52 protein-coding genes and 1 pseudogene (1 of these 53 running past the window's edge) are annotated in these 57,671 nt (G+C 38.1%); 31 read left to right on the top strand and 22 right to left on the bottom strand.

From position 1 onward, the window contains the following. The 4 genes from ABS768_RS02330 to ABS768_RS02315 form a co-directional block, all read right to left on the bottom strand. On the bottom strand, positions 1–128 hold the beginning of the coding sequence (locus ABS768_RS02330) for a quinone oxidoreductase family protein (RefSeq protein WP_408073353.1). Its footprint begins 832 nt before the window's first position; only the first 128 of its 960 coding nucleotides appear in the window; it begins with the start codon at positions 126–128; the stop codon falls past the left edge of the window. Positions 129–197: 69 nt separating this feature from the next. Then, positions 198–677: a Crp/Fnr family transcriptional regulator gene (locus ABS768_RS02325; RefSeq protein WP_408073685.1), complete on the bottom strand. Its 480-nt coding sequence runs from the start codon at positions 675–677 to the stop codon at positions 198–200. Between the two features lie 49 nt (positions 678–726). After that, on the bottom strand, positions 727–1,188 hold the full coding sequence (locus ABS768_RS02320) for a GyrI-like domain-containing protein (RefSeq protein ID WP_408073351.1): 462 nt from the start codon (positions 1,186–1,188) through the stop codon (positions 727–729). 93 nt (positions 1,189–1,281) lie between these two features. Further along, positions 1,282–1,821: a DUF2892 domain-containing protein gene (locus ABS768_RS02315; protein ID WP_330442106.1), complete on the bottom strand. Its 540-nt coding sequence runs from the start codon at positions 1,819–1,821 to the stop codon at positions 1,282–1,284. Positions 1,822–1,990: 169 nt separating this feature from the next. Here ABS768_RS02315 and rpmH point away from each other — a divergent pair, with 169 nt between their 5' ends. The 5 genes from rpmH (at position 1,991) to ABS768_RS02290 (ending at position 9,191) form a co-directional block, all read left to right on the top strand. Then, positions 1,991–2,152 (top strand): 50S ribosomal protein L34, encoded by a 162-nt coding sequence (gene rpmH, locus ABS768_RS02310; RefSeq protein WP_026979292.1) that lies wholly within the window; start codon positions 1,991–1,993, stop codon positions 2,150–2,152. 173 nt (positions 2,153–2,325) lie between these two features. After that, entirely contained in the window at positions 2,326–5,178 is a 2,853-nt protein-coding gene (gene carB, locus ABS768_RS02305) for a carbamoyl-phosphate synthase large subunit (RefSeq protein ID WP_408073349.1), read from the top strand. Between the two features lie 161 nt (positions 5,179–5,339). Next, complete coding sequence (locus ABS768_RS02300) at positions 5,340–7,382, top strand: CotH kinase family protein (protein ID WP_408073348.1); 2,043 nt, start codon at positions 5,340–5,342, stop codon at positions 7,380–7,382. A gap of 109 nt (positions 7,383–7,491) precedes the next feature. After that, positions 7,492–8,463, top strand: coding sequence for an ion channel (locus ABS768_RS02295; protein WP_408073347.1), 972 nt, complete (start codon positions 7,492–7,494; stop codon positions 8,461–8,463). Between the two features lie 146 nt (positions 8,464–8,609). Beyond that, positions 8,610–9,191, top strand: a complete 582-nt coding sequence (locus ABS768_RS02290; protein WP_408073346.1) for a T9SS type A sorting domain-containing protein — start codon at positions 8,610–8,612, stop codon at positions 9,189–9,191. Between the two features lie 96 nt (positions 9,192–9,287). Here the strand turns inward: ABS768_RS02290 and ABS768_RS02285 are convergent, their stop codons facing one another. The 5 genes from ABS768_RS02285 to ABS768_RS02265 form a co-directional block, all read right to left on the bottom strand. Further along, on the bottom strand, positions 9,288–11,306 hold the full coding sequence (locus tag ABS768_RS02285) for an FG-GAP-like repeat-containing protein (RefSeq protein ID WP_408073344.1): 2,019 nt from the start codon (positions 11,304–11,306) through the stop codon (positions 9,288–9,290). 34 nt (positions 11,307–11,340) lie between these two features. Further along, positions 11,341–12,432, bottom strand: a complete 1,092-nt coding sequence (locus tag ABS768_RS02280) for a hypothetical protein (RefSeq protein ID WP_408073342.1) — start codon at positions 12,430–12,432, stop codon at positions 11,341–11,343. 110 nt (positions 12,433–12,542) lie between these two features. Continuing rightward, the gene (locus ABS768_RS02275; protein WP_408073341.1) at positions 12,543–13,640 is read right to left on the bottom strand and encodes a hypothetical protein; all 1,098 of its coding nucleotides are present in this window, start codon (positions 13,638–13,640) and stop codon (positions 12,543–12,545) included. A gap of 62 nt (positions 13,641–13,702) precedes the next feature. Next, entirely contained in the window at positions 13,703–14,248 is a 546-nt protein-coding gene (locus ABS768_RS02270; RefSeq protein ID WP_408073340.1) for an acyl-CoA thioesterase, read from the bottom strand. A 16-nt stretch (positions 14,249–14,264) separates the two neighbouring features. After that, positions 14,265–15,668, bottom strand: coding sequence for a DNA recombination protein RmuC (locus tag ABS768_RS02265; protein WP_408073339.1), 1,404 nt, complete (start codon positions 15,666–15,668; stop codon positions 14,265–14,267). A gap of 97 nt (positions 15,669–15,765) precedes the next feature. Here ABS768_RS02265 and ABS768_RS02260 point away from each other — a divergent pair, with 97 nt between their 5' ends. Further along, positions 15,766–16,419, top strand: coding sequence for a putative signal transducing protein (locus ABS768_RS02260; RefSeq protein WP_408073338.1), 654 nt, complete (start codon positions 15,766–15,768; stop codon positions 16,417–16,419). Positions 16,420–16,659: 240 nt separating this feature from the next. Continuing rightward, positions 16,660–17,292, top strand: a complete 633-nt coding sequence (locus tag ABS768_RS02255) for a hypothetical protein (RefSeq protein ID WP_408073337.1) — start codon at positions 16,660–16,662, stop codon at positions 17,290–17,292. On the opposite strand, the gene ABS768_RS02250 is transcribed toward ABS768_RS02255, so the two are convergent. Next, on the bottom strand, positions 17,289–17,858 hold the full coding sequence (locus tag ABS768_RS02250; RefSeq protein WP_408073336.1) for an anthranilate synthase component II: 570 nt from the start codon (positions 17,856–17,858) through the stop codon (positions 17,289–17,291). The genes ABS768_RS02255 and ABS768_RS02250 overlap by 4 nt on opposite strands. A gap of 283 nt (positions 17,859–18,141) precedes the next feature. On the opposite strand from ABS768_RS02250, the gene epsC reads away from it, so the two are divergent. Together epsC and cysK are read left to right on the top strand one after the other, a co-directional pair. Next, entirely contained in the window at positions 18,142–18,957 is an 816-nt protein-coding gene (gene epsC / locus ABS768_RS02245) for a serine O-acetyltransferase EpsC (RefSeq protein WP_408073335.1), read from the top strand. A 12-nt stretch (positions 18,958–18,969) separates the two neighbouring features. Next, on the top strand, positions 18,970–19,878 hold the full coding sequence (cysK, locus tag ABS768_RS02240) for a cysteine synthase A (protein ID WP_408073333.1): 909 nt from the start codon (positions 18,970–18,972) through the stop codon (positions 19,876–19,878). 87 nt (positions 19,879–19,965) lie between these two features. Here the strand turns inward: cysK and ABS768_RS02235 are convergent, their stop codons facing one another. The 3 genes from ABS768_RS02235 to ABS768_RS02225 all read right to left on the bottom strand — a co-directional run bounded on the left by ABS768_RS02235 (position 19,966) and on the right by ABS768_RS02225 (position 21,670). Further along, positions 19,966–20,535 carry a YceI family protein gene (locus tag ABS768_RS02235; protein WP_408073332.1) on the bottom strand — a complete coding sequence of 190 codons (570 nt, stop codon included), beginning with the start codon at positions 20,533–20,535 and terminating at the stop codon, positions 19,966–19,968. Positions 20,536–20,562: 27 nt separating this feature from the next. Then, a complete protein-coding gene (locus tag ABS768_RS02230) occupies positions 20,563–21,147 on the bottom strand; it encodes an NAD(P)H-dependent oxidoreductase (RefSeq protein WP_408073684.1) in 585 nt (194 codons plus the stop codon). Positions 21,148–21,214: 67 nt separating this feature from the next. Then, positions 21,215–21,670, bottom strand: a complete 456-nt coding sequence (locus ABS768_RS02225) for a MarR family winged helix-turn-helix transcriptional regulator (protein ID WP_408073331.1) — start codon at positions 21,668–21,670, stop codon at positions 21,215–21,217. A gap of 142 nt (positions 21,671–21,812) precedes the next feature. On the opposite strand from ABS768_RS02225, the gene ABS768_RS02220 reads away from it, so the two are divergent. The 3 genes from ABS768_RS02220 to ABS768_RS02210 are packed head-to-tail and all read left to right on the top strand — an operon-like array spanning position 21,813 to position 23,365. Beyond that, positions 21,813–22,394: a TlpA disulfide reductase family protein gene (locus tag ABS768_RS02220; protein ID WP_408073330.1), complete on the top strand. Its 582-nt coding sequence runs from the start codon at positions 21,813–21,815 to the stop codon at positions 22,392–22,394. Between the two features lie 13 nt (positions 22,395–22,407). Beyond that, a complete protein-coding gene (locus ABS768_RS02215; RefSeq protein ID WP_408073329.1) occupies positions 22,408–23,028 on the top strand; it encodes a thioredoxin family protein in 621 nt (206 codons plus the stop codon). 22 nt (positions 23,029–23,050) lie between these two features. Beyond that, on the top strand, positions 23,051–23,365 hold the full coding sequence (locus ABS768_RS02210; RefSeq protein WP_035130569.1) for a rhodanese-like domain-containing protein: 315 nt from the start codon (positions 23,051–23,053) through the stop codon (positions 23,363–23,365). Positions 23,366–23,396: 31 nt separating this feature from the next. Here ABS768_RS02210 and ABS768_RS02205 read toward each other — a convergent pair whose 3' ends face one another. Further along, positions 23,397–23,828 carry a response regulator gene (locus ABS768_RS02205; protein ID WP_408073328.1) on the bottom strand — a complete coding sequence of 144 codons (432 nt, stop codon included), beginning with the start codon at positions 23,826–23,828 and terminating at the stop codon, positions 23,397–23,399. 176 nt (positions 23,829–24,004) lie between these two features. Here ABS768_RS02205 and ABS768_RS02200 point away from each other — a divergent pair, with 176 nt between their 5' ends. The 3 genes from ABS768_RS02200 to ABS768_RS02190 are packed head-to-tail and all read left to right on the top strand — an operon-like array spanning position 24,005 to position 25,821. Next, positions 24,005–24,523 (top strand): thioredoxin family protein, encoded by a 519-nt coding sequence (locus ABS768_RS02200; protein WP_408073327.1) that lies wholly within the window; start codon positions 24,005–24,007, stop codon positions 24,521–24,523. A gap of 41 nt (positions 24,524–24,564) precedes the next feature. After that, the gene (locus tag ABS768_RS02195) at positions 24,565–25,407 is read left to right on the top strand and encodes a GNAT family N-acetyltransferase (RefSeq protein WP_408073326.1); all 843 of its coding nucleotides are present in this window, start codon (positions 24,565–24,567) and stop codon (positions 25,405–25,407) included. Between the two features lie 27 nt (positions 25,408–25,434). Further along, the gene (locus ABS768_RS02190) at positions 25,435–25,821 is read left to right on the top strand and encodes a rhodanese-like domain-containing protein (protein WP_408073325.1); all 387 of its coding nucleotides are present in this window, start codon (positions 25,435–25,437) and stop codon (positions 25,819–25,821) included. On the opposite strand, the gene ABS768_RS02185 is transcribed toward ABS768_RS02190, so the two are convergent. The 8 genes from ABS768_RS02185 to ABS768_RS02150 all read right to left on the bottom strand — a co-directional run bounded on the left by ABS768_RS02185 (position 25,822) and on the right by ABS768_RS02150 (position 30,700). Then, positions 25,822–26,241 carry a DUF3995 domain-containing protein gene (locus ABS768_RS02185; protein ID WP_408073324.1) on the bottom strand — a complete coding sequence of 140 codons (420 nt, stop codon included), beginning with the start codon at positions 26,239–26,241 and terminating at the stop codon, positions 25,822–25,824. 73 nt (positions 26,242–26,314) lie between these two features. Then, complete coding sequence (locus ABS768_RS02180; RefSeq protein WP_408073323.1) at positions 26,315–26,590, bottom strand: GNAT family N-acetyltransferase; 276 nt, start codon at positions 26,588–26,590, stop codon at positions 26,315–26,317. 4 nt (positions 26,591–26,594) lie between these two features. Next, entirely contained in the window at positions 26,595–27,491 is an 897-nt protein-coding gene (locus ABS768_RS02175) for a pirin family protein (protein ID WP_408073322.1), read from the bottom strand. A 56-nt stretch (positions 27,492–27,547) separates the two neighbouring features. Continuing rightward, on the bottom strand, positions 27,548–27,907 hold the full coding sequence (locus tag ABS768_RS02170) for a cupin domain-containing protein (protein WP_408073321.1): 360 nt from the start codon (positions 27,905–27,907) through the stop codon (positions 27,548–27,550). Beyond that, positions 27,907–28,533, bottom strand: coding sequence for an alpha/beta hydrolase (locus ABS768_RS02165; protein ID WP_408073320.1), 627 nt, complete (start codon positions 28,531–28,533; stop codon positions 27,907–27,909). The genes ABS768_RS02170 and ABS768_RS02165 overlap by 1 nt, the downstream gene beginning before the upstream one ends. A gap of 12 nt (positions 28,534–28,545) precedes the next feature. Further along, positions 28,546–29,484, bottom strand: coding sequence for a ring-cleaving dioxygenase (locus ABS768_RS02160; RefSeq protein WP_408073319.1), 939 nt, complete (start codon positions 29,482–29,484; stop codon positions 28,546–28,548). Between the two features lie 46 nt (positions 29,485–29,530). Next, the gene (locus ABS768_RS02155) at positions 29,531–29,872 is read right to left on the bottom strand and encodes a response regulator (protein ID WP_408073317.1); all 342 of its coding nucleotides are present in this window, start codon (positions 29,870–29,872) and stop codon (positions 29,531–29,533) included. 132 nt (positions 29,873–30,004) lie between these two features. After that, on the bottom strand, positions 30,005–30,700 hold the full coding sequence (locus tag ABS768_RS02150) for a sterol desaturase family protein (protein WP_408073316.1): 696 nt from the start codon (positions 30,698–30,700) through the stop codon (positions 30,005–30,007). 243 nt (positions 30,701–30,943) lie between these two features. On the opposite strand from ABS768_RS02150, the gene ABS768_RS02145 reads away from it, so the two are divergent. The 16 genes and pseudogenes from ABS768_RS02145 to ABS768_RS02070 all read left to right on the top strand — a co-directional run. Further along, positions 30,944–32,779, top strand: a complete 1,836-nt coding sequence (locus tag ABS768_RS02145) for a cytochrome-c peroxidase (RefSeq protein WP_408073315.1) — start codon at positions 30,944–30,946, stop codon at positions 32,777–32,779. A 169-nt stretch (positions 32,780–32,948) separates the two neighbouring features. Then, a complete protein-coding gene (locus ABS768_RS02140; RefSeq protein WP_408073313.1) occupies positions 32,949–35,492 on the top strand; it encodes an alkaline phosphatase PhoX in 2,544 nt (847 codons plus the stop codon). A gap of 65 nt (positions 35,493–35,557) precedes the next feature. After that, entirely contained in the window at positions 35,558–36,466 is a 909-nt protein-coding gene (locus tag ABS768_RS02135; protein WP_408073312.1) for a leucine-rich repeat domain-containing protein, read from the top strand. Positions 36,467–36,590: 124 nt separating this feature from the next. Beyond that, the gene (locus ABS768_RS02130; RefSeq protein WP_408073311.1) at positions 36,591–37,124 is read left to right on the top strand and encodes a hypothetical protein; all 534 of its coding nucleotides are present in this window, start codon (positions 36,591–36,593) and stop codon (positions 37,122–37,124) included. Positions 37,125–37,237: 113 nt separating this feature from the next. After that, entirely contained in the window at positions 37,238–37,795 is a 558-nt protein-coding gene (locus ABS768_RS02125; protein ID WP_408073310.1) for a YeeE/YedE family protein, read from the top strand. Between the two features lie 12 nt (positions 37,796–37,807). Beyond that, complete coding sequence (locus ABS768_RS02120) at positions 37,808–38,221, top strand: DUF6691 family protein (protein ID WP_408073309.1); 414 nt, start codon at positions 37,808–37,810, stop codon at positions 38,219–38,221. A gap of 37 nt (positions 38,222–38,258) precedes the next feature. Then, on the top strand, positions 38,259–38,891 hold the full coding sequence (locus ABS768_RS02115) for a Crp/Fnr family transcriptional regulator (protein ID WP_157482236.1): 633 nt from the start codon (positions 38,259–38,261) through the stop codon (positions 38,889–38,891). 76 nt (positions 38,892–38,967) lie between these two features. Continuing rightward, positions 38,968–39,765 carry a sulfite exporter TauE/SafE family protein gene (locus tag ABS768_RS02110; RefSeq protein ID WP_408073308.1) on the top strand — a complete coding sequence of 266 codons (798 nt, stop codon included), beginning with the start codon at positions 38,968–38,970 and terminating at the stop codon, positions 39,763–39,765. Between the two features lie 90 nt (positions 39,766–39,855). Further along, the gene (locus ABS768_RS02105; RefSeq protein ID WP_408073307.1) at positions 39,856–41,247 is read left to right on the top strand and encodes an MBL fold metallo-hydrolase; all 1,392 of its coding nucleotides are present in this window, start codon (positions 39,856–39,858) and stop codon (positions 41,245–41,247) included. 8 nt (positions 41,248–41,255) lie between these two features. Continuing rightward, the gene (locus tag ABS768_RS02100) at positions 41,256–41,564 is read left to right on the top strand and encodes a rhodanese-like domain-containing protein (protein WP_408073306.1); all 309 of its coding nucleotides are present in this window, start codon (positions 41,256–41,258) and stop codon (positions 41,562–41,564) included. A 217-nt stretch (positions 41,565–41,781) separates the two neighbouring features. After that, positions 41,782–43,359 (top strand): helix-turn-helix domain-containing protein, encoded by a 1,578-nt coding sequence (locus ABS768_RS02095; protein ID WP_408073304.1) that lies wholly within the window; start codon positions 41,782–41,784, stop codon positions 43,357–43,359. 1 nt (position 43,360) lies between these two features. Continuing rightward, a complete protein-coding gene (locus ABS768_RS02090) occupies positions 43,361–44,515 on the top strand; it encodes a tetratricopeptide repeat protein (RefSeq protein WP_408073303.1) in 1,155 nt (384 codons plus the stop codon). 166 nt (positions 44,516–44,681) lie between these two features. Then, entirely contained in the window at positions 44,682–51,770 is a 7,089-nt protein-coding gene (locus ABS768_RS02085; RefSeq protein ID WP_408073301.1) for a choice-of-anchor J domain-containing protein, read from the top strand. Between the two features lie 79 nt (positions 51,771–51,849). Beyond that, entirely contained in the window at positions 51,850–52,785 is a 936-nt protein-coding gene (locus ABS768_RS02080) for a PorP/SprF family type IX secretion system membrane protein (protein ID WP_408073300.1), read from the top strand. A 24-nt stretch (positions 52,786–52,809) separates the two neighbouring features. Beyond that, complete coding sequence (locus tag ABS768_RS02075; RefSeq protein WP_408073299.1) at positions 52,810–54,669, top strand: OmpA family protein; 1,860 nt, start codon at positions 52,810–52,812, stop codon at positions 54,667–54,669. Between the two features lie 96 nt (positions 54,670–54,765). Beyond that, a pseudogene (locus ABS768_RS02070) lies at positions 54,766–57,671 on the top strand (hypothetical protein); the annotation flags it as partial.

Genomic DNA, 57,671 nt, shown 5'->3' with positions numbered 1-57,671 from the left:
CTGTCAAGCTGTTTTATGGATGCCGCTTTTACGGTTATTAAAACCTCATTATCGTTTTGTGGAGTCGGGGCATTAAAATCATCATATTTTGGAAGTGTTCCCAACTCATATAATACTGCTGCTTTCATGTTTATTATTTTAAAGCAAAATTCGCAGTAATGTCTCGGGCAGGCGATAACAATTGTTAAGAAATAGGTCTATTTACGGTTTCGTATACGGCTTAGAGAAACAGGGGTAATCCCTAAATAAGAGGCGATATAATGCTGAGGTACACGCTGAAGGATATGAGGGTGTTTTTTCAATAACTCGTTATATCTGTCCAGTGGTTTATCTTTTAAATAAGTGATAAGGTGTTTGGAGTAGTAAAAAAAGCGGTCCAGGATGAGTTTGTCAAACCATTTTTTGAATTCGGTGTTCGATTCCAGTAATTCCATAAACTGATTTTTAGGCATTACAAGCAAAGTACATTGTTCTATGGACTCGAGAGTGAAGTCACTTTTTTCATTCTTTAGCAGGCTTTCCATTGAGGCGATTGCTTTTCCTTCAAAAAAGAACTGAGTAGTTATTTCATTACCGTTGTTATTGATCCACATCCTGAGGCAACCCGACTTTACAAAATAAACAGCATGCGATTTTTCCCCTTCATTAAGTAAAATAGTTTTGGGAGGGACGGTTATTTCCTCTAAATCGAATGCTGTTATGAGTTGTAAAGTATTGATAGTGCTATTATTTTACAGACAGATAGATATCTATTTCTGCATTATTCCAGTCGGCAGCCTTAGCTCCGTAAACCTCAAAGTCAAAACCATAGGCTCTGTTGCTGTCGTTCTTTTTCCAAATTTCCCTCCAGGTGTCAGCTACACAGTTGGGCATTTGTCCCTTTGCAGTAACCATTTCATAGTTTTGGGAAGGGATGGTAATGCTGTCAACTCCATTAGGGATTTCGGCATCTTCCGGAACACGATATCCTATAAAGTAAGCATAGGGATTTGTATGGTCGCCTTCGTAGTTAAAATATACCGCATAAACATCGTTGCTGAGTTTTTGTGGTAGTTTGTTACCTATAAAGCTTCCGCCGAAGTGCTGCCACAGTGCGCCACAGTCTTCCATGGCTTTGTTGTTTTCGTTTGTGGTTTTAAAGCCGAGCTTTAATCCGGCAAGTTTAAATGATGTGTTTTTGATTTCCATTTTTGATTGATGATATTATTTGATTGTAAAAATAATGTATTGCAATAAAAAAACCACCCGAAAGGGTGGTTTTAATAATATTTGGAGTAAATATTAATATCTTCTCATTTGTTGTACCGGTCCGCGCTTCATTTGCTGTTTCATCATAGTGATTTGATCTTTCAGCATACCTTGCTTATCCAGCTTTTTTGCTTCTGCTAAAAGTTTTTCGGCCTCCATTTTTCTGTTTTTGCTCATAGCTATACCGGCAAGGTTAAGTTTTGCCATGGCAAGATCCTGATCCATGCTAAGCCCAAGCTCAACAGCTTTTTTAAGGTACTTCTCGGCAGCATTAAGGTTTGTTTGCGAAACCATAAGTCCGTTAAGGTAGTTATAGTATCCCTGTTGTTTTCTTACTAAAGATGCTTCAGGGTTCTTTATTTTATCCAGCCATTTTTTAGCTCCGTCAAAATCCTGCTTTCTAAGTTTAAGGAAAGCCATGATTATTATTTCGTTTTTGAAGTATAATAACACAAAAATCAACGAAAGTAAAATAAGGAAAATACCGTTACCTATATTCTTTTCGGTGAACTGCCATACAGCAGTAAAAATTAACAGGGCTGTAATTACCAGCTTAATGTTTTTGTTGAACATGATATTTTTTTAATTTTGTGACTGCAAAGGTAAGAAAATGAATTAAAAATATTTTTATAAAACCACTTGCAGGAAAAAAAAGACTTCGTATATTTGCACGCGGTTTTAGGAGAACAGATTTCTGAAAGCTCGAGAAGATATTTCAATAAAGATTTAAAGATACATTACAATGAGTAAGAGAACGTTTCAACCATCAAAGAGAAAAAGAAGAAATAAGCACGGTTTCATGGAAAGAATGGCTTCTGCCAACGGTAGAAAAGTGCTTGCTCGCAGAAGAGCTAAAGGAAGACATAAATTAACTGTGTCCAGCGAACCAAGACATAAGAAATAATGTTTGTATTTAGAACATATATAAAGGTGTTACTTTTTAAGGGTAACGCCTTTTTTTATGCCTAAGTAAAATTTTGCCCCCAAAACGACGGGGGATTTTTTTAAAATATAAATAGTAACTTTGCAAAGTTTCTCAAGGAGAGAACTATAAACTACAACTACTTAATATATACAATGCCGAAAGACACTTCTATTAAATCAGTTTTAATTATAGGTTCGGGTCCAATCATCATCGGACAGGCCTGCGAATTTGACTATGCCGGATCACAGGCAGCACGATCTTTAAAGGAAGAAGGGATTGAGGTTATCCTGATTAACTCTAATCCTGCAACAATCATGACCGACCCATCTATGGCCGATCATGTGTACCTTAAGCCTCTTAACACTAAATCTATTATTGAAATTTTAAAGGCTCACCCAAATATCGATGCTGTATTGCCAACAATGGGAGGTCAAACAGCTCTTAACCTTTGTCTTGAAGCAGAGGAAAAAGGGATTTGGGAAGATTTTAATGTAAGGCTGATAGGTGTAGATATTAACGCAATCAACATTACAGAAGACAGGGAGCAGTTTAAACAGCTTCTTGAGAAAATTGAAATTCCTGCAGCTCCGGCTAAAATAGCCAACTCTTTCCTTAAAGGTAAAGAAATTGCACAGGAGTTTGGGTTCCCGCTTGTAATTCGCCCTTCATTTACACTGGGTGGTACAGGTGCAGCTTTTGTATATAAAGAAGAGGAGTTTGATGAACTGCTTACACGCGGTCTTGAAGCTTCTCCAATACACGAAGTACTTATTGATAAGGCACTTTTCGGATGGAAAGAGTATGAGCTTGAGCTTCTTCGTGATAAAAATGATAATGTAGTTATCATCTGTTCTATCGAGAACATGGACCCAATGGGTATCCACACAGGAGACAGTATTACTGTTGCTCCGGCTATGACCCTTTCTGATAGCACTTATCAGAGAATGAGGGATATGGCTATCAAGATGATGAGAAGTATAGGTAACTTTGCGGGTGGTTGTAACGTGCAGTTTGCCGTAAGCCCTGATGAGAAAGAAGATATAGTTGCTATCGAGATTAACCCTCGTGTATCACGTTCATCTGCACTGGCTTCTAAAGCTACAGGTTACCCAATTGCAAAAATCGCTTCTAAACTGGCTTTAGGTTATCACCTTGACGAACTAATGAACCAGATTACCAAGTCAACTTCAGCTTACTTTGAGCCAACACTTGACTACGTAATTGTGAAAATACCTCGTTGGAACTTTGATAAGTTTGACGGCGCAGACAGAAGACTTGGCCTTCAGATGAAATCAGTAGGTGAGGTTATGGGTATTGGTCGTTCATTCCAGGAAGCACTTCACAAAGCTACACAGTCTCTTGAAATTAAGAGAAACGGTCTTGGTGCCGACGGTAAAGGATATACTAATTACGAGCAGATTATAGAAAAACTTACTAATGCCAGCTGGGACAGGGTATTCGTAATCTATGATGCTATCCAGATGGGTATTCCGTTAAGCCGAATCAACGAGATTACTAATATTGATATGTGGTTCCTTAAACAATATGAAGAACTTTACATACTAGAGAAAGAAATTTCTACATATACTATAGATACGTTACCGAAAGAACTTCTTCTTGAAGCGAAACAAAAAGGTTTTGCTGATAGGCAAATTGCTCACATGATGGGTTGTCTTGAAAGTGAAGTTTACAAAAAACGTGACGAAATGGGAGTTAACCGTGTTTACAAACTGGTTGATACCTGTGCGGCAGAGTTTAAGGCAAAAACGCCTTACTACTACTCAACTTTTGAAGCTGAAATCGAAAAGGCCGACGGTACAAGATATGTAGATAACGAAAGCACTGTTACTGATAAGAAAAAGGTTATCGTACTTGGATCGGGACCTAACAGGATTGGTCAGGGTATTGAGTTTGACTACTCTTGTGTACACGGTGTACTTGCAGCTTCAGAATGTGGTTATGAAACCATTATGATTAACTGTAATCCTGAAACAGTTTCTACCGACTTCGATACGGCTGATAAGCTTTACTTCGAACCGGTATTCTGGGAACATATTTATGACATTATCCGTCATGAAAAACCGGAAGGTGTAATTGTACAGCTTGGTGGGCAAACAGCTCTTAAACTTGCTGAGAAACTTGACAGATACGGTATAAAAATATTAGGTACAAGTTACGAAGCGCTTGACCTTGCTGAAGACAGAGGACGTTTCTCTGAACTACTTTCTGACCTTAAAATTCCATTCCCTAAGTTTGGTGTGGCAGAAAGCGCAGAAGAGGCTTCTAAACTTGCTGATACGCTAGACTTCCCACTACTTGTAAGACCTTCTTACGTGCTTGGTGGCCAGGGTATGAAAATTGTTATCAACAAAAAAGAACTTGAAGAGCATGTTATCGACCTGCTTAAGAGTATCCCGGGTAACAAACTTCTGTTAGACCACTATCTTGATGGTGCTATCGAAGCAGAAGCCGATGCGATTTGTGATGGTGAAGATGTTTACATCATCGGTATCATGGAGCACATTGAGCCTTGTGGTGTACACTCTGGTGACAGTAACGCAACACTACCTCCTTTCAACCTTGGAGAGTTTGTAATGCAACAGATAAAAGACCATACTAAGAAAATTGCAGTAGCACTTAAAACAGTAGGTCTAATAAACATACAGTTTGCTATTAAAGATGATACAGTATACATTATCGAAGCAAACCCAAGAGCATCGAGAACGGTTCCGTTTATTGCAAAAGCATACGGTGAGCCTTATGTAAACTATGCAACTAAAGTTATGCTTGGAGAGAAAAAAGTAAAAGACTTTACTTTCAATCCTCAGCTTAACGGATATGCTATCAAACAACCGGTATTCTCTTTCAACAAGTTCCCTGGTGTAAACAAGAAGCTTGGTCCTGAAATGAAGTCTACAGGTGAGAGTATCCTGTTTATTGAAGATCTTAAAGACGATCAGTTCTACGAGCTGTACTCAAGAAGGAAAATGTACTTAAGCAGATAAAATTTAGTCTTAAATAAAAAAGGTCCGCTTTTAGCGGACCTTTTTTATTTAATGTCGCCTTTTTTACCATTACTTTTTGTAGAAATAATTCGAGTGTTTAATTACGGTTAAGTTATTATAATATATTTGTTAAAAATACACGAAACCAACTAGTTAAAAACATGAATTTAAAAATTACTCTTAAGCACTTGTTTGCTTTTGTGCTATTGCTGCCCGCAATGGCATTTGCCCAGGTTACATTTACTGATAGTAACCTTCCCATCGTAATTATTACTACCGATATCAACCCTGACACGGGACAGCCGACAGTGATACCGGATGAACCTAAAGTGTGGGCTGATATGAAAATTATTTTTCATCCTGACGGTACCCGAAACTATATGACTGATCAGGATAATGCCGATTTTCTGGATTATGATGCCCGTATTAAAATTGAATTAAGAGGCTCGACCTCACAGTCACTTCCTAAAAAGCAATACGGATGGACAACCTATGATGCCAACGGAGATAAACAGAACGTAAGTATACTGGGCATGCCTAAAGAAAACGATTGGATATTAAACGGACTGGCGTTTGATGCTACCCTAATGCGTGATTACCTTGTGTATAACCTGTCCCGCCAAATGGGTCAGTATGCATCGCGTACACAATATTGTGAAGTAGTGATAAATGGTAATTACCGTGGGTTGTATGTATTACAGGAGAAGTTGAAAGACGATTCTAAAAGGATTAATATAGAAGATATAAGTGAGGATGATATATCGGGTTCTAATCTAACCGGAGGTTATATTACCAAAGCAGACAAAACTACCGGGGGTGACCCTGTAGCATGGGTAATGCAGTCGGATGCGCAAGACACCGATTTTATCCATGAACTTCCTAAACCCGAAGATGTTACTGTTGAGCAGGATACTTATATTCATTCACAGTTTACAGCTCTGGAAACAGCAGCAAACAATAGTGATTCTGATTTGATTACAGGGTACCCTTCGGTAATTGATGTTCCTACTTTTGTTGATTTTATGATATTGAACGAACTTTCCTCAAATGTGGATGCCTACCAAATAAGTACCTATTTCCATAAGGATAGGGGAGGCAAGCTAAGGGCAGGGCCTGTATGGGACTTTAACCTGAGCTTTGGTCATGATGAGTTTGGCGATAGGAGCCATACCGATATATGGCAGTTTGATAACGGTGATAATGAAGGGCCTCGTTTTTGGAAACAGTTATTTGCGAATACCGAGTTTAAATGTTATTTGTCTAAGCGTTGGAACTCGCTTATTGCTACCGGTAATGTTCTAAATTATGATGGCCTTAGTAATTACATAGATGAAACAGTTGAACTTATTAGTGAAGCGGCAGTAAGGGAACAGCAACGTTGGGGTACGGTACCTAACCATGCGGCAGAGATTACTGCGCTAAAAACTTTTATTGCAGACAGGATTGACTGGATGACAGATCATGTGGGTACATTTACAGCCTGTAATGATCCTGATTTGCCACAGCTTGTTATAAACAGGATAAATTACCATCCTGGGGAGTCGGATGAGTTTCCGGAATCTGATGATCAGGAATTTATTGAAATTAAGAATGTGAGTAATGAAACTGTAAACCTTACAGGTATTTATGTACGCGAATTGGGTATTTCATATCAGTTTCCGGCAAATGCCACACTGGAAGCCGATCAGGGTGTGTTTATTGCCAGTAATCCTGAAGTTTTTGAAGCGAGATATGGTTTTACTCCTTACGGAAAGTTTGAACGAAACCTGTCTAACAGTACACAGAGACTTGTACTAGCTGATGGTTTTGGAAATGTTATTGACGATGTTGAATATGACGATGATAGTCCGTGGCCCGATGCCGACGGAAACGGAAGTTATTTACTGCTAACAGATACCTCTTTAGACAATAGTCTTGCTTCAAGCTGGACAGCAGTTGAAGAAGGTTCACTTTCGGTTTCTGACTACGTTATGGCTTCACAGCTTATACTATATCCTAACCCGGTAAATAATGTGCTTACTATACAGGCAACTGAAAATATTGATGCCGTTGTTGTGTATGATGTTTATGGGAAACAGATTAAAGAGCTAAGTACAAACGGTGTTAATGTAGAGTTGGATTTTAGTAAGTACCATGCTGGTATCTATATTGTTACTATTACTACAGCTCAGGGAACAACCAGCAAAAAAGTGATTAAACAGTAAGTTTAATCCATAAATGTATAAGGGAGTCCGCTTGTAAAAGCGGACTTTTTATTTTTATTAATGAAAAAATGAATCTTTATATTTGATAAATCAATTTTACCATAGCCCAATGAATGTTTTTAAAGGAATAATAAATACCAAAGCAAAAACCGATAGTAATACGGGATTTAGTAGTAATCCTTCTACTTATGGCGGGCGCTTTATAAATAAAGACGGTACAGCTAATATTGAGAAAAGAGGAATTTCTTTTTTAAACCGCATTAGCTGGTATCATATGATGCTTAATATGAATGGCTGGAAGTTTATAGCAGTGCTTTTTACGTTTTATGCTGGTATAAACTTTGTGTTTGCCAGTTTATATTATCTTATAGGTTTAGAATATCTGGATGGAGTAGGGAATACAGGCAGCGAATGGGTCAAATTTGGTAAGGCTTATTTTTTTAGTGCACAAACCTTTACTACAGTAGGGTACGGGCATATTAGTCCAAACGGATTTTTTACGAGTGCACTCGCCGCTACCGAAGCTTTAACCGGACTGCTTAGTTTTGCTATTGCTACAGGTTTATTTTATGGGCGTTTTAGCCGTCCTAAGGCTTTTTTAAGATTTTCTCAAAATGCCATTATTGCTCCCTATAAAAATGTAAATGCCCTTATGGTGAGACTGGCACCGTTTAAAAATACTAATCTTATAGATGCAGAGGCACGTATGACAATGGGTATGAGTGTTAATGAAAACGGTATAATGGTTACCAAATTTTATACCCTGAATTTGGAGCTGCAAAAAATTAATTCGCTTACTTTAAGCTGGACACTGGTACATCCTATAGATGAAAATAGTCCGTTTTATGGTTTTACAGAAGATGATTTTGCAGCTGCAGAAGGTGAGATAATAGTTTATATCAAAGCTTTTGACGATTTATTCAGTTCTACGGTGGCTACTACTACTTCCTTTTTGTTTGATGAAATAGTGTACGGAGCTAAGTTTGAGATTATGTATAATGAAAATGATGATAATACTACAACTGTACTGCATCTGGACAAAATTAATAAGTTTAATAAAATTGAATTAAACAAATACTAAGTCAAATCTGTTATTTACTAAGTCTTTTCTGTCGTATACTAAATAGGTAAAATGTTTTAGGTTTTTATAAAGTTACTTTGTAGTGGTAAATTAAGTTATAATATAAACTACAGCAAATCAAGTTTTAACAACCTAAAGCAAAACGTATGAAAAGAATTTTACTTTTATCAGCATTATTTGCAACTATTGGCCTTTCGGCACAAACTACACACCATATTGACAACTGGGCAATGGGTATTAGTAGTCAGGATGCATCATTAACCATATACGAGGGAGATACGGTACAGTGGACGTGGAGTGATGGCCTGCCACACACAGTTAGTTCGACAGCCGGAAGTACAGAGACTTTTGACAGCGGAACCCTTTCGGGTGCAGGACAAACCTATTCCCATACCTTTACAGAGGAAGGCTCTAATCCTTATCAGTGTAATGTGCACCCTGGAATGAATGGTACTATAACTGTACAGGCAATTTTAGGTATTGATGACGTAAGCAAAGTAACATTTGAATACTACCCAAACCCAACTACTGATATTTTAACGATTAATGCAGGCGATATTATTGATAATATTGCTGTGTATGATGTGAGTGGTAAGCTTGTAATGCAGTCAGATAATGCAGGTAATTCAAACAGTAAAATTTATATGCAAAACTATAATGCCGGTACTTATTTTGTTAAAGTTACTGTAGCAGGACAAACAAAAACCATATCGGTAGTTAAGCAATAATTAAAAACATCAGTTTTTAGCTATATTAAAAAGTGTGTGTGTGAAAAAGCCTGTCTATATAGACAGGCTTTTCTTTTTATAGAAAATTAAAAGAGGTTATTCTTTAATGATTTTTGAAGTGTGGTATTTTCCTGTATTATCCTGAAGGATTACTGCATAAGTACCCTGAGCAAGTTCTTTAACAGAAATAGTGTTGTTAGTGATTTGACTATCGCTTACAATTCTTCCGTTAACTGTGTAGATAAGAGCTCTTGTTATTTCAATATTTTGTGCTTCTACTTTTATATAATCTTTAGCAGGGTTAGGGTATAGTTTAAAAAGTTTGCTTTCAATATCTGAAATGCCAAGTACAGTTTCGCCTTCGGTTACATGGGTAGTTTGGTTTATCTGTGGGTTGTCTATAATGTCCACAACACCTGATGGCCATTTAATAACCAATTGGTCTACCATTTCGGTTTGTCCTAAACCGAAATGAACATTTAACGAACTCATATACCTGAAACCGTCACCACTTCTTACATCACGTATTTGTTGTGTCCAGGTTCCTGTGGAAGCGTGAATTTCAACTCTTGCTCCAATACCGTTTCGATTGCTGTCTACACCCTCAAGGGTAATTTTCATCCAGTTATTGTCGTTACCGTTATTAAAATAAATTTTAGTTTCGGTAAATACATCAAGGAAACCATCGTTATTTAAATCACCGATAGGACCGTGACCAAATGCGATCGGCATTGGTGTAAATGTCATGTCGCCATTATTCATCATGATAGCATTACCACCACCAAAAACATCTACAAAACCATCGTTGTTAAAATCGTGAGCCACATGCTCATTGTTAATTCCCGGAAAGGTATCATAACCGGAATCTTCTGTGCCGTCAGTAAAAGTACCGTCGCCGTTGTTTATCATGAATTTATGTCCGCCATTTGCAAAAGAGCTTGCTCCTATAAGTGCATCCATATCTCCGTCATTGTCATAATCAGCCCAGGCAGATGACCATGTTTGTACCATGTCGGCCATGTTAGACTCATTTGTGTCAATACTGGCAACTGTGGTAAATACTCCATCTCCGTCGTTACGGTGCAGTTCATTCATTGCAGCCATGCTACCTCCACCACGACATTTGGCTATAAACAGGTCGGGGTCATTATCATTATCATAATCAACCCAAATGGAACCGTAGTTTCCGCCGTCAGGATAATCACCTAATCCTCCCTGAATAAATTCATACCCGTCTTCACCATTATTTAAAAAGTATACATTTGGCTTAACGTCATGACATACAAAAGCATCAAGGTTTCCGTCATTGTTAATGTCAACGAAGTTTGTTCTTTGTGAGAAAAGGTAAAATCCGGGATCACTTTCTATTTTATCTGAAAAAGAAGTTCCTTCATCATCGGCAAGCATTATAGCTGCTCCCGATCCGTTACCGTAAAGGAGGTCATTATAACCGTTACCGTCATAATCGCCCGCAGCCATACTCCAGCCAGGCATAAATACTGTTGAAGGGGCTGTTAACTGAGCAGATGTAAATGTACCGTCTGCCATTTGGTATAGTACATTGACAAAACCTTCTACAGGAGATACAATGTCGTCAAGATAATCACCATTAAGATCTACGACACAGTTTTTATAAGATCCGGATAAGGTTATATTTTGTGGTGTGAACATAGGTGGGCTATACGGCATTTCAGTTAAAACAAAACTAAAATCATCAGAGTTCCATTTGTTATCAAAGGCAAAAATAAAAGTTTCCCCTGCCATTACACTATATGTAATATATGATGTTAGGTTACCGCCGCTGTCATCATCTCCGTCAATACAGGTTAAGTTGCCACACTCCCCAGAGTAAAGCATGATACGTGTGTCTGTGTTTACAATTCCTTCTACGTTTGTGCTAATGGTAATGTTATGATTTTCTGTTGCAGTATAGGAATACCATGCTCCCATAGTTGGTATAACGGTATCTATACAGTTTTGTGGGGCTTCGCTTCCGTCGCTAAAAGAGACATTATACTGTCCTTCTGTAACGTTTAGAGCTTCATCACAGCTTTGCTGTGCATACAGGCTACAGCAGCCTGTAAAAGCTAATAGTAGAGTAGCAATTCTTTTCATAAGCTAGTTTGGTTGTTGGTTTGATTTTAATTTTTTAAGGGCATGGCTCTTGCATGCTGCTAATCCATTCGTCCATAAGTTCAAGCGCTTCTGTATGTTGTATAGTCCTTCCTAAAAGGGGCATTCTTTCGTTTTCCAGTACTGAATTTAACCTGTAATACATTTCAGATCGTTCTGCACTGCCCCGGGATATTATATGTGTAAGCGAGTTGTTTATAAACTCTTGTGGTTCTATACATATTCCCAGGTTAGAAGGGGTAACGGTTTCATTAAAGGCTAGCCTTATAGGGCGATAATCACAATGTGACCCTTCGCGGTGGCAATGGGCACAGTTAATGTCAAGATAAGAGCGAACTCTTAATTCCAAAGGCTGGGTTTTATCTGTCCAGTCTATACTAGTAGTAATATCTGTAGGTAAATTATTTTCAAGATAACCCTGTTCAACCCATTTTGTCAGCTGGTTTTTAGCTCCGTCACTATAATTGAACAGTTTGTTCAGGTTTTGAGGTTTAGGGCCTATAGGAAGCGAATCCTGTTGTGATTTATGGCAGGTAAAACATTCTATTCTTGAAGGTATACGGTAATTTGTAGTTTTTATTTCATCCCCCTGTTGCCAGGAAATGTTAGTAAAGCTTCCGCTCATATTGAGTGAGGCTTCTGTTTGTTCTTCATTCCAAATATAATCGGCAAAAATCCATTTACCTTCTTTTTTTATCATTAGCCTGGTTTCTATGATACGGGTATTATTATCCGGTTGTACATTGTTGTAATAAAAGTTTTTTATCAGTACGGCTCCGTTAGGAAAGTTTAGTACGTCGTTATCTGAAACATAAGAAGCCTTTACATTTTCCGGCATCCATACAAAACGTTTTTTTAAAGCGTAGTCTGTAAAAAGTGTACTGTTAAGGTCGTAAGGAATTACACCTTTAACAGGATTGAGGCTTTTCATTTCGCCTTCAAAAAAGTTATAATCCGATAGATTCGGATAGGGAACGGCACCAAGATCCATCACTACCGGAGAGGTGTCCGGTAATTCCGAATATTCGCCCGAATCGTCCGATCCGCATGATAAAAGTGTAGTTATTGTGCTAAAAAACACAATAATATATAGGGTAAGGCTTTTCATATTATTATATAAGCAATTTTTGTTTAAAAATAACAAATATATAATAAAACCTTAAAATTCAAACATTTAAGGTTAAAAAAGCGTTAAAATGCGATTTTGTTGTGATAAAATTAATCACATGGAGTTTCCATATTGTTTATCCAGGCGTTAATCATTTGGAGCGCATCATCGTCTTTTAAGGTGCGCCCTATTTGAGGCATCATTTCAACCGGATCAAGGCTTGCCATTTTGAAAGGTAGAAGTGAGTTTCTGGCATCACCTGCTTTTATAATATACTCCTGTCCGCCGCTAGCAAAATCTAACGGTGGTGTGCATATTCCAAAGTTTTCTGTAGTATTACCTGCACTGTAAGCCAGGTTCATAGGGGTGTAACCGCAATAGGTGTTAGGAGAGTGGCAATGGGCACAATTTATATCAAGATATGACCTAACCCTGTCTTCAAGAGGTTTGGTTTCATCGTGCCAGTCTACTGTTGATACGATTTCTGAAGGTAGGTTACTACTGTCAAGGTAACCTTTTTCAACCCATTTTTGCAGCTGATTGCTGTTCCCGTCACTAAAGTTGAAATTTTTATTCAGGTTTTGGGGTTTTGGTCCAATTGGCGTATTGGCATCAAAAAGCTGGTGGCATTTAAAGCATTCCAGTTCAGAAGGGATTCTGTAATTGGTTTGTAGTGTAACACCGTTCTGTTCCCATGAAATAGGGACAGTATTTCCGTTTAGGCTATAGGTAGCTTCGGTTTGTTCATCATTCCATATATAATTGGCAAATATCCATCCGTCTTCTTTTTTAATAAGTATACGGGTTTCGATTATTTTTGTGGTGTTATCAGGCTGTACATTATTATAGTAAAAGTTCTTTATAAGTACTGCCCCTTTAGGGAAATTAAGTATACTCCCGTCGGTATCATAAGTAGCAGTTACATTATCAGGCATCCATACAAAACGCTTTTTAAGCGCATAGTCTGTAAAAAGTGAACTGTTAAGGTCGTATGGTAATACTCCGTTTACGGGCTGAAGGTTTTTCATTTCGCCTTCAAAGAAATTGTAATCAGATAATTTAGGATAAGGCACGGCTGTAATATCAAATACTACAGGTGACTCTTCAGGTATCTCAGAATAGTTGTCACTATCATCTGATCCGCATGATATAAAAAAGCTAAATAATAAAGAAATTACAGCTAAAGGTAAAAAGTATTGTTTTTTCATTCGTTATATCCTAAAATTGATGTAAGGATAACAAATATATACAAAACTTAAAAAACACACCTTTACAACTCAAGTTTAACATTATACAGGTTCAAACCATCCAGAGCTTCTTTAGAGCTATGGTCAAAAGTTTCCCTGTGCAGGTTTCTTTCTTTTTTAAGAGCCACACGTTTAACAGAGTTATAAAATCGTCTTACCTCTTCAAGGTCGGATAATATTAATGTGGGTACTTTTACATTATTACCTTCCTCATCTTTTGCTACCATAGTGAAGTAAGAGGAGTTACAGTGTTTAACAACCCCGGTTTGAATGTTTTGTGCAGTAACCCTTATACCTACAACCATAGAGCTGTTACCAACATAGTTTACCGATGCTTTCATGGTTACCAGTTCGCCAATTTCAATTGGACTTAGGAAATCTACAGTATCAACCGATGCGGTAACACAGTAACGACCTGAATATTTAGAGGCGCATGCAAAGGCTATCTGGTCCATGAGCATTAGTATGTAACCACCGTGAATCTTTCCGCTAAAGTTAGAGTGTGACGGAAGCATCAGTTCTGATATAGTAACCTTAGAAGTGCTTACCTTTCTGGGCTTGGTATTCATAGCAATATGATATTAGTTAAAGGTTGGGTAGTTCATTATTGTCATCTACATCAGTATCATCCTCAGTCGCAGCAAGCAGTGCCCTGTTTACAATATTTTCAGGGAGTGCTTTTTTAGCTTTGGCACCCATCTTTTTAAGTTTTTCAATACTGGTAATTATGTTTCCGCGACCGTTAACCAGTTTGTTCATGGCACCCTCATAAGCTTTTTTACCTTCATCCATGCGTTTTCCTACCATAATAAGGTCGCCTACAAAACCTTCAAACTTGTCGTAAAGTGCTCCTGCCTGTCTTGCAATCTCGTAGGCATTTTCCTGTTGCTTCTGGTTGGTCCACATGCTGTCTATAGTACGTAGAGTTGCCAGCAGGGTGCTTGGAGTAACGATTACTATATTGCGTTCAAAAGCCTTGTTGTATAATGTTGTATCTTCATTAAGTGCTATAGCAAAAGCAGGTTCTATAGGGATGAAAAGCAACACAAAATCAGGGCTTTCCATTTTATAGATATCATGGTAGTTTTTATCACTTAACTGATCTACGTGCCTTTTAATAGACCCTACATGTTCTTTTAGATGAACGGTTCTAAGAGTTTCGTCCTCCTCGTTAACATAGCGTTCGTAAGCTACAAGCGAAACCTTAGAGTCAACAATCATTTTTTTACCATCAGGCAGGTTTATAACCACATCGGGCTGAATTCGATTTCCTTCTTCAGTAGTATAGCTTTGTTGTACCTCATACTCACGTCCTTTTTCAAGCCCTGATTTTTCCAGTACTCGTTCCAGTATAAGTTCGCCCCAGTTACCCTGCATTTTAGAGTCACCTTTAAGTGCCTTGGTAAGATTAAGTGTTTCACGGCTCATTTGCTCGTTCATTTCACGAAGCCCCAAAATTTGTTGGCGCAGGGCCGCATGGTAATCAATACTTTCCTTGTGAGTGTCTTCTACTTTTTTCTCAAATAGGTGTATTTTTTCCTGTAATGGGGAAAGTATGTTTTTAAGGTTTTCTTTATTCTGTTCGGTAAACTTGTTCGATTTTTCCTCCAGTATCTTATTAGCAAGATTCTCAAATTCTTTAGTGAATTTTTCCCTTAGCTCTTCGGTTTCCTTTCTTTGCTCGCGCATGCGCTCCATGAGGTTATCAAAATCGGTTTCTTTTTTAGTGAGCTGTACGGTAAGGGCATCTTTTGCCGTCCTTAAATCGTCACGTTCGGTAATTATCTGGGTAATCTGTTTTTCAAAAACTCCCTTTTCGTTTACAGCCTGTTGTTTTAGCTGTTCTATGGTAAGCATTAGGCTATTGTTACGTTCTTCCAGTACTTTTTTGTCTGAAGATGATTTGGAGGAAAATAAAATTCTTCCTAAGTAAATACCTAAAGCTAAGGCAATAATAAAGGCGAATAGTAATGTAATAGTATCGGGCATTTGTAGTGTATTTGCTTAAGGGTAAAATTAAGGAAAATATTGCTAGGCATTACACAAAAAAAATACTGTTATATTTGTTTTTATACAACTAATAATAATGGATAAAATAGTAGCCTTCAAAAAATTTACTGACGTGGTTCAGGCTCGAGAACTGAAAGAGTTCTTGCAAAAAAACAATATAGAGTGTTATCTGGCAGATAACGAACCCTCGGTAGATAGTTTTATAATAGGTAGCCCTATGACCGACTATGAGGTTAAAATTAAGCAGGAAGACTTTGAAAAGGCTGCCAAGCTGGTAGAAGAAAGGTTTGCCGGGATGCTGAACAATATTGATCCTGATTACTACCTGTTTTCATTTACTAATGAAGAGCTTTATGATATTATATTAAAGCAGGATGAATGGAATGAGTTTGATTATCTGCTGGCTAAAAAGCTTCTAACTGAAAGAGGTAAGACTATTGATGACGATATGATAAACAGCCTGAAAAAACAAAGGCTTGCAGATATTGCTAAAAAAGACCCTAATGAGAATGTATGGATGGTAGCAGGTTATATTTTTAGTTTACTGGGAGGTTTTATAGGAATTATTATAGGGTATATGTTATGGAAATCTAAAACCTCACTTCCGGATGGTAAATCGGTATACAGTTATACCAAAAAAGGAAGAAGTCATGGTTTTAATATATTTTGTATTGGTATTGTGGTTACGGTTATCTCTCTTTTATTCCGATTTAACTTGTATACATCATAAAAAGTCAATTTATTAGTAGTTTATGACATTGCATTTTAGTACTATTTTAAATACAAAATAATTGTTAAAATTATTTTTACGCCTTTTAGTTAATTTTAATTTTACGGAAAACCGCATAAAGAAAGGTTTTTTTAAAACTTATTGCTAAGCTTTATTTAAATTATTGGTTATCTGATATATAAATTAGGTTTTTAGGAGGTTTTTCCTATATTTGAAGGAACCACCATCTATATAAACCAAATGAAAAGAACATTTACTACTTTAAAGACTTTTCCTGATCTTGATCAGGCAAAAGAACTGAAGCGCTTTTTGTGCAAAAATGAAATCAGAAGTTTTTTAAACGACAATCACGATTCTCCTCTTGGTGATTTTGAGGTAAAGGTAATTACTACCGACTTTAATAGTGCCACAAGGTTACTGGAAGAAAAAACTGAGCAAATGGTAGGTGAGGTAACGAGTGATTATTGTTTGTACTCTTTTACAACACCACAGTTGTATGATATTCTTGTAAATAAGGATGTTTGGAGTGACTTTGATTTTATGCTTGCTAAAAAAATACTTCATGAGAAAGGAATGCCAACAGATGCCGATACCCTGTTTAAATTAAAACAGGAAAAGGCTAAAGACGCAGCCAAGCCTGAAATAAACCAGATTGTACATATTCTTGCCGGATATGTTTTGGCACTTTTAGGAGGTGTTGCAGGTATAGTGATTGGCTTCTTAATGTGGAACTCCCAAAAACAAATGCCTAGTGGTATAAGTGTATTTAGTTACACTGAGGTTGAAAGGAAACACGGCCGAATAATTTTTGGTTTGGGTATCCTGATATTCGCAATTGTACTTAGCCTGAGGTTAAGGCAGATTCCGGATTAGATTTCTAACCAGTTTTTAAGTATTGTCTTCCCGTTTGGAGTCAGTACCGATTCAGGATGGAATTGCACGCCCCTCACGTCATACCCCTTGTGACGTAGTGACATTATCTGTCCGTTTTCATCAAGAGAAGTTATTTCCAGAGTTTCAGGAAAATCTTCTTTACCAACGCACCAGGAATGGTAGCGCCCCACACAAATTTTTTTATCAAGCCCTTTAAAAAGGGGTTCGTCTTCTGCAATAATAGTTATTGTAGTGGCTACGCCGTGGTATACTGTATCGAGGTTTATAAGCTTTCCGCCAAAAACTTCGCCAATGGCCTGTTGCCCTAAACAAACGCCTAATATGCTTTTATAAGGAGCATATTTTTTAATTATACTTTCCAGTAATCCGGCATTGGCAGGGAGGCCGGGGCCGGGCGATAAAAGAATTTTATTAAAATCTTCAACATCTTCAATAAGGAGTTCGTCGTTCCTTATAACGGTAACTTCACAATCCAAACTTTCCAGATAGTGTACCAGGTTATACGTAAAGCTGTCGTAGTTATCTATTACAAGTACTTTTTTCATATTTAATGCAGGTGTGCAAATGTATGAAAGTTAACCGAAAAAAAATAATCTTAAAAATCTACTAAATTAGTAGACTAATAAAAAATATTAGCTATATTTGTTAGGCACAAAAGAATATATGGCAGTTTTAACAAACAAGTGTACGGAGTGTATGTGTTTCCTTTTTTACGGGGATGCATTAGCTGTACATGAGAATTAGGTTCATTCCTAAACAGTAAACAGTTAAAAGCTCCTCGTTACCACGAGGAGCTTTTTTTATTTATAGCCTTTTAAAAACTAATATATGAAGCATCCCGTTTATACCGCAAATTATTTGAAATCGGGGGTGTTGCCCGATAAGCAGAAAACAGGGTACTGGACAGAAGAATTTTTTCAGTGGCTGTTTTGCATAGGGCCTCAGTATACCGATTATGATTTCTTTTTAAATAAAGAAAAAGAGCTGGACGGAGTATTTTACGAGCTTCTTTGCCTTTCGGGGCTGCAGGAAGATAGAATACAACCGTTAATAAACCATCTGAAGGAAAAGGTGGTAGTGCTGCATCAAAAGATGGAAGATAGCCTTAAAGCGATTTTTGCTTTTGATCCTGCAGCCAAGTCAAGAACCGAAGTATTGGTGTCCTATCCGGGTTTTTTTGCAATAGCTATTTACCGTGTTGCGCATGAGCTTTGGATTAATAGTGTACCTGTTCTGCCAAGGCTTATAAGTGAATATGTACATGGTAAAACAGGTATTGATATTCATCCGGGGGCTACTATAGGTGATCGTTTTTTTATAGATCATGGTACGGGTATCGTTATAGGGGAAACATCAGTAATAGGTGATGACGTAAAAATATATCAGGGAGTAACACTTGGAGCGCTAAGTGTGCATAAAGAGGAAGCATCAGTAAAACGGCATCCTACCATAGGGAATAATGTTACCATTTATGCTAATGCCACCATTTTGGGAGGTAATACCATAGTGGGTGACGATTCTGTAATAGGGGGTAACGTTTGGCTTACACATTCTATACCTGCACATTCTCTGGTATATCATAAAAGTGAAATAACAATAAAATCTAAGGAAACATTTCCTGAACCATTAAATTTTGTAATATAAAACAGCGTAGATATGAAAGCAAATAATATTTTAGAAACTATAGGTAATACTCCTCACGTACAACTTAACAAGCTTTTTAAAGGCAAAAACGTATGGATTAAGCTGGAACGCAACAATCCGGGTAACAGTATTAAAGACAGGATTGCACTGGCAATGATTGAGGATGCCGAGGCTAAAGGCTTATTAAAGCCCGATAGTGTTATTATAGAGCCTACTTCGGGTAACACGGGTATCGGGCTGGCATTTGTGGCAGCAGTAAAAGGGTATAAGCTTATTCTTGTAATGCCAGAGTCGATGAGTGTGGAACGCAGGAAACTAATGTCTATTTATGGTGCCGAATTTGAACTTACCCCGCGTGAAAAGGGGATGAAAGGGGCTATTGAAAAAGCTAAGGAGCTTACGGCTGCTACGCCAAATGCCTGGTCACCAAGTCAGTTTGACAATCAGGCGAATGTAGATATTCACAGAAAGACCACAGCTCAGGAAATCCTTGCCGATTTCCCTGATGGTATTGACTACCTGATAACAGGTGTGGGTACAGGGGGACATATAACAGGCGTGGCCGATATTTTAAAACAAAAATTCCCTAACCTAAAAGTGTTTGCTGTTGAGCCGGAAACATCACCTGTACTAAGCGGAGGTGATCCTGGGCTTCATCCATTACAGGGAATAGGAGCGGGATTTATACCCTCTATATACAGAAGTGATCTTATAGATGGTGTGATTACAGTAGGTAAGGATGAAGCGTTTGATTTTGCCCGAAACATTGCAAAAACTGAAGGTATACTGGCAGGTATTTCTACAGGAGCATCATTAGCGGCTGTAAATAAAAAGCTGACTGAAATTCCTGATGGAGCTACAGTACTTACCTTTAATTATGATACAGGAGAACGTTACCTCTCTATTGAAGGATTGTTTTAAGAATTACTAATATTAATAATTTTGGTTAAAAAGAAAAGCCCCGATGGTTTCCATCGGGGCTTTTTATTTCAATTTAAACTCTAATTATTAGAACTTAAGGTTTACAGTAAGTTCAAATTCGTCGTAAATCATGTTGTCACCAAGACCATCAAAAATACTACCTGATTTGTACTCTATACCATACTTAGTTCTGTCTACATTAAACGCTGTAGTTGCAGAATTGTTGTTTACAGTTAAATCAAAAGTAACCGGTTTAGTGATATTTTTGATTGTTAAATCAGCAGTAACTGTATAAACATTACCTGATTTTGCTTTAACTGATTTGAATACTAATTTAGATGTAGCATGTTTGTCAGTACCAAAAAAATCTGCAGCTTTTAAGTGACCTTCCAGTTTCTCTTTACCTTCACCGGCTTTAAGATCGGTAACAGTGATAGAAGTCATATCTACAGTAAAATTACCACCTGTAAGTTTACCGTTTTTAAAATTAAGTACACCATCTTTAAGGCTGATAACACCCTCATGCTGACCTGTAACTTTTTTACCTACCCAGCTGATTTTACTTGATGAAGTATTGATTTTCTTGTCCTGAGCAGATGCTGTTATGGTTCCAAGAGCTACAATTAGCGCAACTACGATTGTTTTGAAATTTTTCATTGTTTTAAATTAATTGAATTTAGAATATTAGATAGTGATAAATAATTCGTTTTTAGGTTTTCTAACTTTTTTAAAGTGTTGGAAACCATCTTCTTCATGACGGTAACCTACTGCTGCAATAACTGCTGTACTAAGACCAAGTTTGTCTAAGCCCAGTATTTCGTCAAATTGCTGAGCATTAAAACCTTCCATTGGAGTAGCATCTATTTTAAGTAATGCAGCTGTGTTGATTAAAGTAGAAAGTGCAATGTAAGCCTGTTTAGCAGCCCATTCATTTTTACCTTCCTCGGTTTGGTTATTTATAAAACCATTAACCATATCTTCAAATGGTTTTAGAGACTCTTTTTCAACTTCTCTTACTTTGCTTATGTTGTCCATATAAGCATCTACATGATTTTCGCTTACGTTTTTCTCATAAGCGAAAACAAATAGTTGAGAAGATTCGGTAATACCATCCTGATTGTAACCGGCAGCTTTAAGATTTTGGCGTACTTCCGGATTTTCAATGATAAGTACTTTATAAGGCTGTAATCCCATAGATGAAACACTTAACTGTACAGCTTCTTTTAATGTTTCAAGATCCTGAGCCGATACTTTTTTGTAGGGTCGTATTTTTTTGTGGCATAGCGCCAGTTTAAACTTTCAATATAATTTTCCATTTTTTTATCTTCTTATTTGATTATGCGTTTCTGTATTTTTCTAATAATGTATTTAGTGTTTCCTGTTCTTCAGGAGTCAGGTTTTTAGCAAGCCTGTTTTCATGGTTGTCAATAATAGGATCCAGTTCTTTTAATAAATCCAGACCTTTTTGGGTTATAGCGACTTCCATTTTCCTTCTGTTATCAGGGCAAACCTGTCGGGTTACCAGTTCTTTTAGTAGCAGTTTATCTACCAGTCGGGTAGTGTTGCTGGTTTTGGCAATCATGCGTTCCTGTATTACACACATGTTGGCAGGTTTTCCTTTTTGACCTCTAAGTATCCTCAAAACATTGTATTGTTCTGAAGACAAATCGTAAGCTTTTGTTACTTCCGAAAAATTTTCTCCAACCACATTTTGGGTATACATAATATTTAATATTATCTTTTTTGGGAGACTCATTGGGGCAGTAGCTTTTATAACTTCTTCTATCTTCATAATTGTATCTACAATATTTGTATGTACAAATGTATTGTGTTTTTATATTTGTATATACAAATATTGTGTTAAAAATTTGTTAACGACGAGTGAATGGCTTTTTTTGCCTTAATTTTATTGGCCTTAACATAAATAGACATTCATGAAAAAAATGCTATTAGCAGGGTTTGCGGCAATATTTTTGTTGTATTCCTGCAATGAAAAAAAAGAAAAAGAGGGTGAAGAAGAGCTAAAAGAGACTACAGATACAATTGTTAAAGCAAAAATGCCAGCTCCCATACATGCTTATACTAAGGATAGCGTTACCGTAAATGCATACAATTATGACGGACTGGAATATTTCCTTACCAAAAGTAATGATACGACCTATGTGGTAAATTTTTGGGCTACGTGGTGCGTACCCTGTGTAGAAGAGTTACCATATTTTGAGCAGCTAAACGAAAAGTATAAAAACGATAAGGTAAAAGTACTGCTGGTAAGCCTTGATATGCATAAGTCGGTAGAGAGCAGGCTTATTCCCTTTATAAAGAATAAAAAGCTTCAAAGCGATGTGGTTATGCTTCGTGATCCTGATGCCGATACTTGGATAAGGAAAATAGATACCACATGGAGCGGGGCATTACCGGCGACCATTATTTATAATAAAAATGAACGTAAGTTTTATGAACAGTCATTCACTTACGATGAACTGGAAAAAGAATTAAATAATTTTATCAAACCATAATAAATCATAAATAATGAAAGCAATAAAATTTTTAGGTGCATTTGCCATAATAGGAGTACTGTTTGCATTTACAGTTAGTAAGTCGGCTGATGCTGTAAACGGATATAAAGTGGGCGATGTAGCAACCGATTTCAGTCTTAAAAATATTGACGGGAAGAAAGTATCGTTAAAGGACTTTAAGGATGCCAAAGGCTACATTGTAGTGTTTACCTGTAATCACTGCCCATATGCACAGGCGTATGAGGACAGGATTGTAGCGCTAGACAGGAAATACAAAAAACAGGGGTATCCGGTAATTGCCATTAACCCTAACAACCCTGAGAAACTAAAAGACGATAGTTTTGAAAATATGCAGGTTAGGGCAAAAGAAAAAGGGTTTACATTCCCATATCTATTAGACGAGGGTCAAAAAATATATCCGCAGTATGGTGCTACAAAAACACCACATGTTTATGTGCTTCAAAAAACAGCTAAAGGTAATGTAGTAAAATACATAGGTGCTATAGATGACAACTATGAGGATGAGGCTGCTGTTACTAAAAAGTATGTTGAAGATGCAGTAAACTCACTTTTAAAAGGAAAAGAAGTTAGTGTAAAAGAAACTAAGGCTATTGGCTGTTCGATAAAAGCATAATACCTTTGCCAAAAATAACAGAATGAACTTATCACAACAGGAATGGTGGGACAAAGCACAGGAAGACGAAAATGCAGTTATCCTGGATGTCCGTACTGAAGACGAATGGAATCGTGGTATTATACCGGGAGCCATTAATATAGATATCTATAAAGGTCAGGGATTTATTTATGCCGTAGAGGAGCTTGATAAATCTAAAAACTACTATGTTTATTGTGCAGCCGGAGGACGAAGTGCACAGGCCTGCAGTATTATGAATCAGTTAGGTTTTGAAACTGCCTATAACCTTATTGGGGGTATTACCCAGTGGGATGGTCCGGTAAATGAGCCTGAATAAAATAAAAAAGAGAGCCAAACGGCTCTCTTTTTTATTTTCCCGATGAGGTAAACGAGTTAATGTTTTCCTTCCAGTAATCAATCAGGTTTTTTATACGTTCCTTGTAGCTGTTGTAATCACTTCCCTTATGGATATAATCCTGAATGGAAAGTTTATTGGCCTGTCTTACAGATTGCTCATCCTGAGCATTTGATATAAATACATAAGGGATATCCTTATCCATAAATATCTCTTCCTGTAATATCAATTCCCTTAGTTCAAAGCCGCCCAGTTTAGGCATATTAATGTCGGAAATTACTATAAAAGGCTCTACCTCAGGTTTTCTTAAGTAATCAAGAGCTTCTACACCGTCATGAAAAAATACCAGTTTGTTTTTATATCCAAGATCCCTGAATATTTCCTGTAAAATTTCCCTGTCGTCCTCGTCATCCTCAATAATTAAAATATCCCTATGTTTTTTCATTGTAGGTTTTCCTTGTTGTTTTGGTTTGATTTTTACTATGCATAGATAGTAATTATTAGAGGCTTTTGTGTTATAATATTAAGCATGTTTTTTATCATTCTAATGTTAGGGATATAAGTAATTACTTATATTTACTTAAATTGCACAGGTATAAAATTTTTTAATCCAACTAAAAAATGAAAATAAAATCAATCTTACTTTGTATCTTCCTTTTAGGAAGTTTAACCGTGGCGCATGCTCAGGAGGATGCTTCAACGGTTTTACAAACGGCTTATACACAGGCTAAAAAAGAAAACAAAAAAGTATTTGTAATATTCCATGCCTCATGGTGCGGCTGGTGTAAAAAGATGGAAAAGAACATGCAGAGTCCGTCATGCAAAAAACTTTTTGATAATAATTATGTTACTACTTTTTTAACAGTACAGGAGTCACCAAAGAATAAGAATCTTGAAAACCCGGGGGCTGCCGATCTTTTGGCAAAATATAAAGCATCGGGCGTAGGGATACCGTTTTGGGTAATACTGGATACCGATGGTACTTTACTGACAGATTCATTTAACAGCAAAGGTGAAAACCTGGGTTGCCCGGCAACGGCAGAAGAAGTAGGGGAGTTTGTAACCAAACTTAAAAAAACGTCTAAGCTTACAAAAGCCCAACTTGACGTAGTTTCACAGGTTTTTACTATTAAGAAATAACTGTTCCGTATTTCGGGACATAAAAAAAGAGATGTCCTACTATGGTCTTACTTTTTAAAACATTGGAAAGCACTGCAATACCTCAATTACTTGAGGTGTTTAACAGTGCTTTTTCTGATTATGCCATCCCCATGAAACTGGATGAGTCTTTTTTTTGCCGTAAGCTTTTTACCGAAGGTGTTTCATTATCACATTCGGCAGGTGTGTTTGATGGCGATAAACTGGTGGCTTTTATATTTCACGGTATGGACGAATTTAACGGAAGCAAAAACGTATTTAATGCCGCTACCGGAGTAATTCCTTCACACCGCGGACAGCGTTTGGTAGAACAGATGTACAATTACATGCTCCCTGTATTGCATAAAGAGGGGTATAATCACCATCAGCTGGAGGTACTTGAAGGTAACGACAAGGCTGAAAGGGCCTATGAAAAAGTAGGCTTTCGCCGAACACGTTATGTGATAGGTTACGATGGCGTGGTTGAGGCGGTTCCGTTTTCAGGTTTCGAGATAAGGGAAGTAGCTTATATTGATTGGAAATATATACAGACTTTTTGGGATATAGAGCCTGCATGGCAAAACCATATTCCAACCATTCAAAGGGCTATGGACAGGCAAAAGGTAATAGCCGCCTTTGCAGATGATCAAATGGTGGGGTACCTTGTATATGATACCTTTAACGGAAGGACTAAACAGTTTGCCGTTAAACAGGATTTCAGAAGAAAAGGTATAGGCCATGCCCTTATGGCGACAGCTTCTAACGCTTTGGGTAAAGTTGCCCTTATCAATTATGATGATAACGATAAGGGGGCGAAGTCATTTTTTAACGCCTTGGGTTTAAAACCTAATTACCGACTTATTGAAATGGTATATATTTACTCTTAACTTTGCAAACACACTAAAATTTTAAGCATGAAAAAACTATTGTATATCACATCGCTATTAATTGCACTTGTTTCCTGCCAGGCACAGAAGAAAGACGGAACAGAACTGCTTTCGCCTACAGAGTTTGCCCATAAGGTAGAAACGGAAAAAGGTCAGCTTATTGATGTACGTACTCCGGGAGAATACAAATCGGGTTATATAGACGGAGCTGTTAATATCCATCTTTATGACAAGGACTTTGAACAGCGTATCGATAAACTGGATAAAGATGAAACGGTATATGTGTACTGCAAAGCCGGAGGACGTAGTGCTGAAGCGGTTGAAATAATGCACGAAAAAGGCTTTAAGCACATTGTAGAGCTTGATGGTGGTATGGATGCCTGGAATGAGGCAGGAGAGCCGGTAAAGAAATAATTAGCCTATAAAGAAAATAAGATAGCAGAAAAATGCTATTGCCATACATAAAGGTGAATAATAACGGGTGTCGTTCTTAGCAAAGAGGGTACCCGTTGTTTTTTTAAAGAAGCCTATGTATTTAAAATCGCCAATAGCCCTTAATGAGAATATAATACCAATAATGAGTGTGGCATATTTAAAAAAGTTCAATTCCACATAAGCTTTAAAAATATCAAGGTTGCCTATCATTATAAAGGCGAATATACCCAGCCCGGCAGCAACAGCAAGCGTCACTAAAGGTCGGGGTTCAAAGACTTTTTTATCTTCTATTACAGGTATTACAGCATTAGTGCCGCGTGTGCCTCCCATAGCCCAATACACATGTAAAAACGACAGGAATATAAATATGGAAGTATTTATTAAAACAGGAAAAATCATTACGGTTTAGTTTAGTTTCTATAAAGTTACCGATTTTAAATCGTAATGATTTTTGAATAGTATTAAAAATATGTTACTGTGCTAAAACATCATGAATTTCTTCATGTTTGTCAAACATTTTTTTAGCAAAAGGGCATAATGGGATTATTTTGCTGTTGTTGTTTCGGGCAAATGTAACGGCCTCGTCCAATAGTTTTTTACCTATACCTTTAAAGTCAGGGTTGCCTATGGTGTGTTCGATAATAAATTTATCTCCTGCCCATACATAGGTCATTATACCGGCCTGGACATCGCCTTCTATAGCTTTAAAGTGGCCTTTTTTGCCATCATCATAATGTTTTATTTCCATGGGGTTAGTGTTTTGGTTTAAAGTTAGTGTTTTGTGGAGGCAGGGGGACAAAACCTGTTTCTCCTTCTATTTTAGGGAAGGTTTGGTCCAGCCATCTTTGCTTGGCATCTTCAATAAGTTCGTATGATGTTGCCACAAAATTCCAGTATATATGCCTTGGCTCAGGGAAAGGTTCTCCGCCAAAAATATATACAGTACTGTTTTCATTAATGGTGAATTCGCAAAGTGAGGCTTCTTTGGCTACCAATAACTGTTTTGGTTCAAAAGTATTTCCGTCACTTTCAATACTCCCTTCCAGTATGTATAATCCGCTTTCGCCATACAGGTTTTTACCTATGCTAAGCTTTTGTTTTGTTTTACTTTTAATTTCTATGAAATACAGTTTGCTGTAAACCGGTACGGGCGATTTTTTACCGAAAGCCTCTCCGGCAATCAGTTTAAAATTAACACTATCTTCTTGCCAGGCAGGTAGCTGATTTTCTTCTACATGAACGAAAGACGGATCCATTTGCTCAAATTCCTTTGGTAGGGCTACCCAAATCTGTAATCCGTGAAGGCTTTTATCAGAATGTCTCAGGTGGTCAGGAGTGCGTTCAGAATGGACTATCCCTTTTCCGGCAGTCATCCAGTTGACCTGTCCCGGTTTTATTTCCACCTCAGACCCCAAACTGTCCTTGTGCATAATGCTGCCTTCAAACAGATAGGTTAGGGTAGAAAGCCCAATGTGTGGATGCGGACCCACATCCATATTTTCGTTGTCCTTAAGAGCAACAGGCCCCATGTGGTCTATAAAAGCAAACGGCCCTACTGTCCTCTTGTCCTTAAAAGGTAAAAGCCTTCCAACTAAAAAGTTACCTATGTCGCTGGGACGTTCTTCTATAATCAGATTAATGTTTGACATGATGAAGTTTTAAAAGGTTTAAATTACGAATAATTGTCTTACAAAAACGAATTATGTTATTCTAATGTAATAAACATGGAAGACCGAACTTCGTTTACAATATTGCGGGTTTTATGTCCCTTGCCTTCAGTGTCTTCCACTAACAGGATATCTCCGCCCTTAAAGTATCTTTTTTCGCCCAATGAGGTTTCTATTTCAATCGTACCATCTATAAGGATAATGTACTGCCTGTTTGGAGCGTTATGGAAATCATAATCGTAGGTTGGTGCAACCTTTCTAAACTGAACCGTGCCTGCCTTTTGTGCTTCCGAAAGGAAACCTATTTCTCCGGCATCGTTTAAAGTAACGGAGACAGATTCAAAATGACTGTCTCCGTTAGCATCAGTGTGTATTCGTGTTATATTAAAAGCTTCCATCAGGCAAAATTTGTATTAAGCCATTCGGCAGTAAGATCAATGTCGTTTTGGGTAAGGTTGTGCCCTGTAAGCAAATCATGATGCTCTACAGTAAAACCTAACTCGTTTAATTTGTCCAGATACTCTGCCGTTTCGTTTGGATTAATGGTAGGATCCAGCCTTCCCGAACTGAAAAATACAGGTACACCGGTATCGGTGCCAATGGATTTTACTTCTTTAAACGGCTGCATAGGTCTATATAGAATAGCTCCTGCCAAAAACTCAGGATACTTAATTAATGTTGATCCTGCAATATTGGCTCCGTTAGAGTAGCCCAAAGCAATAAGTCTGGTAATGTCAAACTCTTCTTTATTGGCTATAGATTCTATGAAGGATACCATCTCATCGGTACGAAAATCAAGGTCTTTTTCATCAAACACTCCCATGCCAAGGCGTTTAAAAAAGCGCGGCATACCATGTTCGCTTACATTTCCCCTAAGACTAAGAATATTAAAACGGTCTCCAAAATCTTTAGCCAAAGGGATAAGGTCTTTCTCGTTGCCACCGGTGCCGTGCAGCAGCAATAGTGTATAGGCTGCTGCATTTCCGGATGACTGATATATATATTTTAACGGTTCAAATTTCATTTTTAAAAAGTATTAGTTAATAGGTGCTAAATGAGCTTCAAGTTCACTTCTGCGTGATTCATATTGTTCCGGTAACTTAAGGCCTTTGCCTAAGTCTTCAAGTTTCTCGTCTACTGTAAACCCAGGGTTATCGGTAGCAATTTCAAACAATACTCCTCCCGGTTCCCTAAAGTATAAAGAGTGGAAGTAGTTACGGTCTATTTGCGGGGTAATGTTAAGTCCGGCTGTAAATACTTTCTCTCTGAACTTCATTAAGGTTTCATCGTCTTTTACCCTAAAGGCAACATGGTGAACAGTACCATTTGCAACATGTCCGCGTTTTTCTTCTTTCAGTTCAACAATGTCAACTATAGCAGCGTTCTCTACAGCATCGGTAATAAAACGATAGCGATTAACATCCTGACTTACCAGTTTATAACCGAATATTTCGGTCAATACGGCTGCTGTACCTGTCATGTTGTTTAAAGTAAGGGTTACGTTATGGAACCCTCTGGTAGCAATATCGGCTTTAACTTCGTCGGTTTCCCAAGGTTTGCGATCATCATGAGTGGCCGATTCTATAAGTTCCAGTTTTAATCCGTCAGGATCCAGGAAGGTTAAATACCTTTCCCCAAACCTTTCGGCAGGTTTGTTATAGATTACATTGTATCTTTCAAAGCGTTCTACCCATTTTTCAAGGCTTCCCTTAGGTACTGAGTAACCAATCTCTGTTGCCATACCCGAACCTCTTCGTCCCTGTGGTATACCTGCTCCCCAAGGGAAGAATGTTAGTATAGTACCGGCACTACCTATCTCGTCTCCAAAATAAAAGTGGTAAGTACCCGGGTCATCAAAGTTTACGGTTTTTTTGATGAAGCGTAAACCAAGAATTTTAGAATAAAAGTCAAAATTACGTTTGGCGTCTCCTGCTATCGCAGTAATATGATGTAAGCCTAATATTTTATTTTCCATGATATCTGTTTTTAATTGTTATGTAAAATTACGATTGGTTTAAAAGTTATGCATTGAACTGGGACAAGAAGTTAATTATCTCAGGGTCATTGTTTAAAGCTGCCTGGATTTCATTATATAATAATCCGCTTCCCCCACCGTAATGCTGAATGATTTTTGTTTTAGGGTTGTGTTTTGTAAAAAACGATCTTAGTGATATTTCGGTTTGTTCGTCAATTCCGCATCCTAACAATACAAGGTAAATACTGTTGTTTTTAAATAAAGTCATAGCCTCGTTTTCATCAGTAGTACCAAACCCGGTCCATAGTTCATTTTTATTAATGAGCCTTACAACCGTTTCCTTAATTTCAGGGTGTTTTCCTATATATAATATGTTTATCGTTTCCATTGTAATGCTGCTTTGATTTTACATTACAAAGTTCCGTTAAACAGTTACCCTGTGCATTGAACTGGGACAAGAAATGTATATTCTACAAAAGGCAGCCAATTGGCTGCCTTTTGTAGAATTATGTATGTAATATTATTTTCGGTCGTCTATAAACTCACCTGATTTGGTTGCTTCCTTTTCCTGATTGATAAAGTTAGGCATGGTTCCAAAAATATAATCCCAAAGCGGTGAAGATACCCCAAAGGCTTTGTCAGGCTGCCTGTAATGGTGTACGGCATGGTGGTGCCATAATGTTTTAAGGAAATTGTTAGGCACCGTAAAAATATGTACGCTGTAATGAATACATAAATAGATAGTATACCCCATAAGGAAACCTGCCAGAAACCCAAAAACATAATCGCCCATCATGGCCCTGTATAAAAGAAAGAAAAAGGTAGCCAGTACAAGCGCAATAATAGGAGGCATGGCGAGCCTTTGTTTGTCTTTAGGATAATCATGGTGTACTCCGTGTACCTTGTAACTAAAGCTTTCGGTCGTAACCTCATGGTTATGGTCACCTTCTTTAATATGATATAGGTAACGGTGTACTATATATTCTATAAAGGTAAAAACAAACATCCCTGCAAAGAACAGTATTATGATTTGCGGAGTGGTAAAACCTTTTTCGATTATACCATAATATATTAATAAAGCCGATATAACGGTGAAAATAGTAAGAGGCATGGCGATATGGGTGCGTGTCAGTTTTTCCAGTAGCGGGTTTTTAAACAGCGTGGCACTGCCTTTATGTTTTGGTCTTGGGCGTCTTATTTTGGTTGATTCAGACATGGTTGTGATTTTTTTGATGGATTGATGATAAATGAACTTTGAACACACAAGTTACTAAATTTATCAATTTGTTTTATTCTTAAAAAGGTAAAAATGCCCCTGTTTGTAAACAGTTGCCTGTTGAAAACCCTTGTCACAGTTACTGTTTTTTCGTTTTAGTTTAATCATTTCTTAATGTGGCGGTAATGTGTATAGGTGTTTCGCTAATTAAGTTTGCTTTTTGAATAATGTATTTTTTAAGAGATGATAGGTTCCTATAAAAAAATTGTTGCAGCTGTGGTGGTACTGGCAGGTTCATTTACCATTATTTCATTTACCCGAAACACCAGTTCGGCACCTCCGGAGGTATTAAGCAATTATTTTTCGCAGTTCAACCTTTCGTTAGAAAAGCTTGATAAAACCACTAATGATTTCAGGTATGGTAAAACCAGCCTGGATTCGGTACAGTTAGCTTTAAAAAACACCCGTTTATCCTATAAAAAGGTTGAGTTCTTTTTAGCCTTTTATTATGCCGAATATATAAAGAGCCATATTAACGGAGCACCTTTAATGCATATTGAAAAAGAAGGTACGATGCCAAAGGTTGTTAGTCCTGAAGGATTACAGGTTTTGGACGAACTTGTTTTTTCTGATGAAGCAGAGGCAGAAAGAAATCAGATAGCTTCGTTGTCAAAAACCATAAAAATGAAGTATGCTGTATTATATAGCAGCATTACAGGTCAGGAATTCAACAACCAGTATAATGTTACTGCCATGAGACAGCAGCTTATAAGGGATTTTAGTATGGGAGTGACAGGTTTTGATACGCCGGGCTCACTAAACGGACTGGAAGAGGTACAATCTTCCTTTCAGGGGATGCTTGCTTTTTTTAAAGATAACTACAATGGTGATGCTGTAGCCAAAAGTAAAGTGATACAGCTGTTTGAGGAGGCTATAGCTTATTTGAATAATCCGGTTTCTTTTGAAGATTTTGACAGGCTTACTTTCCTTAAATCATATATAGATCCTTTGTATAAAAAACTGGGAGAGCTGGAAGGTACTGTTAATCCTGATTACCTGAAATATACATCGGGTTGGAATCCCGAGAGTACTTCTATTTTCGCTGCCGATTTTTTAAACCCGTATTATTTTACCGAGCTTAAAAAGGAAGATGATAGTAAAGAACTTAGAGAACTGGGTAAAACATTGTTTTATGATCCTGTAGTTAGTAATGAAGGGAAGTTAAGTTGTGCAAGCTGTCATAATCCGGATAAAGGCTTTACCGATGGTGTGCCAAAATCATTAAGCAATATACAGGGGAAAACGGTTTTACGTAATGCACCAACATTGCTAAATGCAGTGTATGCCGACAGATACTTTTATGACCTTAGGGCGTTTAGCCTGGAACAGCAGGCAGAGCATGTTATTTTTAATCATGACGAATTCAATACAGCTTATAGTGATATCCTTAATAAGCTTAAAGCTGATAAGACTTATGCCGATAAATTTAAAACTGTATTTGGTAAAAATGCTGTAACGAGAGAGAATTTTTCAAAGGCCTTGGTTTCTTATGTAATGTCACTACAGTCGTTTAGTAGTCCGTTTGATAAATACATAAGGGGAGAACAGGCAGATATACCTGCCGAGGTAAAGAGAGGTTTTAACCTGTTTGCAGGAAAAGCAAATTGTGCTACCTGTCACTTTATGCCAACCTTTAGCGGACTGGTACCTCCTTTTTATAACGAGAACGAAAGTGAGATACTTGGGGTGCTGGACGACCCTAAAAAAACACCAAGGCTGGATATGGATATGGGAAGGAATGATAACAAAATACAATCAGAGCAGGCGTGGATATACGAACGTTCCTTTAAAACTACAACTGTAAGGAATATAGAAGTTACAGGTCCTTATTTTCATAACGGGGCATACAGCACCCTTGAAGAAGTTATTGATTTTTATGATAACGGGGGAGGAGAAGGAGTAGGGCTTGGAGTAAGCAATCAAACCCTGTCGCCCGATGCCTTAAATCTAACCGATGAGGAAAAAAGTGACCTTATTGCCTTCCTGAAATCACTTACTGATTTATCATCAGCCAGATAGATATGGTGCAGTTTACATTAAGTAAACATATCCACGATATTTCATTTTATAATTAATTGTTATTTAAACTAGGTAACACTAGTTTAAATAAACCTTAAAAGTGAATTGAGGTAAAGGAAACATGCTTGAAGTAGTTTCGCAGAGTAAAAACAAAAACTATATAAACAGCATGAAAAAAAGTTTACTTTCCCTTTGTTTACTGTTCTCTCTATGGAGTTTTGCAGTAATCAATTTTAATGTAGGGTCTATCTCTGCGTCAGCCCCGGCTTCTGCACCCGAAGCTAAGGCAACTCCAGCTAAAAAAGAAGTTGCTGCTAAAAAATCTACAGTTGTAAAATCTGCTGCTATGCTACCTCCTTTAACGCCTGCAAACTATCCTCTTTCTAAAGATTCAGAATGGGCTTATTTTGACTTAGGTACAAGCCTTGATGCCACTACGTGGGCAGAAACTGGCTATGATGTTTCTGCATGGGCTACAGGTCAGGCTCCGCTTGGATATGGTGACCCTACAAAAACAGTTATATCTTATGGTCCTGATTCAGGTAACAAATACATTACAAGTTACTTTGTGAGAGACTTAAACGTAACCCTTGCTGAAGTTGCCGATATGGTAGAATTCGGTATCAGAAGAGATGATGGTGTTATCGTATATGTTAACGGTGTTGAGGTAATTAGAGATAACATGCCTGCAGGTGATGTTAACTACCTTACTCATTCATCAGGTATCGTTGATGGTGCTGATGAGAAAAGATTCCAGGTATTCCACCTTTCTAAAACTATCTTTAATGAAGGTGTGAACAGAATTGCAGTTGAAATGCACAACCGTGACGGACAGAGTTCTGACCTTGGTTTTGATATGTATATTAAAGATGCTCCTGCTGATTTCGTTTGTGAAGAAGGTCACATAGGATGTTTTACGTCTATCGACCCAACTGCTCAAACTCCTAATTTAATTATACCTACAGAGCATAAATTCCAGTTATTATTCAAACAGGGAGATGCTTATATGGATGGTTCAGGTAACGTACCGGGTAACCACGATTTTACAGGTTATATTCCTGTTGAAGGTAGTAGTGAGCAAGGTTACCTTTCGGTAAACCACGAAAACAACCCTGGTGGTGTATCTATTGTAGATATGCACCTTGATACTGATACTAATCTTTGGGTTATTGACAACTCTCAACCTGTTGAATTCCAAAATGATGATCTTGTAACTACTATAAGAAACTGTTCGGGTGGTGTTACTCCATGGGGAACTATAATCACAGCAGAAGAAAATACTTCTGGCGGTGATGCTAACTCTGACGGATATCAGGATGTGGGATGGTTAGTAGAAATTGATCCTGTAACTGCATCTGTAATGGAATATGGTAATGGTAAGCAGGAAAAACTTTGGGCTATGGGTAGAATGAACCATGAAAATGTTGTGGTTTCTGCTGACGGAACAACTGCTTACTATGGTGAAGATGGTGGTACAAACTGTGTTTACAAGTTTGTTGCCGATACTCCTGGTGATCTCACTTCGGGTACTGTATATGTACTTTCTTTAGATACAGCTCTTTCAAGTGACGAGCCTACTTCAAGTACTGCTACATGGATTGAAGTTGCTAATGAGACTGAGGAAGACAGAAACAACTTAACAGCTAATGCTGCTGCCGCAGGAGGAACAGCTTTCTCGGGTGTTGAAGACTGCGAAATAAGCCCTATAGACGGTAAAGTTTATTTTACTGCAAAAGGTTTAGACCGTGTATACCGCTTTACAGATAACGGTGAAACTATTTCTGATTTTGAAACTTTTGTAGGAGGTATGTCTTACGAAATTGAAACTGCTAACGGAGTTGTTACAGAACAATGGGGTGATGGTAATGATAACCTTACTTTTGATGATAAAGGTAACCTTTGGGTACTTCAGGATGGTGGATTAAACTACATATGGGTAATCCGTCCTAACCACTCTCAGGGAGCTCCACAGGTGCTACTACACTCTTCTATGCCTGCAGGTTCTGAGCCAACAGGTTTAACATTTACTCCTGATTTTAAATATGGTTTCTTCTCTGTACAACACCCTAACGGTGGTAATACACCTCAGGTTGATGCTACTTTTGGTGAGGTAAACCTTAATGCTTCTGCTTCTGTTGTTATTGCTAACAGATCTCAGCTTGGTATCCAGGCTCCTGTTGCAGATTTCTCTGCTAACGAAGTAACTGTTGAAGAAGGTGAGGTAGTAACCTTTACTGACCTTAGTACAAACAACCCAACTTCTTGGATGTGGACATTTGAAGGTGGTGAGCCTGCCACATCTACAGATGCCAGCCCTGTAGTAACTTATGCTGAAGCCGGTACTTACAACGTAACTCTGGTTTCTACTAACGTAGCTGGAGATAGTGAAGCAGAGCTTAAACAAGAATACATTATTGTAGAAGAAGCTTTAGGTATAGATACTCCAAACCAACTTAAAGATATCGTTAGCCTTTATCCTAACCCAACAAAAGGTCAGGTTATTTTAGAACTTAACGATGAGGCAGGTAAAAATGTACTTGTAGAAGTATATGATATGCTAGGAAGAAAAGTGGTTGTAAAAGAGACTCAGTCTCTTGGAGGAACTCAAAAAATCGACTTAAACCTTACTCAGTTAAACGGTGAGCAGGTACTTATCATCAATGTTAAAGTTGGTGAGAAAACAGGTACTTACAAAATGATAAAAGTAAACTAATACTTTTTTCACAATATAATACAGGACCGGCAAAATGCTGTCGGTCTTTTTTCAGTTTTACACATATGAAAGGAAGATTTATAGCAGCGTTACTTTTTATAGCAGGTAGTTTTGCAGCAAAAGCACAATATGCCGATCCTATTAATATACCCGTTTATTACAGCGTTGAAGAGGCTATGGCCGATAAAAAGGCAAAACAGTTAAACCTTAGGGATCAAAAACTATTTTATGTGCCAAAAGATTTAAGTAAGCTAAAGCATTTAGAGTTCTTAAACCTTATGAGGAATAATTTAGAGTACTGGGATAAGGAGATTTTTACCCTTAAAGAATTGGAGATACTTAACTTTAAACTAAATGGAATAAAGTATGTACCCGGGGATATTGCCAATCTTAAAAAGCTTATACGTGTTGATTTTTCAGACAACAGCATATCTTATCTTCCGCAGGAAATAAAAGCCCTTACTAAATTACAATACCTCCACCTTTCATTTAATTTGCTTATCTCGATACCCGAGGATATTGGTAACTGTAAAGATCTTGAGGTATTAGAACTGGATAATAATCAGTTAAGTTACCTGCCTCAAAATATCACTAAACTTAAAAAACTGAAAAACCTACAGTTGGGATTTAATCAGTTTCATGAGTTTGACGGTAGTTGGCTAAACTTTCCTAATCTCGAAATCCTAAATATGGAATCTAACAGTATTAGTTATCTTCCCCAGGAAATAGAGAAACAAAAAAAGCTACGTACTTTAATGCTTGCCAATAACAAACTGGAAGTATTGCCACAGGGTATTACCAACCTTAAAGAATTAAGGCTTTTATCACTAGCTAACAATAAATTAAAAACATTACCGGAAGGCATTGAAAACCTAACGGAACTTAAAACACTTCTACTTACCGGTAACCCAATAAGTAATTCTGAAAAAGAAAGAATTAAAAAGGCTTTACCGGACTGCAAAGTCTATTTCTGATAGGTTATCTTAAATAGGTGTATACTATTTTACGTTAAAAAGCGGCTTTTTAAAGTCGCTTTTTTTGTTTTTATTGGTTATCTTTAGTAAGGTTAACTGTTTGATAATTAAAACATTTTGGTTTATGAAGATGAAAATACTCTTTGTCCCCCTTGTTTTTTTACTTTTTGTGTTTAATGTCCGTTCTCAGGAGGAGGAGAGCGGCAGGTTTCAAAGGTTAGGCATTTCACTAAGCCATGCCAATATTTCAAGTGGATTAAAGGATGCCGAAAATAAATGGATATCATTACCGGCCTGGGGTATTGATTATGATTACTGGTTTAATGAAAAATGGGGACTGGGTATGCATGTGGATATTATAGTGGAAAAATTTACAGTAGAGGAAAATCTTGGCGACGACAGCGTTTTGGAACGAAGCTTTCCTATTGCTCCCGCAATAATGGGACTGCATAAATTTGGTCGTCATCATACCCTTATGTTTGGAGCGGGTGTAGAACTTGAAAAAGAAGAGAACCTATTTTTAAACAGGCTGGGATATGAATACGGTCTTGAGATTTCAGAGAAATGGGAAGTGGGTTTTTCCCTTAACTATGATTTCCGTTGGAATGCTTATGATAGTTACATTATAGGTATAGGTGTAAGCAGAGTTTTCAGGTAATGAAAAGCATACATTCAGCAAGGCAGCTTTTTAAGCTGCTTTTTTTGTTGTGTAACAAAAGCTACTGACTGGCTTGTAAGCATTTTGTTGTTTTGCATAAAAAAGAACAAACGATGGATTGGATTTTAGAACCGTGGCCATGGTATGTGGCCGGACCGTTAATTACGCTAACAATGGCGTTACTTTTATTTCTAGGAAAAAATTTTGGAATGTCGTCTAACCTGCGTACACTTTGTACTATGTGTGGTGCCGGTAGTACCTGCGATTTCTTTTGTTTTGACTGGCGATCACAAAAATGGAACCTTCTTATTATGACTGGGGCTGTTTTAGGGGGCTTTATAGCTTTCAATTTCCTGTCGGTTAATCAGGTGCCTCAGCTAAATGATGAGGTAGTAATACAACTACATACACTGGGCTTTGAAAGTGCAGGTAAGACCTATGTACCTACCGAACTTTTTGGAGCAGAGGCTTTCACTTCGGTTAAAACAATAATGGTGCTTATTGTCGGAGGATTTTTAGTAGGTTTTGGAGCACGATATGCCGGAGGATGTACTTCGGGGCATGCCATTTCGGGGTTAAGTAATCTTCAGTTGCCTTCATTTATAGCTGTTGTTGGCTTTTTTGTAGGTGGACTTATTATGGTTCACCTGTTATTCCCATTAATTTTTTAAAGGTTTAAGAGTATGAGAAATATAGTTTTTTTAGTTGTAGGAATATTTTTCGGGATAGTGATGTTTAAATCAGAAGCCGCTTCGTGGTTTCGTATTTACGAGATGTTTCAGTTCAAATCGTTCCATATGTATGGTATAATAGGTTCGGCATTAATGCTGGGAGTGCTGTTGATTCAGATTATTAAAAGAAAGAGATTAAAAGATATGTCTGGCAATCCTATAATTATTCCGCCTAAAGAGAGGAGTTTTTCGAGGTATATGCTTGGTGGAATCCTTTTTGGGTTAGGTTGGGCTTTGGCAGGAGCCTGTCCGGGGCCTATGTTTGTACTGGCAGGAGCCGGTTTTTACCCTATACTTATTGTTATTGCAGGGGCCATTGCAGGTACTTGGGTGTACGGACTTATTAAAGATAAGCTGCCGCATTAATTTGTATATTTAACTAATTAACCTTATGGAATTAAACATGGAAGAGCTGATAAAACAGGCCTATGGATCGGTATTTGAAGAAGCATTGATAAAAGAGATTGCCGAGGTGTCTACCCTTGTAGAGTTTGAAGAGGGGGACAAACTTATAGATATTGGCGAATACATCCGAAGGATGCCTTTATTGCTTACAGGTGCAATCAAAATATTAAGAGAAGACAGGGACGAGGGCGACTTATTACTTTACTTTCTTGAAAAAGGGGATACCTGTGCCATGACACTTGCCTGTTGCATGGGTGATACCCGAAGCGAAATAAGGGCTATTGCCGAAAATAGCGGTTCACTTGCCATGATTCCCGTGAATAAGATGGAAGAATGGCTTGGCAAGTATAAAAGCTGGCGCAACTTTGTATTTACCAGTTACAATAAACGACTTAGTGAAATGCTAAATGCGGTAGATAATCTTGCCTTTATGAAAATGGACGAGCGTTTACTTAACTACCTTAATGAAAAAGCCAAGGTGAACAATTCCGACATTATAAACAATACTCATCAGGAGATTGCCTACGAGCTTAATACTTCGAGAGTGGTGGTTTCAAGGCTTTTAAAAGCTTTTGAGAATGAGGGTAAAATCAAGCTGAACAGAAATAATATTGTTCTTTTAAATAAATAGACGCAGTGTAACTTTTGTTACTGCACGGCTTTTAAACGAGCATTAATTTAGCCTGAAATTATTAAAGCATACACTTATGGATGTAACAATGGTTTCAGGCTATTTTATGGCCCTCTTGGTAGGGGTTTCCCTGGGATTAATAGGGAGTGGAGGCTCTATATTAACGGTACCTATACTGGTTTATATACTTACAGTAAACCCTGTGCTGGCAACAGCTTACTCATTATTTGTAGTGGGAAGTACGGCATTTGTTGGGGGACTTAGAAATGCTTTTCAGAAAAATGTAGACTTTTCCATAGTATGGGTGTTTGGTATTCCGTCGTTAATAGCGGCATACCTTGTTAGGGCATTTGTTATCCCTGCCATACCCGATGTGGTTTTTTCAGTTAGTTCCTTTATAATAACAAAATCTTTATTGTTAATGGTGCTCTTTGCCGTGGTAATGCTAACGGCATCGGTACGCATGATACGATCCGGACAAACTGGTACTCTTGCCGCTAATGTTGAGATTTCCTATACCAAACTGGTCGTTTTGGGCGTGTTTATAGGGGTTTTGGCAGGTGCGGTAGGTGCCGGGGGCGGATTCCTTATTATTCCTGCTTTGGTTTTTATAGCCCATATGCCTATGAAAAAGGCAGTTGGTACCTCACTTTTTATTATTGCCATACAATCTCTTGCAGGATTTATGGGGGATGTGGGGCAGGCAGAAATAAACTGGCCATTCCTGCTATTGTTTTCATTAATGTCGGTTATCGGGATATTTATCGGGATAGGCCTTTCCAAAAAAATACCTGGTGAAAGCCTTAAAAAGGGCTTTGGCTGGTTTGTCCTGGCAATGGGTATATATATATTAGTTAAAGAAATTTTTATGTAACTGATAATAAATGGGTTGTGTAACTTTTGTTACTGCGCATTATTTACAGTTAAAGTAATTTTGGAGTATAAATTAATAAAAGAATAAGCTATGTATTTTCAACATGTATATGATAAAACTTTAGCCCAGGCAAGCTACTTTATAGGTTGTCAGGCAAAAGGGGAGGCAATAGTAATAGATGCAAAAAGGGATATAGATACCTATCTTGAAATTGCCAAACAAAATAATATGACTATTACCCATATTGCTGAAACACATATTCATGCCGATTTCCTAACCGGTTCAAGAGAATTGGCAAAGGTAACCGGAGCTAAAATGTACCTGTCTGACGAAGGAGGTGAAGGCTGGCAGTATGAGTTTGACCATGTGGGGCTTAAAAATGGTGATGTAATTAAGGTAGGTAACCTTACACTGGAAGTTATTCATACACCGGGGCATACACCGGAGAGCATAAGCTTTCTGTTAACCGATCATCCTGCCACAAGCGAGTCTGTAATGCTATTTACCGGAGATTTTGTTTTTGTGGGTGATATAGGTAGGCCTGATTTGCTTGAAAAAGCAGCCGGACTCAAAGGTACTCAGGATGCGGGAGCTAAACAGATGTACAAATCGATAGAGAAGTTTGCTTCGTTACCTGAGTATATTCAGGTTTGGCCGGGGCATGGTGCCGGGTCGGCATGTGGTAAGGCTCTTGGAGCAGTACCTAGCTCTACGGTAGGATATGAAAAAATACGAAACTGGGCTTTTCAGTATAGTGATAATGAAAAAGGCTTTACAGATTATCTGCTAGCCGATCAGCCGGAACCGCCTAAGTATTTTGCCATGATGAAAAAGCTTAATAAAGTAGACAGACCATTACTTATTGAAGTACCTAAACATGCTAAGCTTTCTAAGGCAGAATTTTTAGATGCTTATGAGAAAGACATCAAAGTAATAGACACACGTAATAAGGTCGATTTTGCACAGGGGTTTATTCCGGGAAGTATAAACATACAAGGTAATAACTCATTTGCTACATGGTGCGGGTGGATGCTTAATTATGACGAGCAGTTTATACTGGTTGCCGATGAAGCGCAAATGGATGACCTTACAAGAAAACTGATGCGTATTGGTCTGGATAACATCTATGGCTTTGTAGATAACGTAAATGATTTTGGCTTTGAACTTGAAAAAGCGGATGTGATTGACATGGACGAGTTTAAAACGTATTTAGGTAAACCTGACGTTCAGGTTCTGGATGTGAGAGGAGCTTCCGAATATGAAACAGGTCATATGGAAGGTACAGAGAACCTTTTTGTGGGAACGTTAAAAGACAACCTTGATAAAATAGATAAAAACAAACAAGTGGTAATACACTGCCAGAGTGGAGACAGGGCTGCTATTGCAGCATCATTGCTTCATAAAAACGGAATAAAGGTTAAAAACTTTTGGGGAGGTATGGCAGAATGGAAAAAGAATAATAACCTAACATTGACTAAATAAGTAAGCGTATGAAAAATGTAAGGCAAAATGAATGGGAAGAGCTGATAGCTCAGGATCCGAATGCAGTTATACTGGATGTAAGAACAGAAGATGAGTGTGCTGACGGTACTATGCCTAATGCTGTTTGTATAAACTTTTTTGAGGCACAGCGTTTTTTTGAAGAAATAAAAAAAATGGATCGTGACAAAAACTATTACGTGTATTGCAGAAGTGGAAACAGAAGCGGAATGGCCTGCCAGACGATGGAAAGTTTGGGTTTTAAAAATACAATAAACCTTAACGGAGGTTTACTCCTTTGGAAAGGGGAGCTGGTATAAGAGTATTAAGTTATATTTTTATAATATTGTGATTAAATTGTGATTGATTTGAAAAGGCAGCTGTTAAGGCTGCCTTTTCTGTCTTTATTGTTATAATCCCTGTATTTAACTAAATAGTTAGGGCTTTTTTTTGTATTAAAAGTATATTTGCACCCAGTAATAAATCTTACAAAAATTTTGATTAGATTTATAGAATGTATCATAGGGACAGGGATTAATGAAACGTAAAAACAATAGGCTAAAAAATAATATAAGGGTATTACTGCCACTTCTACTGGTTTTTACCCAAGTCTTATTTTGTCAGGAAAATGACAGGCTTATTGTAAACAAGGCGACAGAGCTTTCTTTTTACAGTCCTGATGAGTGCCTCAAGATGACTCAACATCTTTTGAAAAAAGCCGAAACAGCTCCTCAATTTGCAAAGGTATATCTTATAGAAGCAGATGCGTACAGGGTTAAGGGAGAATACAGCAAGTGTGCCAAAAGTGTTTTTAATGCTAATCAGTATCGTGAAAAGATAAACGACTCTCTTAAGGCCGAGATACTTTTCAGGCAAATATTTTTAGCCAGAACACTACGTCTTTATAACCAGTTTGATAACTATGCTGCCAGTCTTACCGATTTGTCTGAGAATCAGGATAAGGCCTCACTGTCTACACTTATCACTATTAAACTGGATATTGAGAAAGCTTTTATTCTTTTTGGTAAAAATGAATATACTAAAGCACTTGATGTTTTAAATACCCTTGAGAAAAATTATTTTCATGAAATAGAGGCATATTCCTACCTCGATAAATTTTATCTGGTAAAAGCTATCGCTTACAAGGGGCTTAAGGAGTATGAAAAAAGTAATGACTATTATATAAAGGCTACAAATGATTACTTAAAAAATCATTCTAAAACGAACAGGCTTGTTGAAATTGCGTTGACAAAAGGACAGGCAGAGCTTCAGTTTTATAATAAAGATTATGAAAAGTCTATTGAGAACTTAGCGATAGCTCTTGAAAAAGCCGAAAAGTTGGAAAACATTTATTTACTTGAGGATATCAATAACCTTTTGGCTTTAAACTATCTTGCCCTTAATGATAAGGAAAACCATAACCTGTACAATAAAGCTTTTTTAAGTTATAACCGAAAAGTATACGATATGGAAATCACTTCGGTTAATGAATGTTATAACCTTATAGGAGAACAGCAGGCTATTAATTATGCATCCCGGGAAAACAGCCTCAAGCTATATGTGTATAGTGCACTGGGAGTATTGTTCTTAATACTGCTTTTAGGTAACCTGTTGTATTTTTCAAACAGGGCACAAAAGAAAAGGTTAAAGGAAATTATAGGTTATCTGGAAGTAACTAATAAACTACTGGTAGAGTCGACCGACAAGGTAAAGAAAATGACTCCCAAAAAACTTTCTATCCCTACCGAAACCGAACAGAATATACTGGCAAGCCTTAAAAAGTTTGAAGGGACAACCAAGTTTACCAATAAGGATATGTCGCTCGCAACACTCGCGGCCCAGCTGGATATTAATACAAAATACCTTTCGGAAATAATCAATAAGCATTATAACGATAATTTTAATACTTATATAAATAAGCTCCGTATAAACTATATAATTGAGAAACTTAAAAATGAGCCGGAATATCTTAATTATAAAATCAGTTATCTGGCAGAGGAGAGTGGATTCTCATCGCATAGTAGTTTTGCAACAGTGTTCAAATCGATTACAGGTATTGCCCCAACGGTTTTTATAGATTTACTGGGTAAGGAAATACATAATAAGAAAGCTTAATATGTTAGTTGTTTTAAAAAGAGTACTGATAATGTTGGCGCTTATAGTAATAAGTGCTGTATCGGCTTTTGCCCAACAGTCACAAAAAATAGACAGCATAGTACAGGCTAACAGACTTACCATTTATAAAAACCCCGATGAGACCATACGAATAGGTGATTCCATTTATGAAGCCAGTAAAAGTTCGGGCGATAAAATCAGGGGACTTATACTCATCTCAAATGCCTATTCTTCTAAAAGGGATTATCAGCAGGCATTAAAATATTGTCTTAGGGCCGATAGTATTTCCAAAAAACTGGATGAGCCTAATTTAAAGGCTAATCTTTTAAACAGTATTGCGGTAATCTATCAGCAGTTAAAGGTATATGATAAGGCTATGGATTACCTGGACGAAAATGACAGGTATATGGATAATCATCCGGTTCAGGATTCAATATACCTTAGGGCAACAAATAATGTGGTTAGAGGTCTTATTTATAAAGAAGACCTGAGTTGCGAGCTGGCCATTCCGTTTTTTAACAAAGCTCTTGAACAATATAAAAAGCTTAACACGGCTAATGAACAACCAAATATTAGTATCACATTATATAACAGGGCTTATTGCTTTTTGGCTTTGGAGCATTATGAGGAGGCAAAGGAAAGTTTTGAACTTTCTATAGTATATGCCGAAAATACAAATGCAAAAAGCCTTAAAGCTTTTTCATTAAAAGGCTTGTCTGAAGTATATACCCATGAGAAAGAATACCAGAAAGCAATAGATGTTTTAAAAGAAGCCTTTCTGTTAGCAGAAGATGTGGGAGACCTCATATTGAACAGGGGGATTTATAGTGCACTTGCCGATAATTATCTTGCAGTAAATAACTGGGAAAAATATCAGGAATACCGTAAACTCTTTCTTGAAAACCAATACATAATTAAGGAGTCGGAGAGAAGATCTATTAGTGATTCCATAGATGAACTTACTGAAAATTATGCTCAGAAAACAGCTGAACTTACCAATAGATATTATATATATACAGGTGTAATAATACTACTTATTTTACTTGCTGTTTTTGTTGTTTTACGCTATCATAAAAAAGCTAAAAAATCATTAAACAACCTTAAATTAAGGTTTGAAGAGGTTAAAAAAGCCCGAAAAGGGATGGGTATCCTGTAAAGTCTTATTTTTTAGTTAAACATCTGTTTTTCAAAGCTTTAATTCTTTATTTTTACTTTATAAATTACTGAATTCTAAAAGGATACTATTATAATAGTGTTTTCTTTTTGTTAATATTTGTTTACGTGATTAACACTAGCTATTAACTATCTAAACACTATTAACTATGAAGCAAAAACTACTAATAACGTTACGGTTATTATTGGTTAAGTTCCCGAAACTATTCTCGGGGGTTTTCCATCCGGTAGTTCCAAAAAACAATTTTGGGAAAGTATCCCTTTTGATGTTTTTTGTTCTTTTTGCCATTAATGCAAATGCGCAATTAGCTACCGAAGATTTTGAAAGTGGTATACCTGCAGCTTGGGGACAGGCAAACAACACAGTGGGTACCTCTACTTTTGGTATTTCTACAGACGGATACAATTCAAGCACAGGAGCTGCTTTTATTGATCCAACTACAGAGAACATTGGTGCGGGTAACACTGCACAATATTATTTGGTAACACCATTGGTTACCGTTCCTGCAAATGGTGAGATTCGTTTTTTTACTAAGCAGGGTGATGCGGCAGAACATGGAAATGTTTATCAGGTAAAACTATCTACCGCGGGTCAAACCGATATTTCGGGCTTTACAACTACTTTAGCCACGTGGACAGAGAGTCAGATTTCTACAACTTATGAAGAGAAGGTTGTAACCATCCCGGGATCTATTGCTCCCGGTTTAAGTGTTTATATAGCTTTTGTTTTGGTTAACGACCAGCCGGGAGCTACACCGGATGCTGATACATGGTACCTTGATAATATAGGAGTACAATCAGCTGAGGTATGTGATCCTGTTTTGGCTGCTGATTTTACGGTTACTTCTGTAACTACCGAAACGGCTGAACTTACATGGACACACCCAACGGCTACTAACTTTGAAATTCAGATTGTTGCCGATGGTGCTACACCGGGAACTGTAGGTACACCAACCGATAATACCTATTCGGCGGGTTCACTTACTGCAGAAACTGATTATGATGTATATATTAAAACAATATGTACAACTACAGAAAGTACATGGGCGGGTCCGTTTGACCTGACTACTTCTATTTTAGGTACATCTTGTGAGGCGCCTATTGTTATACCGGACGACGGTACTACATTTACGCTTTCTTCAAACCTTGATGCATTCGTAAATCCTGATTTAGTATATACTACTCCGGGTACCGACTGTGTACCTGCAGGAGTAACTCAAAACTACCTTAACGGTGATAAGGCATTTTTAACTTTTACACCTTCTGAGGATGGTTTACTTACCCTGTCGCAAACAACTTTGCCTTTTGCTTCGGGTACAGGGTGTTTTGGTAATGCAAACTCTGGTGTATTTGTTTATGAAAGCTGTGCCGATGTTGGCGTACAATGTATAGGTGGTACTATAACAACTGCTACGGCAACTCCGGCTTACGTTTCTAATTTATTTGTACAGGCGGGACAAACGTATGTAATTGTAATTTCTTCAGGTTATACTTCGGGTGCGAGTGTGTGTTTTGATTTCACAGCAGATTTTTCTACCTGTGCGCCACCAGCATCCTTTACATATTCTCATTTGTTACAAAATTCTGTTTCCTTCTCGTGGGATAACGCTGCTAACTTAGTTTCTAACTGGGAATATGCCGCAGTTCCTACGGGATCTCCTGCGCCTACTACAGGTCTTAATAGTACGACTACAAATACAGATAACGCACTAACCGGCTTGACTGCAGGTACTACTTACGATTTGTATGTACGCTCTGTATGTGGAGGTACTCCGGGTGAGTGGAGCAATCCGTACAAATTCACTACACAATGTGATATATTTGATACTCCTTATTCAACTGATTTTGCAGGTACATCGGGAACTGTGCCACAGGCCTGCTGGACATCTGTAGATGTTAATGCCGATGGTTTAAAATGGACATACCTTGGAGGTTATGCTACTTTACAAACCAATACATATGCTGATTTTAATAACGATATGCTTGTTACTCCGCAAATCAATTTTACAGGAGCACAAAAAAGACTTCGTTTTAAAGACAGGACTACAAATGGTGTTTCAAGTTATTCGATAAAAGTTTCCACAACAGGTATTGGCGTTGATGAGTTTACTACTGTTATTATGCCGGAAACCCAAATAACCAACACAGGTTTTGTGGAAAAGATAATTTATATCCCAACTACAGTAACGGGAGCGGTAAATATAGCATTCGTTGTAACTCCGGGTACAGGTAGTATCGCTACAAGAATCTCTATAGACGACGTGTTTATTGAAGACGTTCCCGCATGTCCGGATCCGCTTAACATAGCTGCTGCTGATATTACTACACAATCAGCTACATTATCATGGTCACAAGGTTTCCAGGAAACACAATGGGAAGTGATTGTACAGCCTACCGGTACAGCTGCACCTGCAGATACTGATTCGGGTGATCTTACTACAAATAATGTTGACTATCCTGTATCAGATCTTGAGCATTCTACACAATATGATGTATATGTAAGGGCTTACTGTAATGATACAGACCAAAGTAACTGGGTTGGTCCATACACATTTATTACAGAGTGCGGTATATTTGATACTCCTTACTTTGAAAACTTCAATACAGGAGATGCAGAGAATTCTCATAAATTCTGCTGGAGTATTCTTGATGCTAATGAAGATGGCGCACAGTGGGCTTTCAATACTACAGAGGCTGCAATACAGGGTAATCCGTTTTTTGGTACGCCGGTATTTGACGATTGGTTAATTTCTCCTGCTATCAATGTAGTTGGTACAAAAGAACTTAAATTCAAATACAGGGCTGCATTCTCTTTCTTTTTCCCTAATCCACGATTTGGGGTACAGGTATTAATGTCTACTACAGATACTGATCCTGCGAGTTTTACAGAGATTATGCCTTTAATGGAGTTCACTAATACTGATTATATAGAGAAATCACTTTACATCAATGCAAACGGTCCTGTTTACATTGCATTTAGGGTTCCGCCTACATTCTCAACAGTAGAGGGTACTTCGGTATTCCAACTGGAAGATGTAAGGATAGACGAAGCTCCGGCTTGTCCTATGCCTAACTATGGTGAACTAACAGCTTCAAACATAACTCAAACAGATGCTGTACTTGCCTGGACTCCTGGTTTCATGGAGACCGAATGGCAGGTAATCGTTCAGCAACAGGGAACAGGTGTTCCGGCTGATACTGATACTGGTGATCAAACCACTAACAATACTGCTTATCCGGCAGGTGGCTTATTGCCAAACACAACCTACGAATTTTACGTAAGAGCATATTGTAATGATACAGACCAGAGTGAGTGGGTAGGACCATACACCTTCACAACATTGTGTGAGGCATTTACTACTCCGTTCCTTGAAACTTTTGAACCAACATCAGAGTCTGAAGAATGTTGGAGATCTGTAAACGAAAACTCTGATTCATTTGCCTGGACGCTTGATGCTACATTAGATGCTTTTGAAGGGATTCATTCGGCAGGTATTTTCTCAGGTTCAAATGGTAATAATGATGACTACTTAATTTCACCAACCATTACGGTTACTGCAGGTCAGAGATTAAGATTCCAGTATAGAACATACAGTGAGTATTTTGAGGAAGATTTAGAGATAAGACTTTCTGTAAACGGTAACGAACTGTCTGAATTTACTACTGTACTTTATAATAGTGATGACGATCCAAACCCGATAAATAACCCATTTTGGAAGGAAATGATTTTTAACCTTCCTGCGGGTATAACGGGAGATATTAATATTGCATGGGTAATACCTCAAAAAGAGCCTAGTCCACTAGGATATAGAGGACAAACATTAATAATTGACAATGTAGTTATAGAAGATATCCCTACATGTGCGGCTCCAAATAACCTTGCGGTTAATTCTATTACAGATACATCTGTACAATTATCATGGAATACCAATGGTGATGAAACAGCTTGGGATATTTATGTACAACCGGCAGGTATGGATGCTCCCGTAGGAGATGGTGATCCTGAATACTTATCTACGGTTACTACTAACCCAACAACGGTTAACGGACTTACAGCTGCTTCTCAATACGAATACTATGTAAGGGCAGCATGTAGTGATACCGAAGAAAGCGAGTGGGTAGGGCCTTATGTGTTTACTACATTATGTCCTTTTGCTACAGCTTGTGAGTATACAGTTACACTTACTAATGATGCCGGAGGATTCTCCGGAGAGCTTCATATTATCCAAAATGAACTTGTTGTAGCTACTATTGATTTACCTGGTTCAGGTGCCGGTACTATTACTGTTCCTGTGTTCTTATGTGACGGAGTTGAATTCTCTGTTTACTGGGACGGTTTAGGGTCTTATGTTCCTGGTAGTAGCTCAAGTGCAGTAATTACAATAGCGCAGGGTGGTTCAACAATTTGGACAAGCCCGTCTCCGCTAGATCAAATGAATACTGTTCTTTACAATGGTTTTGCTTCATGTAGTACTGTTACCTGTCCGCAACCTACAGCACTTACTGTAAATGCAAACGGTGTCCTTTCATGGACAGCAGGAGGTAGCGAAACACAATGGGAAGTTTACCTTCAGCCATTAGATAACGGTACATTACCACAATCAGGTATTATTGTAGATACTAACTCTTACACACCAACGGCAGCCGACTTCAATATGCCTGAAGAAGGAACTTATGAGTTTTTTGTAAGAGCTGTATGTGGAGAAGGCGATGAGAGTTTCTGGTCTGGACCGCAGGAATTCGTTAGGAATGATTCTGCCGATACGGCACTTATTGTTCCTGTAAACGGTACTGAGACCTGTGAAGAATCAGTAAGTAAAATTAGCTTTATCAATGCTACAGTATCACCTGAGCCAATGACTTGTGCGGGTGCTAACGATGGAGATGTTTGGTTACAGTTTGATGCAGTTGCTAAAGTTCATACAATCAGTTTAACTAACTTCTCTGGTGAGTATTATTACAGTGGTGGTAACCCACCACACGCAAACGTAACAATGACACTTTACCATGTAAACGGTACTGCACTTGAAGAACTGGCTTGTTCTGAAAACAATGTTATTGTAGCAGCATATAGCTCTGAGCTTATAGTAGGTGATACTTATAAAGTGAGATTAACCCTTAACGGTACAGCTCCAAATGAGCATACTTTTGATGTTTGTATTACTACTCCACAGGATTTATGTGCTTTAGATGCTATTAATGGCGGATTTGAAACTCCTTCAGCAAGCTTTGGTATCAACAACTTCTACGATCAGCATGTAGTACCGGGATGGAGAAACAACCTTACAGAGGAAGATACATCTCTTTACAATGTAATATTCTTTAGTGATACTTTCGGTGTAATTGGTTATATTCCTTATGAAGGTGGTCAGTCTATCCAGTTAATGTCTCCAGATAGTTCTGAACCAACAAACCCGGATGATTTAGTTAATATTAAAGGTACATACCAGGACTTCGATAGTTCTGAGGTGGTAACTTACAACTATAGCTTTGCTCACCTTTCAAGGTCAGACGGTACGGTAGTACAACTGTATGCAGGTCCTCCTGCAGGTCCGTTTGAGCTTCTTGAAGAGCAGGCAGGTACAGTAACATGGGCAGTTTATGAAGGCGAGTATAACGTTCCTGCCGGACAGGATGTAACAAGATTCATATTCAGATCTAAAGATAACGCAATTGGTAACATCATTGATGCTGTAAGCATTACGGCAAATAACGAGATTGTTACAGAGCCTGTAACTTTAGACTGTACCGAAGATACCCTTATACTTGAGGCAAAAGGTGTAGGAGAGTGGAGTGCCGATGAAAATAACCCTACAGAGGTTGTATTTGAAGATGCTACAAACAGTACTACAAGTGTTAGTGGGCTTATAGCTTCGGGTGACTATACATTCTACTGGAATACACGTTACTGTGAAAACAGTGTAGTGATTGCTAATATCGCTGTAGATGATGTTCCTGAGGTAACCTCTCCGGTAGAGTACTGCCAGGGAGCAACTGCTGAGGCATTAACTGCTGCAGAGGTTGAAGGTTATACTTTAGCTTGGTATACGGTGCCGAATGAAGGTACTGCAGAAACTGAAGCACCTGTGCCTTCTACAGAGACTGTAGGTACAACGTCATACTATGTGGCTTATGTAAATGCTGAAGGTTGTGAAGGACAGAGAGCACAAATTGATGTTGTTATCAATGAGCCTGTTGCTGCTGTGGTTGAGTTTAGTTATGATTCTCCTTCATGTATCAATACTGGTGATGAGCTAATCCCGAATATCGGTACAGACTTTACTTTCGGTGGAACATTTACATCTGCAACGCTTACAGTAGATCCTGAAACAGGTATTGTAGATCTTACAACTGCTACCGAAGGTACTCATGAAATTGTGTACACTTTTGAGAACGATGTTGTAACCTGTACAGCTGCCGGTACATATACTGCTACCGTTGAGCTTGTAGGTGCAATTACTCCGGTAGTTGAATTTACATATAACAGCGTTTACTGCTATGACAGTGGAAACGTATTGCCTGAAACCGAAACAGGTTTCACAACCGGTGGTGTGTTTACTGCAGATGCAGGTCTTGTAATAGACCCTGTAACGGGTGAGATAGATACTATGGCTAGTACAGCCGGTACATATACGGTTACTTATACTATTGAGGCTGATGAGGCTACATGTAATGTAGGCGGAACTCATACTGCTACTTTAACTATTGTAGGAGATCTTTCGATAGGTATAGATCAGGAGTGCAGAGGCAGCAGCACCTGGCTGGTTGCTACTGCAGTAAACGGTACTTTTGGTAACGATGTGACTTATGTATGGAGAAATGAAGATGGTATAGCTGTAGGTTCAGACAGTGCTGAATTTAACGTGTCTGAATACTTTGCTTTAAACAGTACACTTGAACTTCCGTTAGGCTTTACCCTAACAGTAACTTCAGGTTCATGTACAGGCGAGGCGGCTTACACAGTACAAACAATGATGTGCCAGATACCACGTGGTATATCTCCAAACGGTGACGGAGATAACGATACGTTTGACTTGACTGACCTTGGGGTTAGTGAGATCGTTATCTTCAACCGTTATGGTAAGCAGGTATTCGAGCAAAGCAACGGATACACTAACCAGTGGCATGGTCAGGATAAAAAAGGTAACGACCTTCCTGATGGTACATATTTCTATAGCCTAACAAAATCTAACGGTGAGCAATTAACCGGTTGGGTTTATATAAGCAGGGAATATTAATATTTAGTAAAGGCAGCCTGTCTGTCTGTTTAAGACAGGCAGGCTTTTATTAATCTTCATTTCACATCGACACACTTCAATGAAAAGAATATATATAACAATGGCTATTGCTTTTGCCTCTGTATTTAGTGCAAAAGCGCAGCAGGATCCTCATTATACACAATACATGTATAATATGAATGTGGTAAACCCGGCTTACGCTGGGTCTAAGGAAGGTATTTCCGGAGGATTACTGTACAGGGCACAGTGGGTAGATATCGAAGGGGCTCCAAAAACAGGAACACTTTCATTACACAGCCCTGTGGGTAAAAATGTAGGTTTAGGGCTATCTGCCATAACCGATAAAATTGGTCCGGTAGAGGAAAATAATGTTTACGGTGATTTCTCTTATACACTTGATTTAGGAGGGGAGCACAAGTTAGCCTTGGGTTTAAAGGCAGGTCTTACTTTCCAGAATGTAGGATTGTTTAGCGATATTGGTGATGGATATGTACCGTCAACATCAGATGTTGCTTTTAAAGAAAATACAAGTAATACTTACTTTAACATAGGTACAGGTTTGTTCTATTATACAAATAAATATTACCTGGCTTTCTCGGTGCCAAACATGCTAAAAACAAAGCACCTTGATATTAGAGAAGACGGTAGCGAAAGACAGTTTGGATCTGAAGTTCAGCACTATTTCCTAACAGGAGGTTATGTGTTCGATTTATCGGCTAACACAAAAATGAAACCTTCTGCTATGCTTAAGTCGGCTTTCAATGCGCCTACTTCCCTTGATTTATCGTTAAACTTCCTGTTCTTCGATAAGTTTGAAATAGGTGGTACATACAGATTAGACGATTCGATTGGTGCTATGGTTAATTATGCTATTACACCAAGTATCAGGTTAGGTTATGCTTACGACCATGTAACGTCTGATCTTAATGTTACCACACCGGCATCACACGAGGTAATGCTTTTATTTGATTTGAACAAAAGGAAAAAAGTATCTGTATCACCAAGATTCTTCTAACCAGATAAATGAGACTCTTTTAATATGAAAAAAATATATATCGCAGCAGGGCTTTTAATGGCACTGTACGGAAATTCCCAAACTAAAGATACTCAGAAAGCAGATGCTCTTTATGAAAACTCAAGGTATACGGCTGCTATAGAAGAATATCTTGGTTTAGTTAACAAAAACAAGGCCGATGCTTATGTGTATAAGCAACTGGCAGACAGTTATTATTCTGTTTTTAATATGACCGAAGCTGCCACATGGTATGCAAAAGCTATTGAAGAGAAACAGGATGCCGAAACCTATTACAGATATGCGGTGGCTTTAAGGACACAGGGTAAATATGCCGAGGCTAACCGCCAGATGGATATGTTTGCATCAATGCTTCCTAACGATCAGAGAGCAAAGCTACATAAATCAAATCCGGATTATATTCCTGCATTAAATAAGCAAAACAAGTTTTTTGATGCTATAGAGGCAGATGTAAACAGTACAGATAAAAGTGATTTTGGAGCAGTATTGGCAAATGATAACACGCTTTATTTTGTAAGTACAAGAAACACTTCGGCTACTGATGATTACGGTCAGCCATACATAGACATATACAGTGCGGTGAGAAACGATAATGGTTCGTTCTCTGAGGCTGTTGCTGTAAATGAGCTGAATACACGATTTCATGATGGCCCTGTTGCCATTAGCGCCGACGGGAACACCATCTACTTTGCAAGAGATGGTCATGCAGATGGTAACTATGTTAAGGGCAGCAAAGTTAAGCTGGCACAAATTGGTTTGTACAAAGCAACTAAAACTGATGGTAAGTGGCAAAATATTACGGCACTGCCTTTTAACAGTACTGCTTATTCAGTAGGTAGCCCAAGCCTTAGTGCCGATGGTAAAACACTTTATTTTGCGTCAAACATGCCGGGCGGTCTTGGAGATACAGATATTTGGAAAGTAAGTGTAAATGGCGATGGTACTTATGGTACACCGGTGAATCTTGGTAAAGAGGTTAATACTCCGGGTAAGGAGAATTTCCCTTTTATTACTGATGATAATGTACTTTATTTTGCCTCAATTTCGCGTCCGGGATATGGCGGATTTGATATTTTTAAAGCTGATTTAAACAAAGGTGGAGAGGCAGTTAATTTAGGTAAACCTGTTAACAGTGAAAAAGATGATTTCTCTTTTAGCTTCAATACACAAAAAAATGTAGGATATTTTTCGTCAAATCGTAGTGGTGCAGACAATATTTACACTGCAATTCCAGTTTGTAGGGTAGAAGCGATTGCAACTGTTACAGATATAAAGACTGGTAAACTTCTGGCTGATGCCAAAGTAGCCATATTAGACAACCGTAATAATGTAATTGAAACAAAACAAACAGGTAGTAACGGTATTGCATCTTATGATGTGGATTGTGATACTGATTATATACTTGAGGTTTCAAAAACAGGGTATGACAGTGCAACATTTGCCATTGCAAAAACGCAGGAAAAACAGGTAGCGGTACCGGTAGTATTAAAGCCGGTTAACGAACTGATTAAGGAAACACATATTGAACTGGCCGATATTAACTTTGAATTCGGAAAGAGCAACATCACAAGAGAAGGAGCTCAGGAACTGGATAAGTTAGTAGAGATTATGAACGATTACCCTGATATGGTAATTTATGTAAAAGCTCATACTGATACAAAAGGTAGTGGTTCATACAACATGGCACTTTCTGAAAAGAGAGCACAGGCAACAGTTTCTTATGTAATTTCAAAAGGTATTAGTAAAGACCGTATTACAGGAAAAGGTTTTGGAGAGACAGAACCTAAGGTAAATTGCGGTGAAAACTGTACCGATAATCAGAACGCTGCGAACCGTCGTTCGGAGTTTTTGATTGTTAAGAAGTAGTATAACTACTGTTAAATAAAGATTGCAAAGGCGAAAATAGGTGGTTTTCAGATTTAAATCACCTATTTTTGCCGTTTTTAAAAAAGGCTTAAAGAAATGAAAAAGATTATTGCCTCGTGCCTGATGTTTCTGTCAGTATTTACTGCTTTTGCTCAGGACGAACCAAATGATTGTGTTAATGCAATTACAGTGTGTGGGAACGGCACATTTGCCTCAAATGCCAATGGTATAGGCGAGATTCAGGAAGTTACCGGGTGTGGTGGTTTTGAAAACAACTCTATCTGGATTAAAATCAATGTTGTACAGGCAGGAGAACTGGGTTTTGATTTAGTACCTGACGATGCTGATATTAATGTAGATTACGATTTTTGGGTTTATCCCGCTAATGCCGAATGTGGCGCTCTTGGTTTTCCTATACGTTGTTGTACTACAAACCCTCAAATGGCTGGTTTATTAAACAACCATACGGGAATTAACGGTAGTACATTAAATACGCAAACTGGCCCTGGAGCTGATGGTACAGGATATGTAACATGGCTTGATGTATTACCAGGACAATCCTATTATATTGTAATAGACAGGCCGGTAGGTGACGGAGGTTTTTCAATCAACTGGACAGGTACTGCAACTTTTGGAGGTGGGGCTTTCCCTCAGGCACCAGATGCAAACCAAATTGAAGAAGTAAGAACCTGTAGCAATAACCCTAATATTGGAGTTTTTGATTTAGGAGCTTTAAAGCCTCAAATAAACAGTGATACTACAAATAATACAATAGAGTTTTTTACCAGTGCTGCAAATGCGGTAGATGGTGCTTCTCCGTTAAGTGATATTATTTCAAATACATCTAACCCTCAGCAAATTTATGCTAAGGTTACCGATAATACTACAGGATGTTCTTCTATTACTGATTTTACAATAGCAGTATATCCTTTACCAAATATAACTGTGACCGCTTCACCTCAGGATGCCTGTCCGGGGGCTGATGTAACAGTAACTTTTACAGGTCCTGCAAATGCAAACTTCAATTATAATGTTGATGGCGGTGCGCCGCAATCGGCAACTCTGGATGCTAATGGTTCTTTCACCATAACTCAGGGTTATATGCAGGATACTACTTATACGCTTGAGGATGCTAACATAACAACTTCAGACGGTACTGTGGTATGTAGCCAGTCTTTATCCGCTTCTGTTACTATAAATGTAAACGACATGGAACAGTTGGTATTCACTACAAATGGGCCGATATGTTCGGGTGATGATGGTGTTATTACTTTAACAGGCCCTGCCGATGCTACAGTAAACTATACTGTAGATTCAAATCCTGTTCAGACTATTACTCTTGATACTACAGGTCAGGCTACAATAACATTACCTGCACTTACTGCTACTGCTGATTTTGAAATTATAGATGTAACAGATGCTCAGGCTCCGTTTTGTATAGTAACACTTAACGAAACTGGTACTTTAGAGGTGACAGGTGCTCCTGTATTAACAGAGCCTGAACCAATGCATGAATGTATAGACGGTAACACAGGTGTAGCTTCTTTTGATTTGGAAAGTAATAATGATACCATTACAGGTGGAGGAAGCTTTGTTGTGAGTTACCACATGTCTCAGGCAGATGCCGATAATGATACGGGTGCGATCGCATCTCCTTATGAAAGTGCGTTAGCAAACCAAACCCTTTTTGTAAGGGTAGAGCTAGGTAGTGGCGCTTCGTGTGTATCATTTACCACTATAGATCTTATTGCAACAAACGCCCCTACGGTAACAGCTCCGGCTGCGTTAGTGGTTTGTGATGATAATGCCGACGGATTAATGCAGTTTGATTTAACTTCAACTATTAATGTGATTACAGGGAATAATACCTCTTATCAGGTTTCGTTCTTTATTTCTCAAACAGATGCAGATGCAGATATTTCTGCAATAACAAACCCTGCAGCCTATACTAATACAATACCGGGAGGACAAACTATTTTCGCAAGAGTTGTTGATCCTGCTAATACTACATGTTATGCCACTACTTCTTTTGATTTAGTAGTTAATCCTTCACCACAGGTACCTCAGGTAATTACTGATTATGAGTTATGTGATTTTGATGGTGATAATGTAGAAATATTTGATCTTACTACAAGAGCTGCCGAAATCGGTTCGTTTACACTTAGTTACTATACTTCTCTGGCAGACGCGACTACTTCTACAAATCCTATTGCAGATCCTGTAAACTACCAGTCGGGTGGAGAGCCTGTTTATGTAAGATCTGAAAATGCTAACGGATGTTTTTCTGTTACTACCTTCAATACAGTTGTAAATATTTTACCGGTTATAAATAGCCCTGCTCCTGTATTTGCAGGATGTGAAGAAGTTAGTGGTCAGGCTGATTTTGTACTTCACAACCATGATACTGCTGTAACTGGCGGACAGGCAGGTATGACGGTACGTTACTTTGCGACTCAGGGCGCAGCTGAAATAGGAGATACAGCCAATGAATTGCCTGCTGTATACGTATCTCCAACGACCAATATCTATGCTAGGGTTACTGCAACAGCTACAGGTTGTTGGGTAGTAATAACAGTTCCGTTAGAGGTAATTCAGGCTCCTATTGGAGAAAATCCTGATGCTCTTGAAGAGTGTGACCTTAATGGTGATGGTTCGGCTAAGTTTAATCTTCAGGCAGTACTTGATGACCTTGAAGCTCAAATGCCTGGAGTTAATGCTACGGCTCATGAAACACAGGATGACGCTGATATGGCTACCAATGCTATAACAGAAACTACAGAATATATTTATCTTCCTGTAACTAACCCTTCAGGAATTATATACATAAGACTACAGTCGGGACAAACAGAATGCTACGACGTAATTGAACTACAACTAATCGTTCACCCTGTCCCTGAGGCCACCACGCCGCAAGCCTACGGGCTTTGTGACAACGGCCTTGACGATTCGGACGGGGAAGGCATCTTTGACCTGACGTCTGTAGAGTCTGAAGTACTGGGACT

Origin of the sequence: Flavobacterium rhizophilum (assembly GCF_046000485.1) — a bacterium.
Lineage (GTDB): Bacteria > Bacteroidota > Bacteroidia > Flavobacteriales > Flavobacteriaceae > Flavobacterium > Flavobacterium rhizophilum.
Note: the sequence above shows the minus strand (reverse complement) of the source record. Positions and strands in the feature narration are given on the sequence as shown.

Bases quoted from the DNA above. Each gene is read 5' to 3' on its own strand.
- ABS768_RS02300 (WP_408073348.1), top strand. From the start codon at position 5,340: ATGAATTTAAAAATTACTCTTAAGCACTTGTTTGCTTTTGTGCTATTG.
- ABS768_RS02280 (WP_408073342.1), bottom strand. From the start codon at position 12,432: ATGAAAAGCCTTACCCTATATATTATTGTGTTTTTTAGCACAATAACT.
- ABS768_RS02275 (WP_408073341.1), bottom strand. From the start codon at position 13,640: ATGAAAAAACAATACTTTTTACCTTTAGCTGTAATTTCTTTATTATTT.
- ABS768_RS02315 (WP_330442106.1), bottom strand. From the start codon at position 1,821: ATGTTCAACAAAAACATTAAGCTGGTAATTACAGCCCTGTTAATTTTT.
- ABS768_RS02135 (WP_408073312.1), top strand. From the start codon at position 35,558: ATGAAAGGAAGATTTATAGCAGCGTTACTTTTTATAGCAGGTAGTTTT.
- ABS768_RS02095 (WP_408073304.1), top strand. From the start codon at position 41,782: ATGAAACGTAAAAACAATAGGCTAAAAAATAATATAAGGGTATTACTG.
- ABS768_RS02155 (WP_408073317.1), bottom strand. From the start codon at position 29,872: ATGGAAACGATAAACATATTATATATAGGAAAACACCCTGAAATTAAG.
- ABS768_RS02210 (WP_035130569.1), top strand. From the start codon at position 23,051: ATGAACTTATCACAACAGGAATGGTGGGACAAAGCACAGGAAGACGAA.
- ABS768_RS02085 (WP_408073301.1), top strand. From the start codon at position 44,682: ATGAAGCAAAAACTACTAATAACGTTACGGTTATTATTGGTTAAGTTC.
- ABS768_RS02110 (WP_408073308.1), top strand. From the start codon at position 38,968: ATGGATGTAACAATGGTTTCAGGCTATTTTATGGCCCTCTTGGTAGGG.
- ABS768_RS02225 (WP_408073331.1), bottom strand. From the start codon at position 21,670: ATGAAGATAGAAGAAGTTATAAAAGCTACTGCCCCAATGAGTCTCCCA.
- ABS768_RS02270 (WP_408073340.1), bottom strand. From the start codon at position 14,248: ATGAATACCAAGCCCAGAAAGGTAAGCACTTCTAAGGTTACTATATCA.
- ABS768_RS02080 (WP_408073300.1), top strand. From the start codon at position 51,850: ATGAAAAGAATATATATAACAATGGCTATTGCTTTTGCCTCTGTATTT.
- ABS768_RS02125 (WP_408073310.1), top strand. From the start codon at position 37,238: ATGGATTGGATTTTAGAACCGTGGCCATGGTATGTGGCCGGACCGTTA.
- epsC (WP_408073335.1), top strand. From the start codon at position 18,142: ATGAAGCATCCCGTTTATACCGCAAATTATTTGAAATCGGGGGTGTTG.
- ABS768_RS02200 (WP_408073327.1), top strand. From the start codon at position 24,005: ATGAAAATAAAATCAATCTTACTTTGTATCTTCCTTTTAGGAAGTTTA.
- ABS768_RS02295 (WP_408073347.1), top strand. From the start codon at position 7,492: ATGAATGTTTTTAAAGGAATAATAAATACCAAAGCAAAAACCGATAGT.
- ABS768_RS02090 (WP_408073303.1), top strand. From the start codon at position 43,361: ATGTTAGTTGTTTTAAAAAGAGTACTGATAATGTTGGCGCTTATAGTA.
- ABS768_RS02265 (WP_408073339.1), bottom strand. From the start codon at position 15,668: ATGCCCGATACTATTACATTACTATTCGCCTTTATTATTGCCTTAGCT.
- ABS768_RS02165 (WP_408073320.1), bottom strand. From the start codon at position 28,533: ATGAAATTTGAACCGTTAAAATATATATATCAGTCATCCGGAAATGCA.
- ABS768_RS02120 (WP_408073309.1), top strand. From the start codon at position 37,808: ATGAGAAATATAGTTTTTTTAGTTGTAGGAATATTTTTCGGGATAGTG.
- ABS768_RS02170 (WP_408073321.1), bottom strand. From the start codon at position 27,907: ATGGAAGCTTTTAATATAACACGAATACACACTGATGCTAACGGAGAC.
- ABS768_RS02160 (WP_408073319.1), bottom strand. From the start codon at position 29,484: ATGGAAAATAAAATATTAGGCTTACATCATATTACTGCGATAGCAGGA.
- ABS768_RS02075 (WP_408073299.1), top strand. From the start codon at position 52,810: ATGAAAAAAATATATATCGCAGCAGGGCTTTTAATGGCACTGTACGGA.
- ABS768_RS02145 (WP_408073315.1), top strand. From the start codon at position 30,944: ATGATAGGTTCCTATAAAAAAATTGTTGCAGCTGTGGTGGTACTGGCA.
- carB (WP_408073349.1), top strand. From the start codon at position 2,326: ATGCCGAAAGACACTTCTATTAAATCAGTTTTAATTATAGGTTCGGGT.
- ABS768_RS02215 (WP_408073329.1), top strand. From the start codon at position 22,408: ATGAAAGCAATAAAATTTTTAGGTGCATTTGCCATAATAGGAGTACTG.
- ABS768_RS02100 (WP_408073306.1), top strand. From the start codon at position 41,256: ATGAAAAATGTAAGGCAAAATGAATGGGAAGAGCTGATAGCTCAGGAT.
- ABS768_RS02260 (WP_408073338.1), top strand. From the start codon at position 15,766: ATGGATAAAATAGTAGCCTTCAAAAAATTTACTGACGTGGTTCAGGCT.
- ABS768_RS02290 (WP_408073346.1), top strand. From the start codon at position 8,610: ATGAAAAGAATTTTACTTTTATCAGCATTATTTGCAACTATTGGCCTT.
- ABS768_RS02195 (WP_408073326.1), top strand. From the start codon at position 24,565: ATGGTCTTACTTTTTAAAACATTGGAAAGCACTGCAATACCTCAATTA.
- ABS768_RS02180 (WP_408073323.1), bottom strand. From the start codon at position 26,590: ATGGAAATAAAACATTATGATGATGGCAAAAAAGGCCACTTTAAAGCT.
- ABS768_RS02255 (WP_408073337.1), top strand. From the start codon at position 16,660: ATGAAAAGAACATTTACTACTTTAAAGACTTTTCCTGATCTTGATCAG.
- ABS768_RS02140 (WP_408073313.1), top strand. From the start codon at position 32,949: ATGAAAAAAAGTTTACTTTCCCTTTGTTTACTGTTCTCTCTATGGAGT.
- ABS768_RS02205 (WP_408073328.1), bottom strand. From the start codon at position 23,828: ATGAAAAAACATAGGGATATTTTAATTATTGAGGATGACGAGGACGAC.
- ABS768_RS02185 (WP_408073324.1), bottom strand. From the start codon at position 26,241: ATGATTTTTCCTGTTTTAATAAATACTTCCATATTTATATTCCTGTCG.
- ABS768_RS02105 (WP_408073307.1), top strand. From the start codon at position 39,856: ATGTATTTTCAACATGTATATGATAAAACTTTAGCCCAGGCAAGCTAC.
- rpmH (WP_026979292.1), top strand. From the start codon at position 1,991: ATGAGTAAGAGAACGTTTCAACCATCAAAGAGAAAAAGAAGAAATAAG.
- ABS768_RS02115 (WP_157482236.1), top strand. From the start codon at position 38,259: ATGGAAGAGCTGATAAAACAGGCCTATGGATCGGTATTTGAAGAAGCA.
- ABS768_RS02175 (WP_408073322.1), bottom strand. From the start codon at position 27,491: ATGTCAAACATTAATCTGATTATAGAAGAACGTCCCAGCGACATAGGT.
- ABS768_RS02220 (WP_408073330.1), top strand. From the start codon at position 21,813: ATGAAAAAAATGCTATTAGCAGGGTTTGCGGCAATATTTTTGTTGTAT.
- ABS768_RS02190 (WP_408073325.1), top strand. From the start codon at position 25,435: ATGAAAAAACTATTGTATATCACATCGCTATTAATTGCACTTGTTTCC.
- ABS768_RS02285 (WP_408073344.1), bottom strand. From the start codon at position 11,306: ATGAAAAGAATTGCTACTCTACTATTAGCTTTTACAGGCTGCTGTAGC.
- ABS768_RS02235 (WP_408073332.1), bottom strand. From the start codon at position 20,535: ATGAAAAATTTCAAAACAATCGTAGTTGCGCTAATTGTAGCTCTTGGA.
- ABS768_RS02320 (WP_408073351.1), bottom strand. From the start codon at position 1,188: ATGGAAATCAAAAACACATCATTTAAACTTGCCGGATTAAAGCTCGGC.
- ABS768_RS02150 (WP_408073316.1), bottom strand. From the start codon at position 30,700: ATGTCTGAATCAACCAAAATAAGACGCCCAAGACCAAAACATAAAGGC.
- cysK (WP_408073333.1), top strand. From the start codon at position 18,970: ATGAAAGCAAATAATATTTTAGAAACTATAGGTAATACTCCTCACGTA.
- ABS768_RS02250 (WP_408073336.1), bottom strand. From the start codon at position 17,858: ATGAAAAAAGTACTTGTAATAGATAACTACGACAGCTTTACGTATAAC.
- ABS768_RS02130 (WP_408073311.1), top strand. From the start codon at position 36,591: ATGAAGATGAAAATACTCTTTGTCCCCCTTGTTTTTTTACTTTTTGTG.